Source organism: Magnetospirillum sulfuroxidans (assembly GCF_018224925.1).
Lineage (GTDB): Bacteria > Pseudomonadota > Alphaproteobacteria > Rhodospirillales > Magnetospirillaceae > Magnetospirillum > Magnetospirillum sulfuroxidans.
In genome coordinates this window covers 1-54,314 of record NZ_JAGTUF010000023.1, presented here as the reverse complement: position 1 = coordinate 54,314, position 54,314 = coordinate 1, and the positions used below count along the sequence as shown (strand labels likewise).

The window sequence follows — 54,314 nt, the reverse complement described above, 5'->3', positions numbered from 1 at the left end:
CATTCCTGAACCTGTCATCAGAGTCGTCCTCAAGCAAAGTTAACACCTTTGCTCTCCACTCTTTCCGGGCAAGTCCAATCCGCAATTGGTCTTTCTGGATAGACACCTATGTTTTAACCAGAACCGTCGCTGTCGTCGCAAAAGCAACCGGAGCCTTTTGATTACATCAGCCCCAGCGCCTCGCGGGAACGCCGCCGGCCCGACACGGATCAGGGCGCATCGTTTCAGTGATGCCCCCCGCCCCCCGCCACTGACGTGAAATCCCGACTGCCCAAGAATTCCGGCCGCGGAGAATGGCCGCTAAACGGCTCTTGCGGGATATTTTCAACGCTGTTGTAAACGAAAAACACATTCGAACGCGGAAACGGCGAGATATTGCCGTTCGATCCGTGCATGACATTGCAGTCAAACAACAATACCGATCCGGCCGCCCCCTTGGCTTGGATCAGGCCATAGCGGTCCACCAGCCAGCGCAACGCGTCGGGATCGGGCACCCCCAGTTCCTGGGCGGCCAAGGACTGGCGGAAATGGTCTTGCGGGGTGTCGCCGACACAGCACACGTAATGACGCTGCGAACCGGGGGACACCATCAGCGGGCCGTTGAATTCATTGTTCTCGGTCAACGCCACCGAACACGAGATCATGCGCATGCGCGGCACCCCGTCTTCCACATGCCACGTCTCGAAATCGGAATGCCAGTTGAATTCCTTGCCTTTGAAACCGGGCTTATAATTGACCCTGGACTGGTGGATATAGACGTCGGAGGCCAGCAATTGACGGATCCGATCGACGATGCGGTCATCCTGGGACAACCGTTTTAGCGTGTCTCCGCTTTGGTGCACCTGAAACACCGAACGCACTTCCTGCGTTCCCGGCTCGACAATCACGTCGTCACGCGTCGAGCCATGCAAGCTGTCACGGATCTGGCGCATTTCACCCTGGAAGGCCTTGGTTTCCTCGGGGCTGAAAAAGCAGGGCAGGAACAGATAGCCGTTCTGGTCGAAGAAGGCGATTTCCTCGGCGCTCAACGGCCCGCTGCCACCGGCATAAACCACAGGATCGACGCGGTCGATGATGGCGGATTGGTTTCCTTGACGCGACGGATAGAGATCCCGGCTCATGGTTTTCCTCCTTATTCTTATTCAGCCGCGTCTTCGACCAGGGGATAGACGCCGTTCTCATCATGGGTTTCACGCCCGGTCAGCGGCGGATTGAACACGCAGACCATGCGCATCTGGGTCTTGGCCCGCAGCAAATGGCGGTCGTGCTGGTTCAACGCATAGACCATGCCCGCCGTGATCGGATGCACCACGCCATCGGCCAGGGTTTCCACCTCGCCTTCGCCTTCGATGCAGTACACCGCCTCAAGATGGTTCTGATACCAGATGTGGGTTTCGGTCCCGGCATGGATCAGGGTGTCATGCAGGGAATAGCCCATGCCGTCCTTTTTCAGCAGCAGGCGCCGACTGCTCCAGGTTTCGGCTTTGACTTCGTTCTCGGTGCCAACGGTGTCGGCCAGGGATTTGATGATCATGGTCAGGCAGCCTTGGATTGCTTGGGGGATTGAACCTTGGCGATGACGCGGGCAAGGGTTTGCAAGCCTTCGCTCAGGGTCTGATCGTCGATGGTCAAGGGCGGCATCACTTTCAGGACTTCCGATTTCGGCCCCGAAGTCTCGATGATCACGCCGGCGGCGAAAGCGGCACGGGCGACAGTCTCGGCCATGCCGTCAACCGTAAAGACCATCCCCTGAATCAAACCACGGCCGCGCACTTGGCCGATCCGGTCGGGATTATCCCGGGCGATGCGTTCCAACGCGGCGCGGACCAGTTGCCCCTTGCGCAGGGTTTCCTTTTCGAAGGCGTCATCGGCCCAGTAAGCCCGCAATGCTTCCGCCGCCACGACGAAGGCGGCGTTGTTGCCGCGAAACGTCCCGTTGTGCTCTCCCGGTGCCCAGTGATCCAAATGCGGCGCCATCAGGGTCAGAGCCATGGGCAGGCCAATGGCGCCGATGGATTTGGACAGACAGATGATGTCGGGCTTCAGGCCGGCAGCCTCGAAACTGAAGAACGGACCGGTGCGACCGCAGCCCATCTGGATATCATCGACAATCAGCAAGATATCGTGGCGGCGACACAATTGTTCCAGCTTTTGCAGCCACGCGACGCTGCCGACATTGATGCCGCCCTCGCCTTGCACGGTTTCGACAATCACCGCCGCCGGCAAATCAATGCCCGAACCGCTATCGGCCAGATAACGCTCGAACACGGTCAAGGTATCGACGCCGTCACCGTGATAGCCACAAAACGGCATGTGCAGGGTGTGGCTCAGGGGCACACCGGCGCCACCGCGCTTGCTGCCGTTGCCCGTCACCGCCAGCGAGCCCAGGGTCATGCCATGAAAGCCGTTGGTGAAACCGATGACCAGATGACGCCCCGTCACCTTGCGGGCCAGTTTCAACGCGGCCTCCACCGCGTTGGTTCCGGTCGGGCCGGGAAATTGCAAACGGTAATCCAGGCCGCGCGGTTTAAGGATCAAGCTGTCAAATGCTTGCAAAAAGTCACGCTTGGCGGCTGTGGCCATATCCAGGGAATGCAAGATGCCATCAGCGGACACGTAATCGATCAGCACTTTTTTCAGCCGCGGATTATTGTGCCCGTAATTCAACACGCCGGCGCCGGCGAAAAAATCGATATAGCAGTTGTTGTCTTCGTCAAAGATAAAGTGCCCGGACGCCTTAGTGAAAACGGCGGGAAAATCACGGATATAACTACGAACGGACGATTCCAAGGTTTCGAAGGTCTTCATGCTCTCATTCCTTTTGGCTGGGGAACGGGCCGATCCTGAACAGATCTTCGCCCTCGTGTTGGTCGGGAAAGCTGTCGGCTGAAAGCCACGGCGTGATGCTCAGCTTGACCTTGCCGTCACGGGCAAAGCCGGAAAACAGCGCCCGGCTGGCAAGGTTGGATGATGTGATGGTGGTTTCCAGCCAAGCAGGTTCATTTGACCGGATCAGCCACGCCAACAGCGCCTTGCCCAGGCCGCGCCCACGATGTTCGGGAGCGATCGCGATCTGCCACACGAACAAAGTATCCGGCAAGGTACCCGGCCGATCCGCCAGACGATAGCCGACGACGATTCCCGCCAATCCGTCATCGTCTTCGGCGACGACACAGGTGTCGCTCCAGTTCTGGCAGGCCATCAGATAGGCATAAGGGGAATTGACGTCCAGCCCGCCCCCGCGTTTGACCAGGGACCAGATCGCGCCACCATCGGCGACCACGGGAGGGCGAAAGCGCACCGACTGCGTTCTCTTCGCATTCATCGGCGACCGCCAGTGCCGCACAAATGTACCAACGGTACAGATACCGGCAGAGAAACAATAAAAACATAAATCATACAGAATACTACTCGAATCACACCTGTTATGTGCGACGAGCACCTCATGTTGTTATAGTATTATGAGGGTTATTTTTCTTCTGATCAGAGTCAGAGCCCCCTCTTGGCTCGGCAATAACAACACAACAACAGCTCGATTTCAACCTTTTAGGCCAAAAAAGATTCAAGTCAGTGTTTGTATATTGATTTTTAAGAAAAAATATGGCGCTGAACAGAAGCCAATTCACCCAAAAACACAGGCGACATCACCCACGATTCCATTCCAAGAAATCGCTTGAACACTCAATCAATGACCCAATGTCAAGAAATTGCATCCCGGCTTTCTCAGGCCAGAAAATCAACTCAGTTGAGGCGAAATGACAGCGAGAAAGCGGCTATTTCAATGTGCTTTCTGTCATCCCCATGACGCTGTCTTGATCGACACGCGGATCAAGACTGACAACCATTGGCGTGGTTCGCGGCATGGCGGTGAATGGCCCTTGTTCTTGCGCGGGAACACAGGGCTGAACGCGCATCCGCCACACTCCGAACAAGGCGGCCATCGCGGCAATTCCACAGCTGGAAAGCGGCAAGCCGACCGCCCCCCATTGTGCCATCGCCATCGATGCCAGAAACGGCCCAAGGGCCGCTCCGGCGGAATAGAGCAAAATCAAGCCGCCCCCCGCCGCCGCCATGTCGTCAGGTTCCAGATGATCGTTGGTCTGGGCGATGCTGACCGGATAAACAGCGAAGGTGAGCCCGCCCAAAAACACCGCCGCCACCAGCACCGCACCAAAGGCGCCATCCGGCAAAAGCGCTGTCCCCAGGCCGGCGCAGACCAGGGCGGCGAACAACCCGACTAAAACGGTGCGGCGGTCAAACAGATCCGACAGCCACCCCAACGGCCATTGCAGCAAAACGCCCCCCAGAACGGCGGCGCCCATGAACTGCCCCGCCTGCTCGGCGTCATACCCCAGCTTCAAGGCGAAGACCGGCCCCAATCCATACAAGGTTCCGGTCATCGCCCCGCTTGCCGCGGCGCCGACGACGCCAAAGGGCGATACCGCGTATAATTTGCGCATTGAAAAAGATTTCATCCGTGGCAAGGGCGGGGGCGTTTGCCGGGTCAGCGCCACCGGCACCAAGGCGACCGAAAGGCAGATCGACAAGACAGCGAACATGGCGGTCCCGCCCATACCGGGCAATCCCAGCAGGAACTGACCGGCACCATAGCCCCCGTACAGGCAAATCATGTAAAGCGCCAAGATCTTGCCGCGATTTCCAGCCTGGGCGGTCTGGTTAAGCCAGCTTTCCACGCAAATCAGCAGCCCGGCCATGCAATAGCCTTCGACGACGCGCAAAATCCCCCACCCGACGGCCGTTTCGGTCAGCACATGCCCCAAAGTCGCCGCCGACAGCAGCGAGGTGAAGACGGCGAAGGCGCGGATATGCCCCACCCGCGACACCGCCCGCCCCGCCGTGACCGACCCCAAGATGGTCCCGGCGAAATAGGCCGTCGTGGTCAGGCCGATCAACGCGGCGGAAACACCGGCGCCGTCCAGACGAACGGACAAAACCGTGGTCAGCGCCCCGGCGCCGCTCATCATCAAAACCACACCGAGCAGCAAGGCGAACAGGGAATACAGGGGAACCGGAATCATGGCTTCTCCTTCAGCGCGCCCCCGTTCAAGCAAGGGGCAACTTTTGGAAATCATGGACGCGGATGGATGGAAGGCTTGGTCACCATAGCATGAAGCAAGCCATCAAGGGCGGCGGAAAAGCCATTTTCCCGAAACCGGCCCCGCACGGCATTGCATGCCGCTTTTTCACTGTTTTCTAAAATAGGAAAAGGTAGCTTGGTTGGAGATCCGTTCACCACACCGAGGTCACGTCATGTCCAATGCCATTATCGCCGGCAAAGAGCCGATCACCTTGGAAGTCAAGGCCGGCGAGACCTATTACTGGTGTCGCTGCGGCCGCAGTTCCAAACAGCCGCTTTGTGACGGCGCCCATCAGGGCACCGCCATCGAGCCGATGGCGTTCAAGCCAACCGCTGACATGAAGGTTCGGTTCTGCGCCTGCAAGCAAAGCAAGAAGCCGCCATTTTGCGACGGCGCCCATCTCGACCTGAAATAGGCCGGACCGCGCTTGCAAAAAGCCCCCGCCGTCAAACCGGCGGGGGCTTTTCTTTGGTTTATTCGGCCGCCTTGGGCTCCACCGGGCGCATGCTGCCGCGTTCCTGCACCGCCATGTGCCAAGACAGCGCCTTGGACAAAACGTGCGGGGTATGGCCGCCCAGGGCTTCGGCTTCGCGCACGTAGTCGCGCAACGCGTCGCGGTAGATCGGGTGGACACAATTCTCGATGATCAGCTTGGAACGTTCGCGCGGGGCGAGGCCGCGCAGATCGGCCAAGCCTTGTTCGGTGATCAGCACATCGACGTCATGTTCGGTGTGATCCACATGGCTGGCCATGGGGACGATGGACGAGATGTCGCCGCCCTTGGCCAGGGATTTGGTGACGAACACCGCCAATTGCGAATTACGGGCAAAGTCGCCGGAACCGCCGATGCCGTTCATCATCTTGGTGCCGAGAACGTGGGTCGAGTTGACGTTGCCATAGATATCGGCTTCAAGCGCGGTGTTGATGGCGATGATGCCCAGGCGGCGGATCACTTCCGGGTGATTGGAAATCTCTTGCGGCCGCAACACCAGACGCGACTTGTACTTGCTGATGTTGTTGAGCACATAGCGGTGCTTTTCCGGCGACAAGGTGATGGACGAGCCCGAGGCGAACAGCAGCTTGCCGGCATCCATCAGATCGAAGGTGGAATCCTGCAACACCTCGGAATACATGGTCAGATCATGGAAATCGGAATCGATGAAGCCATGCAGCACGGCGTTGGCGATCGAGCCGATACCGGCCTGCAACGGCGCCAGGCTGGAGCCCATGCGGCCCGCATTGCGCTCGGCCCGAAGGAAGTCGATCAAATGGCCGGCGATCTGCTTGGTTTCCAGGTCGGGCGGCTGCACCGAGGCCGACGAATCCAACTTTTCCGTCACCACGATGGCGGCGATGCGCGACGGGTCGATGGGAATGGTGGTCATGCCGATGCGGTCGTCGGGACGAACGATGGGAATCGGCTCGCGGTGCGGGCGACGGCTGGGGATATAGATATCATGCAGGCCGATCAGATCCAGGCTTTGGGTCAGGTTCAGCTCGACGATGATCTTGTCCGCCAGCAGCGCGAACGTGGCTGAATTGCCGACCGAGGTGGTCGGGATCAAAGCGCCCGATTCGTCGATGGCCACCGCCTCGATCACCGCCACATCCACCGGCCCCATCTGGCGCGAACGCAGCAATTCCACCGTCTGCGACAGATGCTGATCGACAAACATCACTTCCCCGGCATTGATCGAGGCGCGCAAGACCGGATCGGCCTGAAACGGCAGACGCCGCGACAACGCATGCGCCTCGGCCAGGGTCTTGTCGACGTCGCTGCCGAGGGAGGCGCCGGTCATCAGCGTGATCTTCAAACCATCGCGTTTGGCTCGTTCGGCCAAGGCCATGGGCACCACCTTGGCGTCACCGGCACGGGTAAAACCGCTCATGCCGACGATCATGCCGTCCTTGATATGCATGGCCGCCTCTTCCGGCGACACCACCTTGGCCCACAGGGATTTCAAGCCAATACGATCACGATACATGGACGTGTTCCTTTCGGGTCAAGTGTTGTTCTTGTTATCGTCGCCAATCAGTCGGTGGGCGATGGCCACCGCCAGCAATCCGGCCAGCAGCAGGCCGTATTGCCAGACCCCTTGCCAATCCCCCAACGAGACGTCGCCAGCCACCGCCTGGACCGGACGAATGATCAATTGGCGTAAGAAGGTGATCATCGCCACTTCGAGGAAGACCCGCAGATGAAAGCGGTTGGTGCGAACATAATCAATTTCCGCCGAAATCAACGCCGACAAAATCCAGACGATGAACAGCACGCCCAAGGCATGCAAAAAGCCGTGGGCCAATTGATCTTTTTGAAACGCAACCCACGCCTCGGTGCCGAATTCCCACACCACCATGGCACTGGCGACCACCAGGGCCACCGCCAGAACCACATGCAGCAAACCGTTAAAGGCCTTGAGCGCACGAATCAAAAGATGTTCCAGCCGAGTGGTCGGCACGGGAAGAGAGGTCGGCAGGGACATGATGATCCGGGGAAAATTGAATTAATATTACGATAATCACATGATCGCCGAAACAGATGCGCCGTTTGCGCATGCGGCCATGACAAAAAAAAAGGCACCCGCTTGTGGCGCCTTGGCTTATTGTTGCTGTCGTCGGGGCGATTAAGCTCAATCGCGCCGGCAAAACCCGCCGGCGGGGGATCAGCCGCCGTCTTCGTCCTGACGGCTGATCAGCACCTTGTCGATGCGCCGCCCATCCATATCGACCACTTCGAAGCGCCAGCCCTGCCAGTGAAAGAATTCGCCGGCAGTGGGGATATGCCGCGATTTCGACAACACGAAGCCGGCAACCGTATCGTAATCGCCATCATCGTCTTCCATCACCCGGCAAGCCAGACGGTCGCGGGCCATGTCCACCGCCACCGATCCATCCACCAGCCATGATCCATCCTGGCGCTGGACGATGGCGCCGTCGTAATCCTCGCCATGTTCGGACATGCCGCCCAAGATCGCCGCCAAGATATCGGCGGCGGTGACGATGCCTTCGACCGAACCGTATTCATCCACCACCAAGGCCAGATGAATGGATGAATGCTTCAAGGCGTCGAGCACTTGCAGGGCCGGCGAATTGTCATGCACCACCTCGACCGGCATCACGGCGGCGGCAAGATCGATATCTTGTCCGCCCAGGAACTGGTTAAGCAAATCCTTGGCCTGAACCACCCCCAGCACATCTTCGGCATTGCCGCGATAGACCGGCAAACGCGAATGCGGGCTGTCTTTCAGAACCTGGGCGATGCGAGCGCGATCCCAATTGAGGTCGATGGACACCACTTCGTTCCTTGGCGTCATGATGCCGCGGATACGGCGATCGCCAAAGCGCAGAACCCCGGCCAGCAATTCCTGTTCTTCCGGCTCGAACACCCCCGACTGGGTTCCTTCGGCGATCATCGCCTTGACCTCTTCCTCGGTCACCGTCTGATCGTCGGATTTCTGAATCCGCAGCACCGACAGGGCCACCCGGCTGGAGCCTTCCAGCAACCACACCAACGGCGCGGCGATGCGCGCCACCATGGTCATCGGCCGGCCGATGGCGATGGCCACCGCCTCTGGATTGGCCAAGGCGATCTGCTTGGGCACCAACTCGCCGACGATCAGCGAGGCGTAGGTGATGGCGCCAACCACCACGGCGATGGACAAGACCTCGGCCACCGGATCAAGCAAGGGAAAGCTGTTCAGCCAGGCTTCCAGATGGGCGGCCAGCGTCGCCCCCGAATAGGCGCCGGCCAGAATGCCGACCAAGGTGATGCCGATCTGCACCGATGACAAGAAGCGTCCTGGATTTTCCGCCAAGGCCAAGGCGGCCTTGGCCCCCTTGCTGCCATCGGCCGCCCGCGCCGCCAGCCGGGCCTTGCGCGCCGAAACGATGGCCATTTCCGACAAGGCGAAGCCGCCGTTCAGAATCACCAGGAAAACGATAACGGCAATCTCGAAAAATAAAGACATGTCAGGGGATGAACCTATCGAACAGGCCGAAACGCCAAGCGGCGACAAAGCCACCCGCGATCAGGGCCAACAGCATCGCATATTCGCCCCAGGGGCGTCTTTTCTCGGCAAAGGGATCAACCAACGACCGTTCCGCCCCTTCCGGCAAATGCGCCACCGCGGTCAGCGAGCTGCCGAAGGGAATGTTGATGGTGGCCCGCGCATTCACCGCCCAGCCGGCGGCATCCAAGATAGGGGCAAGATTGCGATGGCGCAACTTCATGTAGGCGATCAGCATGGACGGCCCCGACACCACCATGACCAAGCCGACCAGGGCCACGGGCATTTGCCACCAGCTCAAATGCAGGAATCCGGTGACCACCGAGGCGATGGCGGTCCCGATGGCGCCAACCGCCAATCCCAAGGCCGCGAAGATGCCGGCGAACTTGCCGGCGTCGAAACCGTCCTTGGCCGGAGCGGCGGCCGTCGCCGGGACCACCACCTTGCTGGCGACCTTGGTTTGCAGATCGGTCTCCACCGCCTTGGCCTTGGCCGCCGCCAGCTTTTCCAGCTGAGCCCCGATAAAACGGCTCAGTTGTTTGTAAGGGGACCAAAACGCTTGGCGCAGGCTGATGGGATGTTCGACGATCTTGATGATGGCCGCATCCCAGTCCCGTCCCTGGCGGTCATAGAAAACGCCATTGCGTCCGATCATCAACTGATCGGAATCGCCCGCGGTGAAACCGGCCATGATGGTCATTTTTTCGTCCGCGCCGCGGCGGGTGCACTGGCAATAAACCAGATAGATGCGCGACAGCGTCGCCACGGCGGCGTGCTTGGCGGCGTCGGCCACGCTGAGGCACAGATCGGCGCTGCGGCCGTCCAAATAAAGCGATCCAGCCTGGAACACGGCATAGTCCTGGCGGGCATAGAACTCTTTGAAACTGACGAAATTGTTGACCAGCCGGAACAGATGGGTGCGCAACACCAACAGCTTTTCCAGGGCGTCGATGGCGTCAGCCTCGCTTTCAAACAGTTTGTCTTGGGCAACCAATTCGGACAAGGCCGCCTGGGCATCGGACTGGCACAAAGCCCGTATCCGCTCGTCCCCCAGCCTTTCCACCCGAGTCTCGGGCTTTTTCGCCAACCAGTGACCATGGCTGACAAAACGAGCCTTCAACTCGGTCCATTCGCTTTCCGACAAGGACAAGCGGTCGTTGGCGACCAAGCGACGGAAATTGGCCATCGCCCCTTCCCAGGCGGGATTGACGCCGCGCAACAAGGGCAGATCCGCCTGCGGGTATACCGACGCCAGCGGCAACGGCACCAGAGCGGCGGCGGTCTCCACCGCATTGGCGCCAATCAGCGGCTGAAAGATTTCCACCGCCGGGTTGACGGTTTGGGCGGCGGCGTCGGAATAGACAGCCATGCGGCAGCGCAGGAAGAAACCGTCGATCTTGTCGCGCAAGGCTTCCAACGCGGCGCCGGCTTGCGGCGAAACGGCGACGTCGCTGCCTGTATCCAGCCAATCACCATAGGCGCCGATCTGGGCAAAGAAATTGTCGATCTTGTCCTGGCCGATGCCGGGCGCCCCCGAACGGTCCTCTTCGCTGCCTTCGCAGGTCATGATATCGGTGATGACGGCGCGCAAATCCGCGTCTTCGGTCACCTCGACCGGGATCACGCCGTCGCCGTTGAAACGGGCCTGGGCGAAAAGACGGCCGCTATCGCGCGTATCTTCCAGGTCGATAATCTCGGCCTCGGCCCGGCCCAAATCGCTCAGCAGCCGCCGGGCCGAAGCCAGAATCCGTGCCCCTTCGACGCTATCGTCATTGATGGAGCGCAGGTTCAGCGATGACCCCGGCAACACCAATTCGTCGCCATTCTTGAGCACAAGGCGCAACCATCGCACCGCCGCAAGGATTTCATTGGCGCGGATACGGCCATCATGGTCGATGTCCAGCACGTCCAGGGCGCGGGCATCGAATTCAATGCCCGTGGTCGGGCAGGCCAGCGCCACCCACAATTTCTGATCCAACTGGTCCAAGGCCAGCAGGTCGGCGCCGGTCTCGATCCGAACTTGATCAAACCCACCAGCGCGGAAAAAGCGCCAAGCATGTGGCAAAGCGGGAACGGTCACAGATGGCCTCCATCCAAATCCTCCGATGAAGGCTACCCCGGACCGTCGCCAGCGTCCATATGCCTGCGCCCCCCGCCCTCTAATTCAGCAGAACGGCAACCACCATCAGAGCGCCCCGATCCCGGCTCAATTTCGCCATCTTGCGCCCGTATCCTTTTTTCGTAACGTAAGAGGGTACGGGGCGCTGGAATGCAGCCACCGCCGCTTTCTCCCTGGAAAGGAACACTCATGTCCTCAGTTTCCCGTATTGTCGCCCTGGCCATGGCCGCCAGCCTGAGCTTCGGCTCTCTCGCCTATGCCCAGGCATCCGATGCCGCCAAGGACAACCGCGCCCCGCGGGCGGAAGATCGCCTTGACCGCCGCGACGAACATAAAGACCGCGTCGACGACCGCAGGGACGAGCGCAAGCAAGACCGCCTTGACCGCAAGGACGACCGCAAGGACCGCGTCGACGACCGCAGGGACGACCGCCGCGACAAGCGCGATGACCGTAAAGACGATCGTCAAGATCGTCGCGACGACCGCAAGGATTCCAAGAACTAACCCCAAACGCGCCGCGCCAAAAGCCGGTCCGAGGAAACTCGGTCCGGCTTTTTCTTTGACCTTATGAAAACAATTTAACCATGTATGGAAAGCACCCTTCCACTTAAGCCATTCTCCCCACCCGCGAAAAAAACGCTGAACAAGGCGCAATAGGGCGGTTTCCGCCGCCTAAAGCCACCTGTGCAATGCAGCATTTCCTACCCGATAGAGTTGGCACGGTCCTTGCGGAACTATTCTCCAGCCATAATGAAAACAAGAATGGCGGGAGGCAGACACCGCGGAACGACCCTAAGGTCGTCCCTGCCCCCACCATTCGGCCGGATGAGCCTTTAGAGAGGTGGGGATTAGGATGTACGACGACAGCGCCGCCAAATTTGAAACCGATGTCGAGACCCGTTTTGGCGTCTCGCGCCGTGATTTCATGAAATTCTGTGCCGCCATGGCCGCCACCATGGGCTTGCCCAAGGGCGCCGATGCGCAGATCGCCGAAGCCATCACCAAAAAGGAACGCCCCTCGGTGATCTGGCTGCATCACCAGGAATGCACCGGCTGCTCCGAATCGCTGTTGCGGTCCGAGCATCCGACCCTGGAAAAGCTGATCCTTGACATCATCTCGCTGGATTACCACGAGACCTTGTTCGCCGCCGCCGGCCATCAGGCCGAAGCCGCCCGCAAGGCGGCCATGGAAAAGAACAAGGGCAAGTACATCTTGGTCGTCGAAGGCGCCATCCCCATGAAGGATGGCGGCATCTACTGCAAGATCGGCGGCCAGACCTCGTACGAACTGACCAAGGAAGTGGCCGAGCACGCCGCCGCCGTGGTCGCCGTCGGCTCCTGCGCCTCGTGGGGCGGCATGCCGTCGACGCCGCCCAACCCGACCGGTTCGACCGGCGTCGGCGAGGCCTTGGGCCGCAAGGACGTGGTCACCATCCCCGGCTGCCCGCCCAACCCCTACAACATCTTGGCCACCATCGTTCACTTCCTGACCTTCGGCGCCCTGCCCAAGGTCGACGAATTGGGCCGCCCGACCTTTGCCTATGGCCGTCTGATCCACGACAATTGCGAACGCCGCTCGCATTTCGACGCCGGCCGCTTCGCCCTGGAATTCGGCGATCCCGGCCACCGCAAGGGCTATTGCTTGTACAAGCTGGGCTGCAAGGGCCCGGAAACCTATGCCAATTGCCCGTCGATCCTGTTCAACGATGTCGGCTCCGGCTCGTGGCCGGTGGGCACCGGCCATCCCTGTATCGGCTGCACCGAAAAGCATATCGGTTTCGAAAAGCCCATCCATGCGCTCGCCACGCTGAAGACCAACCCGCCGACCAGCTATCCCCGCATCGTCGAGGAACAGGGCGCCGGCGCCACCATCGCCTCCGCCGCCTTGGTCGCCGGTGTCGCCGGTCTGGCCATCGGCGCCGGCATGAAGATCGCCGGCAATCTGGGCAAAAGCGAAACCAAGGACGGCGAGTGATCCCATGACAGTCAATCGTCGCAACTTCATCAAGGGGGCTGCCGGAGGCGGCGCCGCGCTGGCGACAGCGGCGGTGGTGTCGGTTCCGTCCCCCGCCCAGGCCCGCCCTAACAAGGAAATGTCACCCAACGCGGTCGGCCTTTTGTTCGATTCGACCTTGTGCGTCGGCTGCAAGGCCTGCGTCGCCGGCTGCAAAGAGGCCAACGGCCTGCCGGTGGACGTCAACACCAGCGACGCCCTGTGGGACACGCCGCTGGATATCGGCCCCAAGACCTACAACGTCATCAAGCTGTATGCTGACGGCACCGCCGATCACAAGGACCAGGAGCGTGACGGCTTCGCCTTCATCAAGAAGTCGTGCATGCATTGCGTCGATCCTTCTTGCGTCTCGGTCTGCCCGGTTTCGGCCATGACCAAGGACGCCAAGACCGGCATCGTCGGCTACAACCCGGACATCTGCATCGGCTGCCGCTATTGCGTGGCGTCCTGCCCGTTCGGCGTGCCGCAATCGGAATTCGACACGCCGGTTCCCAAGATCAAAAAGTGCGAGATGTGCCGCCATCGTCAGGCCGAGGGCAAAATCCCCGCCTGCGCCGAAGTGTGCCCGACCGGCGCCACCATCTTCGGCCCGCTGACCGCCATCAATGAAGAAATCGCCCGTCGTCGCGCCATGAAGGCCGGCGAGGCCAATGTGTTCGAACGCCGCACCATCGGTTCCGGCGACACCCACGAACGTCCCGCCGCCCAATACATCGACCACGTCTATGGCGAGACCGAAGTCGGCGGCACCCAATTCCGCCACATGGCCGGCGTGTCGTTCGAGAAGCTGGGCTATCCCAATTTGCGGGAAAAGTCGTTCGCGTCCGAATCCGAAGGCATCCAGCACACCTTGTACAAGGGCCTGATCGCCCCGGCGGTGGTGTTGGGTGGGCTGGTGTGGGCGGCCAAGCGGGCATCCCACATCGATGACGAACACCCGGAGGAGTGAGCGGACATGGCATCAATCCATAACGAACACGAACCCCTGGGCGGTTCGATCCTATCCAAGACGACGCTGATCTGCGGCATCTTGGCCTTTATCGCCGTGGTCTTGCTGGCCAAGCGCATGATCCTGGGCCTGGGCGCGGTCACCAACCTGAACAACGGCTATCCCTGGGGCATCTGGATCGTTTATGACGTGGTCATCGGCACGGCGTTTGCCTGCGGCGGCTATGCCATGGCCATCTTGACCTATATCCTCAACAAGGGCGAATACCACCCGCTGGTCCGCCCGGCCTTGTTGGCGTCGTGCTTCGGCTACACCTTGGGCGGTATCTCCATCGTCTTCGATCTGGGCCGCTGGTGGAATGCCTGGCACATCCTGGTGCCGGCCTATATGCAGACCAATTCGGTGATGTTCGAAGTGGCGCTGTGCGTCATGGCCTATATCTTGGTGCTGTGGATCGAATTCGCCCCGGCAATCCTGACCCGCTTCCATTTGACCCATTTGCGCAAGAAGCTGGACAAGGTCTTGTTCGTCTTCATCGGCCTGGGCGTGTTGCTGCCCAGCATGCACCAAAGCTCGCTCGGTACGCTGCTGGTGGTCATGGGCTATCAGATCCACGAATTGTGGCAGACCCCGATCCTGCCGCTGCTGTTCCTGATGAGCGCCATCACCATGGGCTTTTCCATCGTCGTGTTCGAGGCCTTGCTGGGCGCCTCCGGTTTCCAGCGCTCGGTCAAGCATGAGATCCCGCAACTGGGCAAGCTGGCCGGCATCATCCGCATGATGATGATCGCCTATCTGGTGATCCGTTTCGGCGATCTGGCGGTGCGCGGCCATTTGGGCGCCATTTTCAGCTCGGGCATCAAAAGCGTGATGTTCGTCCTTGAAATCGCCTTGTTCGCCACCCCGATCGTGCTGTTCTCGTCGGCGCAAAAGCGCGCCAGCAAGAAGTTCCTGTGGATCGGCGCCTGCTGTTTGTTGCTGGCCGGCGCGCTCTATCGCCTCGACGCCTTCCTGGTCGCCTACCAGACCGGCCCAGGCTGGAGCTATTTCCCCAGCGTGCAGGAATTGCTGGTGACCATCGGCATCATCGCCGCCGAGATCTTGCTCTACATCGTCTTCGTCCGGAAATTCCCGGTTTTCTACACCCACAAGCTTACGCCGGCCGAATTGGCCGCCGCGCACACCAAGTAAGGAGCCACGCCTGTGTCAAAGCGTATCACCATCGACCCCATCACCCGGATCGAAGGCCATCTGCGCATCGACGTCGAAGTCGATAACGGCAAGGTGACCAAGGCTTGGTCGTCCGGCCAGATGTGGCGCGGCGTCGAGCTGATCCTGCTGGGCCGCGACCCCCGCGACGCCTGGGCCATCACCCAGCGCATCTGCGGCGTCTGCACCACCGTTCACGCCATCACCTCGGTGCGCGCGGTGGAAAACGCCCTGGGTCTGGAAGTTCCGATCAACGCCCAGTTCATCCGCAACATGATCGCCAGCGCCCACGCCCTGCACGATCATATCGTCCACTTCTACCACCTGTCGGCGCTGGATTTCGTCGACGTCGTCTCGGCCTTGAAAGCCGACCCCGACGCCACCTCGAAGCTGGCCGAATCCCTGTCCGATTGGGGCATGAATTCCCGCCACATCATGGCGCAGACCAAGGAAAAGCTGGCCACCTTCGTCGGTTCCGGGCAATTGGGCCCGTTCGCCAACGGCTATTGGGGCCATCCGGCCATGAAGCTGACCCCCGAGGTCAATTTGCTGGCGGTCACCCACTATCTGCAAGCCCTGGAAGCCCAGCGTCACGCCTCCAAGATCGTCACCATCTTGGGCTCGAAATCGCCGCACATCCAAAATCTGGCGGTCGGCGGCGTTTCCAACCCCATCGCCACCGATTCGCAATCGGTGCTGACGGTCGAACGCCTGCTGGCGGTCAAGGAACACATCGACGCCTTGTCGGAATTCGTTCGCAAGGTCTATCTGCCCGACGTCGCCGCCATCGGCGCCTTCTATGCCGATTGGACCCAATACGGCAAGGGCATCACCAACTACATCTCGTCGCCGGAATTCCCCACCGATTCCAAGGGCACCCAGTTCATGGTCCCCGGCGGTCATATCCCCGACGCCGATCTGTCCAAGTACAAGCCGTTCACCACCTTCGGCGATTCCTATCTGCGCGACGGCGTCGAGGAATCGGTCAAGCACGCCTGGTACACCTATTCCAAGCCCGGCGCGTTGCATCCCTATGTCGGTGAAACCACGCCGCATTACACCGACTTCCAGGACGAAGGCAAATATTCCTGGCTGAAGGCCCCGACCTTCTATGGCAAGCGCGCCCAGGTCGGCCCGTTGGCCAACGTGCTGTGCGGTCTGGCCGCCGGCCACCAGCCCACCGCCACCTATGCCACCCAGATGCTGAACACCGTGTCCAGCCTGTTGGGCAGCAAGGTGGGGCCGGAAATCCTGCACTCCACCATCGGCCGTCATGCCGCCCGCGCCATCCGCGCCGGCGTCATGGCCGAGGTGCTGGGGCAGAACTGGTCCATGTTGCTGGAAAATATCGGCAAGGGCGATCACACCACCTTCAACAAGCCGACCTTCCCCAAGGGCGAGGTCATGGGCTTCGGCATGCACGAAGCGCCGCGCGGTCTGTTGTCGCACTGGACCGTCATCAAGGACGGCAAGATCGCCAATTACCAATGCGTGGTGCCCAGCACCTGGAATGCCGGCCCGCGCGACGAAAACGACGAAATCGGCCCGTACGAGGCTTCGTTGATGGATAACCCCATCGCCGATCCCGAACAGCCGTTGGAAGTCCTGCGCACCGTCCACTCGTTCGACCCCTGCCTGGCTTGCGCCGTGCACGTCCACGATGACGAAAAGCGGGAGATCGTGCAGGTCAAGGCTCTGTAAACAACCAGCCTGAATGATATAGGATCGACCGCCGTCCCGGTTTCGGGACGGCGGCATCGTTAAAGGGACAGAGCAATGCGTGTCGTGGTGCTGGGTGTGGGGAATATCTTGATGTCCGATGAAGGAATCGGCGTTCACGCGGTCACCGCCCTGGAACAAGCCTATTGCTTGCCCGACAGCGTCGAAATCATCGACGGCGGCACCTCGGGCATGGATTGCCTGGACCGCATCGCCGAGGCGGACCTGTTGCTGATCGCCGATTGCATGCGTTCCCCCGGCAAACAGCCCGGCGACATTTCCCGCATTGCCGACGCCGAGATCAACGCTTGGTTCAAAACCAAGATTTCGCCCCATCAGGTCGGCCTGTCCGACGTGCTGGCGGCCTGTTGTTTCCATGGTATTTCGCCGAAAAAGGTGGTTCTGGTCGGGGTTCAGCCGGCCTCGTTCGAGACCAGCATGCAACTGACCCCGCAAGTCGCCGCCGTCTTGCCCCAGGTCATCGCCAAGCTGGTGGCCGAATTGACTGATTTCGGCATCACCGTCAGCCCAAAGGCCGCCTGACCATGTGTATGGCGGTGCCTTCGCGCGTGATCGCCGTCGATGGCCAGATGGCCACCGTCGAAGCCTTCGGCCAAACCCGCCAGACCAGCCTGATGATGATGGACGAGCCGGTGGCGGTGGGCGATTACCTGATCTTGGGCGCCGGGGGCAATTTCGCGGCCGAGAAAGTGGCGGAAGCAACCGCCTTGGCCGCCATCGATTACCTGTCCCAGGTTCTCAGCGACGGCTTGGCCTGATGTTTCCAGAAACCAGCTTGAACGTTTCCCTGCGCGTCCGCGCCGACACGGTCGAAGCCGTCCAGATCCGTTCCACCCGCATGGTGCGGGCGGCGCGCTTGTTCGCCAACCGCGCCGCCTCGGAAGTCTTGCATCTGCTGCCGGCGGTATTTTCCCTGTGCGGCACCGCCCAGGCCTTGACCGGCATCGCCGCCCTGGAAAAAGCCGCCGCCCTGGCCGCCAGTCCAGGACAAAAGGCCGCGCGGGCGCTGTTGGTGCTGGGCGAGACCGTGGCCGAACATGGCCTGACCATCGCCCGCGATTGGCCGGCCCTGGCCGGCACCCCCCCCCAACTTGACCATGCCAAACGCCTGCGCCATGCCCTGGCCGGATTGCGCAACGCGCTTTATCCGCACGGCGACTGGCTGCACCTGGGCGGCGGCAGGTTGAGTCCCGATCGGCGGAAAATCACCGATTGTCTGGCCCAGGCGCGCAAGGCGCTGATCGATTTATTGGGCCACGACATCGACGAACTGGTCTTGCCCATCGCCTTTCAGGCCTGGCTGGACGGCAACCCCAGCCAATTGCCGGCATCCATTCTCGCCCAGGGCTGGGCCGGATTGGGGGCGGCGCAATTCCTGCCCATGCCGGAACTGGGGCCCCCCGATCTGGCGGTGCGGCTTTCCACCGACCGCGAGGGCCATTATCTGGCCCGCCCCGATTGCGCCGGCCGGGTCTTCGAAACCGGTCCGCTGGCCCATTGGTACTGGCACCCGCTGATCGCCGACCTGATCGAACGCTTCGGCCCCGGACTCTTGCCCCGCTTGGCGGCGCGGTTGGTGGTCTTGGCTGAATCCTTGCGGGAAATGGATCAACTTGTGCATGATCTGCACGATGAACCAGCCAACGACCTGCCTGGATTGGATGGCGAGGGACTGGCCCTGACCGAGGCGGCGCGCGGCCTGCTGGCCCATCGGGTGGTGTTGAAGAATGGCAAGATCAGCCAATATCAGATTTTGGCGCCGACCGAATGGAACTTTCACCCCGAAGGCCCGCTGGTCCGGGCGCTGACCGGGGCGCCGGCCGGTGCGGATTTGGAACAGCGGGCGCGTTTGCTGATCCACGCCCTTGACCCCTGCGTCGCCTGCACCATCAGCCAGGAGTAAGTCATGCACGAAATGTCCCTGACCGAAGGCGTGGTGCGTATTTTGGAAGAACAGGCGGCCACCCACGGCTTCACCAAGGTCAAGACGGTGTGGCTGGAAATCGGCGAATTATCCCAGGTCGACCCCGAATCCATGCTGTTTTGTTTTTCCGCCATTGCCAAGGGATCGGCCGTGGCCGCTGACGCGGTCCTGGAAATCGTCACAATCCCCGGTCAAGCTTATTGCCTGGATTGCGCCCGCACGGTGACCTTGCCCCGTCGGGGCGAAGCCTGTCCCATCTGCGGCGGTTGGGGCTTGCAGGTCACCGGTGGCGGCGACATGCGGATCAAGGAACTGGAGGTGGAGTGATGTGCACAGTTTGCGGCTGCGGCGACGCCAAATTGGAACATTCCCACGACCATTCTCATGACCATGGTCATGACCACGACCACGACCACGACCACGACCACGACCATCATCATGGTCCTGATCACGGCCACCCGCACCACCACCACGGCGATGATCTGCATTTCGGCCAGGGCATTGCCGGCGTTCATGTGCCCGGCCTGAGCCAAAACCGGATCATCCAGATCGAACAAGATATCTTGGGCCATAACAAATCCCTGGCCGAGATCAACCGCTCCTGGCTGGCCGAGCGCGGCATCTTCACCCTTAATCTGGTGTCCAGCCCCGGCTCTGGCAAAACCACCTTGTTGTGCAAGACCATCGAGGCGCTGGCCGGACGCTATCCGGTCGCGGTGATCGAAGGCGACCAGCAGACCAGCAACGACGCCGACCGCATCCGCGCCACCGGCGCCCCGGCCGTCCAGGTCAATACCGGCAAGGGCTGCCATCTCGACGCCCACATGGTCGCCGCCGCTTTCGGCGCGTTGAAGCCGGCCGAGGATTCGGTTCTGTTCATCGAAAATGTCGGCAATCTGGTCTGCCCCGCCGCCTTTGATTTGGGCGAGGCCTATAAGGTCGCCATCTTGTCGGTGACCGAGGGCGAGGACAAGCCGCTGAAATACCCCGACATGTTCGCCGCCGCCGCGATGATGATCCTGAACAAGGTCGATTTGCTGCCCTATCTGGATTTCGACGTCGATCAGTGCATCGCTTATGCCCGCCGCGTCAATCCCGACATCGTGGTGTTGCAGGTGTCGGCCCGTTCCGGCCAGGGCATGGATGAATGGCTGGCCTGGGTGAGCGAAGGCCGTCGTCGCGCCATCGCCGAACGGATCAAGATGTTGGAAGCCAAACTGGCCGCCGCCAAGGCCAATTTGGGATGAGGGTCTGTCTTTCCGAGGGTGATTTTCTTCAGGCGTGGCCATGACCGCCATCGCCCACGCAATCGCCCTGCCCCACGCGGTGCCCTGCACCCTGGCGCTGGGAGCGTTTTTGAAGAACACCATCTGCGTCACCAAGGGCGACCGCGCTTACCTGTCCGTCATCCATGGCGATCTTGGCGCCCCCGAAGCCATCGCCGGTTTCGAAGCGTCGGTCAAGACCCTGGTGGCCGAGTTGGCGGTGACGCCCACCCGCGTCGCCCATGATCTGCACCCCGATTTCCATTCCACCCGCTTCGGCCAAAGCCTGGACCTGCCGCAAGTGCCGGTGCAGCACCACCATGCCCACGCCGCCGCCATCGCCGTGGAAAATGGGCATGACGGGCCGGTGATCGGCTTGTCGCTTGACGGTTTTGGCCTTGGCCCCGCCAATCAGGCCTGGGGCGGCGAATTGCTGTATTGCGAAGGTCCATCCTACCGCCGCCTCGGCCATCTCGCCCCTCTGCGTCAGCCCGGCGGCGACGTCGCCGCGCGCGAGCCTTGGCGCATGGCCGCCAGCGCCCTGCATAAGCTGGGGCGGGGAAGCGAGATCGCCGGGCGCTGGCCGCATTTCAAGCCGGCGGCGATGCTGTCAACCATCTTGGACAAAGGGTTGAACAGTCCCGAAACCTCGTCCGCCGGGCGCTTGTTCGACGCCGCCTGCGGCCTGTTGAACCTTTATCCCCGCGCCGCCTTCGAAGGCCAGGCTCCCATGGCGCTGGAAGCCCTGGTCACCGTCCCCAGACCCCTGGCCACGGGCTGGCGGCTTGATCAAGGGCGGTTGGATTTTTCCCCCCTGCTGGCCCATCTGGCCGACCATTCCGACCAAAGCGAAGGCGCCAATCTGTTCCACGGCACCTTGATCCGCGGCATGGCGGCATGGGTGGCGCAGGCGGCGGAAACCACCGGCTGCCCGATCATTGCCTTGGGTGGCGGCTGTTTCTTCAATAAAGTGCTGACCCAGGGCCTCAAGGTCGAATTGTCGCGACGCGGCCTGACCGCCTTGACCGCCCTCACGGTTTCGCCGGGCGATCCCGGCTTGTCCTTGGGCCAGGCGTGGATCGCCGCCCACACGGAGGTTTAGCCATGTGTCTTGCCCTGCCGTCCCGCGTGGTTGAATTGCTCGACGACGATCAGGCCAAGGTTGACCTGGGCGGCGTCACCAAGGCCATTTCCCTGTCCCTGGTGGAAGATGTGGCGGTGGGCGATTACGTCATTGTCCATGTCGGCTATGCCCTGACCAAGGTCGATCCGGCCGAAGCGGAAAAGACCCTGGCCTTGTTCGCCGAAATGGCGGCGATGGGCGCCTCGGCATGAAATACATCGATGAATATCGCGACGGCGAACTGGCCCGGCAACTGGCCGCCTCCATCGGACAAGAGGCCGATTCCGCCCGCACCTATCACCTGATGGAATTCTGCGGCGGCCACACCCACGCCATTTCCCGCTATGGCCTGGAAGACATCTTGCCCGCCAATGTCCACATGGTGCACGGGCCGGGCTGCCCGGTCTGCGTGTTGCCGGTGGGCCGCATCGACGCCGCCATCTGGCTGGCCGGCCAAGCCGACGTCATCTTGTGCACCTATGGCGACATGCTGCGGGTGCCCGGTTCCAAGCGCCTGTCCCTGCTGAAAGCCAAGGCCGAGGGTCGCGACATCCGCATGGTCTATTCGACGCTGGACGCGGTCAAGCTGGCCCAGGCCAACCCGGCCCGCCGCGTGGTGTTCTTCGCCATCGGCTTTGAAACCACCACTCCCCCCACCGCGGTGGCGATCAAGCAGGCCCAGGCGCTGGGACTGACCAATTTCTTCGTCTTTTGCAATCACGTGCTGACGCCGTCGGCCATCGCCCAAATCCTCGACAGCCCGGAAGTGCGCGAATTGGGCACGGTCAAGCTGGATGGTTTCATCGGCCCGGCCCATGTTTCCACCATCATCGGCTCGCAGCCATACGAATATTTCGCCGAGGAATATCAGCGCCCGGTGGTCATCGCCGGCTTCGAGCCGCTGGACGTGCTGCAAGCGGTGCGCATGCTGGTGCGCCAGATCAATGACGGCCGTTTCGCGGTGGAAAACGAGTTTTCCCGCGCGGTGACCCGCGACGGCAACGCCAAGGCCAAATCCCTGGTCGCCGACATGTTCGAATTGCGCAAGGCCTTTGAATGGCGCGGCCTGGGGCTGGTGCCCTATTCGGCCCTGCGCATCAAGCACGCCTATGCCGCCTTCGACGCCGAACGTCATTGGGACGTGCCGCAAGACAGCGTCGCCGACAACAAGGCGTGTGAATGCGGCGCCATCCTCAGGGGCGTCAAAAAACCCATCGACTGCAAATTGTTCGGCACCATCTGCACCCCGGAGAACCCCATGGGTTCGTGTATGGTGTCGGCCGAGGGCGCCTGCGCCGCCCACTGGACCTATGGCCGTTTCCGCGACACGAAAGCCCCCACCGCATGACCTTGCCCCGCCGATCCCACCCCCGCCCGCTGGATCTCAATAGCGGCCGCGTCGATCTGACCCATGGCGGCGGCGGCCGCGCCATGGCCCAGTTGGTGGAAGAATTATTCGTCGCCGCCTTTGACAACGAAATTCTGTCCCAGGGCAACGACCAAGGCGCCTTTAGCGTGCCAGGCGGGCGCATGGTGATGAGCACCGACGGCTATGTCATTTCGCCGTTGTTCTTTCCCGGCGGCGACATCGGCAGCTTGTCGGTGCATGGCACCATCAATGACGTCGCCATGGCCGGCGCCGTTCCCATCGGTCTGTCGGCGGGCTTCATCATCGAGGAAGGCTTCCCCCTGGCCGATCTGGCCCGCATCGTCACCTCCATGGCCGCCGCGGCGAAAGCCGCCGGCGTGCCGGTGATGACCGGGGACACCAAGGTGGTGGAAAAGGGCAAGGGCGACGGCGTCTTCATCACCACCGCCGGCATCGGCATGGTGCCGGCGGGCATCGACATTTCCGGCGACAAGGCCCGTCCCGACGACGTCATCTTGGTGTCGGGAAGCATGGGCGATCACGGAATCGCGGTCATGAGCCAACGCGAATCCCTGGGCTTCGAGACCGCGATTTTGTCGGATTCCGCCGCGCTGCATACCCTGGTCGCCGCCATGATCGCCGCCGCGCCGGGCATTCGGGTGCTGCGCGACCCGACCCGGGGCGGCCTTGCCGCCACCTTGAACGAAATCGCCAGCCAATCGGCGGTGGGCATGGTCATCAGCGAAACGGCGGTCCCGCTCAAGCCGCAAGTGCTGGGGGCCTGCGAATTGTTGGGCCTGGACCCGCTTTATGTGGCCAACGAAGGCAAACTGATCTGCATCTGCCCGCCGGAAGATGCCGAAACGGTGCTGGCCGCCATGCGCGCCCATCCGCTGGGAGGCGACGCCGCCATCATCGGCCAATGCGACGCCGACCCGCATCATTTCGTCCGCATGAAAACCGCCATGGGCGGCACCCGCATCGTCGACTGGCTGGCCGGCGAACAATTGCCAAGGATCTGCTGATGCGCATCTTGTTGCTGGCCCATTCGTTCAATTCCCTGACCCAACGGCTGTGGGTGGAGCTCGAGCAGGCTGGCCACGAGATCAGCCTGGAATTGGACGTCAATGACGCGGTGACCCTTGAGGCGGTGGCCCAGGCCAAGCCCGATCTGATCATCGCCCCCTTCCTGAAACGCGCCATCCCCCCGGCGGTGTGGCAACAGCACACCTGCTTGGTCATCCATCCCGGCCCGGTGGGCGATCGCGGTCCCGCCGCCTTGGACTGGGCGATCCTGAACCGGGCGGAAAGCTGGGGCGTCACCGTTTTGCAAGCCGAAGCGGAAATGGATGCCGGCCCGGTCTGGGCCAGCCGGACCTTCCCCCTGCGCGCCGCGACCAAATCCAGCCTGTACCGCAACGAAGTGACCGAAGCGGCGGTGGAAGCGGTGATGGAAGCCTTGAACCGGCCTCAGCCGCAACGTCCCGCCGCCCCCCTCTGGCGGCCCGCCATGCCCCAAAGCGCCCGCGCCATCGACTGGAACGCCGACGACACCGCCACGATCTTACGCAAGCTGCGCGCCTCGGATGGCGCACCTGGTGTCCGCGATGGCGATTATTACCTGTTCGACGGTCACCCCGCCGACGGCTTGACCGGCCCCCCCGGTCACTGGCTGGCCCAGCGTGACGGCATGGTGGCGCGCGCCACCTGCGATGGCGCCGTCTGGATCGGACGGATGCGCACCGCCGCCAAAGGCAGCCTGAAACTGCCCGCGACCGATGTGCTGCCCGAGGCAGCCGCCTTGCCGGTCGCGCCCGGCCATCACGATATCTGGTACGATGAAAAGCACGCCATCGGCTATCTGCATTTTCCCTTTCATAACGGCGCTATGAGCACCGATCAGTGCACCCGCCTGAAAGATGCCTTTATCGCCGCCACTCAGCGCCCGACCAAGGTGATCTGCCTGATGGGCGGCCCCGATTTCTGGTCCAACGGCATCCATCTGTCGACCATCGAGGCCGCCGCCAGCCCCGCCGATGAATCCTGGCGCAACATCAACGCCATGAACGATCTGTGCGAGGCGATCATCACTTGCGGTTCACACCTGACCATCGCCGCCATGGCCGGCAATGCCGGCGCCGGCGGCGTGTTCATGGCCCTGGCCGCCGATATGGTGCTGGCCCGGACCGGGGTGATCTTGAACCCCCATTACAAGGGCATGGGCAACCTCTACGGTTCCGAATACTGGACCTATCTGCTGCCGCGACGCTGCGGCGCCGCCAAGGCTGAACAGGTGGTTCAGGCCCGCTTGCCCATGGGCACCGCGCAAGCCTTGGATCTGGGCCTGATCGACGGCGCCTTTGGCCGCACACCGTTGGAATTCCGCGCCCTGGTGGTGGCGGAAGCGGAAAAACTGGCGGTTGCCACCGACATCGAGGCCAAACTGGCGGCCAAGCGACTGGCCCGACTGGCCGACGAAGGCCACAAGCCCCTTGCCGCCTATCGAGCCGAGGAATTGGAGCGGATGAAGCTGAATTTCTATGGCTTCGATCCCAGCTATCACGTCGCCCGCTGGAACTTCATCCGCCGCGTACCAAAGTCACGCACACCGCTTTATCTGGCCCGCCATCGGCAGACCTAACATGCACTCTCTCCACTCTTTCAGGGCAAGTCCAAACTCTTATCCTGGCTGTCATAGCCCGTCCGTGGCGCTCGGTTTCGGCCTCAACGCTGGTGGCAATACGGCAATGCCGGGATGGGGCGGCTTTCTACAACCGCTCCAGATCGTCGCCCCGAACCTCGACATCATACCGTTGCATGGATGCCGGAGATGGCTCCGTCCGGCGGTATTAAGCTATTCCCCGGTTCACGATCATGCCGCCAATGCGCTGGTGGTCACCATGGTCGGAACCGTTCGGCTGGAAGGATGGATTTTTGGGGCAGCCCACTAACCATCAGTTGCGGCGACGATCTGCCGGCATATAATCCGAGCATTCTCGCCTTCAACCCGGCAGATCATGCACACGCCCATCCCCCTTCCCCTTCCCCTTCCCCTTCCCCTTCAATTGCGCGACGCCTTGGACGACGGCAAGGTGGTGTTTTTTTGTGGGGCTGGGATATCGCGCCACACCGGCTTGGCGGATTTCGCTCAACTGACACGCGATGTTTTCGATGAATGGTGGCGCCTTCACCAGCAATATTCCCCCGCCTCTCTGGTTGCATTCTTGCCGGAAAATTCTCTTTCTCACCGGACGCATTGCACGACCTCAGGTCAGGTCCGCAGGAGCAAGAAGCAATCTCGGGCAAAAAACTCGCCCCTTAGAACCGCGATCGACAAATAGCCGTTCCGCGGTCGGTTAACGGGTATAGCTCAGCCAGGCCTCGCGCTTGGCGTCGAAATGGCCGGCGATCATGCCGGCCAGATCCTGGCCCACCGGCACGCCGTATTGGTCGGCCAGCTTGGCCAGACGTTCGGGCTCCATGGCCTGCAGCGATCCCACGCCGGCATTGGCCATGGCCACCACCCGCATAACCAGACGCTGGTCGCTGGTGTCGGCCAGCCATTGATCGCGGATCGAGCCGGCGACATAGCCGGCGCTGCCGGTATAAAAGACGTATTGGGGATCGTGGGTCTTGATCGCCGCCGCCATGGCGATGTCGGCCAGGATCAGATGGTATTGCTGATTCATCGTCTGTGCGGTCATGAATTGGCTCCCATGGGTGCGATTTTGCGGAAGTTTTTATAGCTGATGCCGTGCTTTTCCATGCGCAGGCCCAGGATGCGCCGCGTCAGGCCCAATTCGCGGGCCGCCTCGGTGGTGTTGCCGCGATGGGTCTTCAGCGCCTCGACGATCATTTCGTATTCGACGGCGTTGACCTTGGCTTCCAGGCCGCAGCCGAAGCTGGTGCCGGTTTCCTCGGGCGTCTGCAGCGACGGCGGCAGATCGTAGCCATGGATCACTCCGTCCTCGGCCAGGATGACCGAGCGCTCTATGACGTTTTCCAGCTCGCGCACGTTGCCGGGCCAGTGATAGGCCATCAGCATGTTCAAGGCCGGAGTCGAGATACGGCGCACGTCCTTGCCGTTCTCGGCGGCATAAAGGGCGACGAAATGGTCGGCCAACAAGATGACGTCGCTGCCGCGTTCGCGCAGCGGCGGAATGGTCATGGGGAAGACATTCAGACGGTAATACAAATCCTCGCGGAAGGTGCCCTTCTCCACCATGTCCAGCAGGTCGCGGTTGGTGGCGGCGACGATGCGCAGATCGACCTTGATCGGCCTTGATCCCCCCACCCGCTCGAAGGTCTTTTCCTGCAACACCCGCAGCAGCTTGGCCTGCATGGACAGCGACAGCTCGCCCACCTCGTCCAGGAAGATGGTGCCGCCATCGGCTAACTCGAAACGACCCTTGCGCAGGGCGGCGGCGCCGGTGAAGGCGCCCTTTTCATGACCGAACAATTCGCTTTCGACGATGGTTTCCGGCAGCGCCGCGCAGTTGAACTTGATGAAAGGGCCGTCGGCGGTGGCGGAATTATAATGGATGGCATTGGCCACCAATTCCTTGCCGACACCGCTTTCCCCCAACACCAGCACGGTGGCCTTGGTCGCCGCCACCTTGCCGATCAGGTCGTAGGCGCCCTGCATGGACTTGGAATTGCCGATGATGTTGGTGGGCTTGAAACGGTCCTTCAGCGCGTTCTGCAGGCGCCGGTTCTCGTTTTCCAGCCGAACCTTCTCGACGTTTTCCAACAGGTACAATTCCACCGCCGGGGCAATCATCGAGGCGATGGTGGCCAGCAATTCCACGTCCTGTTTCAACAACCGGCGGTTCAGATAGACGCGCTCGGCGCTGATGGTGCCCATGACCTTCTTGGCGTGAATGATGGGCACGCACATGAACGACGCGTTCAGATGGGTGCCGTCGCCATGGGCCAGGGTGCGGTTCAGGAAACTGGGATTGTCCCTCAGTTGCGGCACGATAATGGCCTGGCCGCTTTGCACCACTTGGCCGGTGATCCCCTCGCCCGGCGCGTAGATGCCGCGCCCCTTCTGTTCGTCGGACAGGCCGAAGCTTTCGTGGATGAAGATGGTTTCCGTCGCCCGGTCGTACAGATTGACCATGCCGCGCTGCATTTTCAGCCGTTGCTGCATCACCGTCAAGATGATGGACAGCGACGCCCCCAGATCCTGGGAATCGGCGATCACCTGGCTGATCTGGAACAGGATGGGCAGAACGTTGACCCGGCATTCGCCGGTGAAGCAATGGGTGAAGTCGTCGGTGAAATCCTCGACGTCGAGGGCGACGGTGTATTTCATGTCCATCCAGCGTCACTCCCTGGTTGGGGCGCTGATCCCCACGCTGCAAATCCGGGGCCACTTTATAAAATGTCTAACTTATTGATTTTAATGAATACCGCTATTGTCGAAAAACTAACAAATCATACACAGATGACACAAAGACGCCATAGCGACATGCGCACATAATCGTACGGAATATGCGGCTTTATCGCTGGGTTGGTACGAAATCAGCGGATTTTCGCGCTATATACCAAGAAAACATAAACTGGCCCGCGGATTGCTTTGATCCCTTCGTCCACCAATTTGGGGGAGACGGAGATGAAGCCAGACGAACTGCAAGCCCTGATGAACGAACCGGCCTGTGCCCACAATGCCAAGGCCAAGTCGGGCTGCGCCAAGCCCAAGCCGGGGGCGACGCAAGGCGGTTGCTGCTTCGACGGCGCCCGCAACGCGCTGCTGCCCATCGCCGACGTCGCCCACATCGTCCACGGCCCCATCGGCTGCGCCGGATCGTCGTGGGACAATCGCGGCACCCGTTCCAGCGGTGCCGACACCTTCCGCATCGGCATGACCACCGACCTGTCGGACATGGACGTCATCATGGGGCGTGGCGAGAAGCGGCTGTTCCAGGCCATCCGCCAGGCGGTCGAGACCTATGCGCCGCCGGCGGTGTTTGTTTACAACACCTGCGTGCCGGCGCTGCAGGGCGACGACATCGGCGCCGTGGCCCTGGCGGCGTCGGACCGTTTCGGAATCCCGGTGATCCCGGTGGACTGCGCCGGATTTTACGGCAACAAGAATTTGGGCAACCGCATCGCCGGCGATGCGGTCTACAAGCACGTCATCGGCACCGCCGAACCGGCGCCAGCGCCGTTTCCCGCCATCGACGTCAATTTGATCGGCGAATGGAACGTGGGCGGCGAGTTCTGGAACGTGGCACCCTTGTTCGACGCACTGGGCCTGCGGGTGTTGTGCTGCTTTTCCGGCGATTCGCGCTTCGCCGAAATCCGCACCATGCACCGGGCGCGGGTCAGCATGGTGGTGTGTTCCAAGGCCATGCTGCACGTGGCCCGCAAGCTGGAGGACGATTACAATATCCCGTGGTTCGAGGGCAGCTTCTATGGGATGCGCGACACCAGCCAGGCCTTCCGCGACTTCGCCCGCGCCCTCGGCGACGTCGATTTGTTCCAACGCACCGAGGCGATGATCGCCCGCGAGGAAGCTCGGGTCGAAGCGGCGCTGGAGCCCCTGCGCCGCCGCCTGGCCGGCAAACGGGTGCTGGTCTTCACCGGCGGCTATAAATCGTGGTCGGTGGTTTCGGCCCTGCAGGATTTGGGCATGGTGGTGGTGGCCACCGGCACCGAGAAATCGACCGAGGAGGACAAGGCCCGCATCCGCGCCCTGATGGGCGAGGACGCCTTGATGATTGCCGACAACGACCAGAAGGCGCTGATCAAGACCTTCCACGATACCGGGGCCGAGCTGATGGTGGCCGGCGACCGCTATATCTATCCCAGCCTGAAATCGCGCCTGCCCTTCCTGGACATCGACCATGTCCGGCGCATCGGCTATGCCGGCTATGACGGCGTCATCGAACTGGCCCGCAACATCGACCGCGCATTGCATTCGCCGGTCTGGGCCCAGGTGCGCTGAGATGGCGGAAATCGTCCTGCCCACCAAGGCCTTGGCGGTCAACCCGCTGAAGACCAGCCAGCCTATCGGCGCTTCGTTGGCCTTTCTGGGGCTGGCGCGGGCCATGCCGCTGGAACATGGGGCGCGTGGCTGCACGTCCTTCAACAAATTGTTCTTCATGCGCCATTTTGACGATCCCATCGCGTTGCAGACCACCGCCATGGATCAAGTCACCACCATCATCGGCGCCGACGACAACGTCGTCGAGGCGCTGGCAACCATCTGCGCCAAGGACCTGCCCGAAGTGATCGGCCTGATCACCACCGGACTATCGGAAATGCAAGGCGCCGACGTGCCGCGGACCGTCGCCGCCTTCCGCGCCGCCCATCCGGAATTCTCCGAGGTGGCGGTGGTGCCGGTTTCGGCCAGCGACACCCTGGGCTGCCTGGAAACCGGCTATGCCCTGGCGGTCGAGGCGCTGCTGCGCACCTTGGTGCCGACATCGCGCGACAACGTCACCCGTGTCCGCCAAGTCAACGTTTTGGTGCCGGCGATGATGACCCCCGGCGACGTCGAATCCCTGCGGGATTGGATCACCGCCTTCGACCTGCATCCGATCATGGTGCCCGATATCGCCGATTCCCTGGACGGCCATTTGATCGACGAGGGCTTTTCCACCCTGACCTATGGCGGGGCGCTGAAGGCCGACCTCGAGACCATGCATCAGTCCCAGGCCACCCTGGTCGTCGGCCGGTCGCTGGACCGCGCCGCCGACCTGTTGCGCGAAAAGACCGGCGTCGCCGATTTCCGCTTTGCCGGATTGATGGGGCTGGAAGCCTGCGACGCCTTTTCCAGCACCTTGTGCGACATCGCCGGCATCGCCATGCCGCCGACGATCCTGCGCCAGCGCTCGCAATTGATGGATGCCATGGTCGATTGCCAGTTCCAGTTGGGGGGCGCCAGGGTGGCCATCGCCGCCGATGCCGACCATCTGGCCGCGCTGACCCGATTCCTCCACGGCATGGGGGCGGAAGTGGCGGCGGCGGTGGCCTCGGCCAGGGCCGGGCATTTGGCCGAGCTGCCGGTGGAATCGGTGGTGGTGGGCGATTTGGAAGATTTGGAATGGCTGGCCCGCGACAAGGCGGCCGAACTGATCGTCGCCAATTCCCACGGCGCCGAGGCGGCGCGGCGGTTGGGTTGCGCCCATCTGCGGGCCGGCTTTCCCATCTATGACAGCTATGGCGATCACGCCAAGGCGTGGATCGGCTATGGCGGCACGCGCCGCGCCCTGTTCGAGACCGCTAATTTGCTGGCCGGCCATTACCAGGAAATCCGCCCTTACCGCTCGCGCTATTGGCAGGGCACGGCGCGGGACAAGGAGACCAATCCATGCTGAGAATCGCCTTCGCCTCGAACGACCGCACCACCGTCAACCTGCATTTCGGCGGCGCCGAAAGTCTGGTGCTGTACGACGTGGCGCCGGGACGGGCGGAATTGGTGGGTATCCGCGCGTTCACCGCCGCCGAGCATGTCGGCGAATCGGGCCGTGCCGGCCTGACCGGCACCGCATCCGACAAGGTGCTGCCCAAGCTGGATTTCATCGAGGGCTGCCACGCCGTCTATGCCGCTTCCATCGGCACGTCGTCGATCCGTCGGCTGATGGGCCTGGGCATCCAGCCGATCATCGTCGATTCCGGCCACGAGATCCTGGACCTGCTGAACGAGGTCAGCCTGGCCTTGGTATATGGCGGCCTGGCCTGGGTGGACAAAGCCAAGGCCAAGCTGCCGGCCGAGGCCGCCCTGGCACCCTCGACCCTGGGGGAATCGCATGCGCTGATCCGTTCGGCGGACGACCTCTGATGAAGCTGTGCGCCTCGAACCTGGCCCTGCCCGCCTTCGACCACCGGCACCTGCTGCCCCGCCTGCGCGCCATGGGATTGCAGGGGATCGAGATCGTGCCTTCCCATACCTGGGCCGACCCCTGGCGCGACGTCAACGCCGCCCAGGTGGATGAATGGCGTCACGCCGCCCAGCGGGCCGGATTGACGGTCACCGGCCTGCACGGCCTGTTGTGGGGGCAGCACAGCATGGGGTTGTTCACCGATTTCTTCAATCGCAAGGCCACCCTGGATTACCTGCTGTATCTGTCGGCGATCTGCCGCGATCTGGGCGGCCACACCCTGGTGTTGGACAGCCGTTGGCGCCAGGACTTGCCCGATCGCGCCGCTTGGCAACAGTGCCGGCTGTTCCTGGAGGAATTGCTGCCGCGCATGGAAGCCCACGGCACCGTACTGTGCTTCGCCCCCATCGGCGCCAGCCAAGGTGATTTCTGCGCCAGCGCCAAGGAATGCTATCTGATGGTCAACGCCATCGACCATCCCGCATTCGGCCTGCATCTGTCATCCGCCGGACTGGCCGCCACCGGCGAGATGGGCCACGTCACCTTCGCCGCCGTTCGCGGCCGGCTGGACCATTTCCATGCCGACGAGCCGGATTTCGCCGCGCCGGGCAGCGATTCCACCATCGATCACGTCGATCTGCGCCGCCATCTGGCCGCCATCAGCTATTTCGGCTGGGTGTCGGTGGTCCAGCGTCATGCCGGCACCGGCGACGGCTTGGCCGAATTGGCCCAAGGCGTCGATTTCGTCACCCGCCGTTATCTGCCCATCGACACCCGTTGAAAGGTTTGCCGCCATGACCGAACAAGAACGCCTGCGCATCATCGCCGACACCATCGCCGAAATCCGCCCAATGGTGCAAAACGACGGCGGCGACCTGGAACTGGCCGGGGTTGAAGGCAACCGCGTGCTGGTGCACCTGAAGGGGCAATGCCTGTCTTGCGCCCTGGCCGGCCAGACCCTGGGCGGCATCCGCCGCAAGCTGATGGCGGTGCTGGACGAGCCGGTGATGGTGGTCCCCGCCCCACACCCTGTCGCGGCGGGGTGAAGCGATGTTCCAGTTCCAACCCACCCAAGCCCCTTTCATCCGCCCCGGCGTGGTCATCCACGAAGCCGACGCCCTGGTCGGCGGCTTGCTGGCGAAATTCGCCCTGACCCTGAAGAAACGGGGGTTCGCGGTGGCCGGCTGCGTGCGGCGCGACGGACAGGTGATTGATTTGGCCAGCGAATGCCCGGTGAGTTCGGACATGGCCGCCCACGCCGCCAAGGCGTTCCGCGCCGCCATGCGCGACGATTCCGATCTGGTGGTGATCGACGATTTCGCCGCCTGCACCGCCGCCGCCCGCGAAATGCTGGCCACCATCGAACCCGGCCAGGGGCTGGCGCTGCCGGTGCTGTCGGCCATCCCCGGCACCCAGGTGCAGCATTGGCTGGATTTCGCCGGCCAGGGTGGTTCCATGGTGGCGCCCAAGACCAAGGCGCTGTGGCAATGGTGGGGACCGGAACGGCTGTACCGTGACTTGGCCCTGGGGGTGGCAAGCGACGAGGTGCGGCAAATCGTCGTCGGCCCGCGTTGGCTGATGGTGCAGGGCCCGGCGGGGGCCGGCCTGGCCTATCTGCCGCGCTCGGCCAAGGATTTGCTGGGGCGCCTGCCGCAATTGCGCAAGCAGAGCCTGCGGCAATTGGCCGATCTGTCGGCAGCGTGGGACCCGTTGGAAATGGCGCTGGGAATCGCCGCCATCAACGCCCATTACAACCGCTTCGATCTGGCCGCCGAAATGGGCAACGGCGCCGACACCTTCGGCGGCCAAGCCGGCCGAGTGGTGGTGGTCGGAGCCTTTCCCGGCCTGTCCGAGGTTTTGCGCAACCCGCAAGTGATCGAGACCGAGCCCCGCCCCGGCGAATATCCCACCGTGGCCATGGACACGCTTTTGCCCGGCTGCGCGGCGACGGTGGTGGCGTCCTCGACCCTGATCAACCGCTCGCTGCCGCGCATCCTGCGCCTGGCCCACGGATCAAGAATCGCCCTGGTCGGGCCGGCGACGCCGCTGACGCCGCGTCTTTACCATTACGGGGCGGAAGTGCTGGGCGGCTTGGTGGTGCGCGACGCCAAGGGCCTGGGCGAGGCCGTCCGTGCCGGGGCCATGCCGCGCGAGTTCACCCGCTTCGGTAATTACATGCACATCCGCCACGAACGCGAAACCGCGCCACGCTGCAAGTTCCGGGCGTGAGCCGCCCCCCTTCCCCGCGCTTGCGGGGAAGGGGATTTCGGGGATCAGAGCGGCTTGGCGCCAGAGCGGATGATGGTGCCCACATGCTCGCCGCGCAAGGCGGCGGTCAAGCGCCCGGGGACCAAACCGTTGACCACCTGCACCCGTTCCAGATTGCGGGCGTTCGCCATCACCTCGACCATGGCGCGGTCCACCGGCAACGGGCCTTCGGCCTGGGCCAGATCGGCGCAATCCACCTCGTTCAGCAGCGTGGCCCCGGCGCCGTCGGCACCGTTGGGGTCACGGTCATAGATGCCGTCCACGTCCTCGACGATGGTCAGCCCCGCCGCTCCCAGGGCGTCGGCCAACAGGAAGGCGCCGGTGTCGGCCCGGTGCGTGGGCAGGCGCGAATGGGGGAATTCGTGGTGGTGATAGGGCGGGAAGGCGCTGCCCACCACGGCACGCGCCGCCGACAGGTGGATGGCCAGCTGATTGGCGATGGTCGGGTGTTCCACATAGGAGACACCTTCCGGGGCCAGCAACGAAGCCAGGATATGACCGTTCTGCCCGGCCTCGCTGGCCGCCAACGGCGCCAGGGAGCCGACCGGCAGGCCCAGATCCAGGCCGACGCCATACAGATGACGGGCGCGGATGCCGGCCCCGGTCAGGATCAGCAAACGATGTTCGGGCAGGATTTTGCGCAATTCGGCGACCACCGGCAAAATGGCCTCGGCGCCGCGATCCATGATGGAGCGGCCGCCGATCTTCACCACTTGCAGCCAGGGCAGCAGACGGATGGGACGGACACCGGCCACCGGGCGGACCAGGTCGCCGTCCAAAAGGGTCTGACTGGCCAGCGGCGAAGCGATGTGCTTGATGCTATTGGTTTGCGACATGTCTTGATCCTCAGCTGGCGGTGATGATGGTGCCGACATGCTCGCCGGCCAGGGCGCGGGTCAGGTTGCCGGGAACCAAACCGTTGATCACCTGCACCTGGCGCACGTGACGCGCCGCCTTCAGCAGATCGAGGACCGGGAATTCCAAGATGGAATCGTGCAGGCCCTTGGCTTTCATCTCGTCCACCGAAATCTTGGCGATGAAAGTGGGGTTCTTGGCGGTTTTGGGATTGGCGGTGTAAAGGCCGTTCTCGTCCTTCACATAGATCATCTGCTTGCAGCCAAAGGACTCGGCCATCAGGAAACAGCCGGCATCGGTGCGATAGGGCGGAATGACACCTTCCGCGGCCGGGCGCATCCACAGCTTGTAGGGCGGCATGCCGCTGAAGATCACCGCGTTGACTTCCGCCAGCGACAGCGGCACCGCCGACAAACCCGCGCCACCGACCACCGGAATACCGTGCTTGGCCAGCAACTGACCCAGCATCACCGCGTTCTGATCGGCCACCGAGGCGCCCAGTTGCGACAGCACGCCGGCCGGCAGGTTCAGCCCGGCGGCGATGGAATAAAGGTGGCGGGCACGGGTGCCGGCCCCGGTGCCGATCAGCATCTTGTGGGTCTTGCGGGCGGCGGCGATCTCGTCCACCAGCGGATAGACGGCCGAACGACCGCGATCGATGACGCTTTGGCCGCCGATCTTCAATACCGTGGCATCCGGCAGGATGCGGAAATCAGCCGCCGCTTCCGCCGCCGCCAGCAATTGCGGATCACTAAGGGAACGCTGCATCAGAAGAGCTTCAAGCTCTGCCGTCGATTGGATCATGGGGGGATCTACCTTTCCAATTCGCGCGGAGGCGAATGAATAGGCAGCCCCCGCCGCATGCCCATAAATTGGTCGCACGGAACCTGATTGTCAATTGTCAAAAACAGAAAACCGTTACATTTCAATGCGTTATAACGGATCGCACTATAACGCCCGCCTCAGGGCAGGACCGGCGTATCGGTCACAGCCATCGCGTCACCTCGCCGATTTCGTCGGCGGAAAGCGAAATTTCATGCGGCTTGGCCTGGGTGCCGAGATAGAGGAAGCCAACGATCTGGTCATCGGGGCCAAGATCCAGCAAATTATGCAAAGTGCGGTCGAACATCAGCCAGCCCGAGCGCCACACCCCGGCGAACCCTTGGGCCAGGGCGGCCATCTGCATGGCCATGACGGCGCAGCCGGCGCTGAGCCGCTGTTCCAGCGGCCGCACGATAGTGCTGGGCTTATGGCGGGCGACCACGGTGATCACCACGGGGGCGCGGTGTGGCATGCGGGCGGCGCGGCCCACCAATTCGTCCGACTTCCCAGCGACACGGGCGGCCTGGGCGAACAAATCTCCCAGACGGTCCAGCCCCGGCCCGACGGCGACCAGGAACTCATAGGGACGCAGGCTTTGGAAATCGGGCACCCTGAGCCCGGCCCGCAGGATGACGTCCAGTTCGGCGCCTTGCGGCCCTGGGGCTTGCAGCGCATGGCAGGACCGGCGTTCCAGCAGGAGTTTCAGCGCATCCATGGCAGCATCTCTTCAACAGGGGAATCGATGCGCTGGCCGCCGCGCAACCGGTGCCGCACCGCCATCAGCGTCTGATCCAGTTGTTCCAGGGCAGCGAGGTTGGCCCGCTCAGCGAGGCTGGTTTCGATGATATCGACCACGGCGCCGCCGCGGATGACCAGACGGCGGTCGCCCAACAGCGCCAGGATGGGATCGTGGGTGGACATCAGGACGATCTTTTCGCGGGCCAGCAGCAATTCCAGCGATTTCTTGCGGTCGATGCCGGCATTCTCGATCTCGTCGATCAGCACGATGGGCGAGGCCGACAACAGCGCCGTATCGGCGATCATCAGGGCGCGGGTCTGGCCGCCCGACAATTGGGTCAGCGCCGCGTCGCGGTCGAAGGGCTCGCCGGCCAGATCGTTGGCCTGCGCGATCACCTGCGACACCAGGGGGCCGACCTCGCCGGCCAGACGACATTCGGCGTGCATGGCGATGAAATCGCCGACGCTGAGATCCATGACGAAATTCATGGTCTGCGACAATTGCGCCACCAGCTTCTGGTGGGTGGAAAAGCGCAGGCCCGGCGGCGGCGGCGCGTCGTTGACCAGGATGCGCCGCCCCGATGGGGTGTCGCCCTGGGCCAGACATTCGATGTCGCCGAGCAGGCGGCTTTTGCCCGATCCGGTGGGGCCGACCACCGACACCAACTCACCCGGACGTAAGGTCAGGCGCAAATCCTCTGGCTGGCCTTGCTTGTTGATGCCGCCCAGGATGGTCAGGACCCGCACCTCTGGGGCCGAACTCGAACGCAAGGCGTCGATTTGTCCGGCCAAGGCCTCGATATGGGCCAAGGCCTGATCGCGATCCATGCCCCATTGGCTCAGCCGGTCTTCGCCCACCCCGGCCAGCCAGGACAGCACGCTGCCATCGGGTTTGGGCGTTTGGCCCGACACGCCGATGAAGAAATCGGCCATGGCCGGATGGCTGGCGGACAACTCGCCGATGGTGCGGGTCAGGATGGACCGGCTCATGTCCCCGTTCCCGCGAAGTTCATCTTGCGGACGTTGCCGCGCTGGTGGTCGCGGCCGATGCAGGTCTCGCCCACGCAATAAGGACAGACCGCCGACGGCATGGGAAAGCGCAAGCGGCGCCCCTCCAGCCCATCGACCGAGGGGGCGTTTTCCATGTGATGGACCAATTCGGTGGCGCCTTGGCCGGTGATGCCGTTGAAGAAGACGATGGCGGCCCGTGGGTTGGCCAACCGCACATTGAAGGCGAAGACCTCGCGCTCGGCCTGGCTGACGATGTCGCCCTTGGTCACCACCACCACGTCGGCCAGTTTCAGCATGGGGCCGATCTTGCGCGGGGTATGCACGCCCGACAGGGTATCGACCACGCAGATGGCCAGCACCCCTTGGATATGAGGTGAACAGCGATTGCACAGCCCGGCGCTTTCCGCCACCAGCATGTCCAGGGCTTGCCCCCGTCCCCAGGTCAGGCAATCGTCGATGTTGCTGACGAAGAAATGGTCGGGACAGACGCTGCCCGCCAGCCCCACCGCCACCGGCAGACCGGCGCGGGCATAGATTTCGTCATCGCTGGTGGCGAGCGAATCGAACTTGACCACGCCGACGCGCTGGCCGCGCGTCTTCAGCAGGCGGGCGGTCTTGTCCACCACCGAGGTCTTGCCCACCGAGGGCGGTCCGGCCACCGTGATCACCCGCATGCCCAATACTCCTGCCAATAAAGGAACAGCTTGCGCACCGCCTTGGCCTGGGCGGCGCTTTCGGGATCGCGGACGAAATCCCAGCCCGGCCATTTCAGCTTGGCCCAGGCCGGCATGGGCGGGCGTTGCCCCGGACACAGGGCCGGGTAACGGTTGGAATTCAACAAGGCCGCCAGTTCGGGGCCATGGAAATGCTCGACCAACGGCGTCAGGTCCTGCCGCCGCGACCGCTTGACGGTCAGCCACAGCGGATAGGCCAATGCGCCATCCTCGGGCCAGACGATCTGGGTCCGATGCCGCCGGGGGCACATGTCGGCCAGGGACAAGGGCGCGACCATGATACCGCCCGGCGCGGCATCGGTTCCGGCCAGACGAGGCATCTGGGCGGAATGCAGCAGGCAGGGGACGTTGGCCAGGATACGGGCCAGCCCCCCCAGCCCCAATTCGTGAGCCATGCAGTGCAGGAAGAAGGTGTTGACGGCGCCATAACGCCTTTCCCCCGGTGCTCGCCAACCGCCGAACACCACTTGGCCGGCATAGACCGGATCGGCCAGATCGGCCCAGCGGCGGGGAATGGGGCGTTCGCCCAGGCGTTCGCGATCGACCAACAAAACGAAGGGGGCGACGGCGAAGACCCCGATCCAGCCCTTGGGGTCCACCAGCCCGGCCCGGGTGAACACCTCGTCCACCCCTGACGGTTGGGCGGCGCAAAATTCGCCGCCTTCCACGAACCGGCGGTGAAAGGCCCGGTTGAACAGGTTGGCGCCTTCCGCCGAGACCAGCATGTCGGGATAGGCGTCCAACTGGCGGATGTGACGCAGACGCTGGAACGGAGTGGTTCCGCCCTGCCCCATGGGAAAACAGCATTTCAGCGCCGGACCGCCATGGTGACGCAGATCGGCCACCAACGAGGCGACGCCATCGCGCACCATGTGGCGCAACGGCACCGGCACCGATCCCAGCACATCCCAGCCGGTGGCCCTGGCCCTTGGGGAATCGGGATCACCGAACACCTGGGGCGGGCGACTGATATCCAGAGGCAGGATCGAGGGGATTTCTAGAACACCCATGGGCGGCTCCGCTGGCTGGCCTGACGGCGCAGGCTGAATTCCACCACATGGCCCAGCACGTCGGCCTGGCTGAGCCCCCATTGGCCGGCGGCCAGACAGATGGCCCCTGAACGGCCGATATGGCAGCAGATGTTGAATTCCAGGAACACGCGGCGGCCGCTCTGCGGGTCGAAACGGTAATCCAGGCGAAAATAATCCATCGGCCCGGCCAGCCCCCACAATGCCCGGACGTCGTCGCGCAGTTGCGGCACCAGCGAACCCGCGTCGAAGAGCTGATAGCCCAACGGGTCGTCGCGTTTCAGGTCCTCGGTGATGATGCCGCCGATGCGGTCGGAACCGGGGCGCACCACCCCCAGGAACAACGGCTGGGCGCCGCCCAGCACCGGCACGGTGATGTCGATCCCCGGCGCATAGGCCTCCACCAACACCTCCATGCCGCGTTCCAGCAATTGGCCGGCCACCCGAGCGGCGCCGGCCCAATCGTCCTGGATGGAATCCGGCGACACCCCTTCGGACGCGGCGCCGAAGCGGTTCTTGACGAAATAGGGGCCGGCGAAGCCGGGCGGCACCATCAAGGATTGGGCATCCGCGTAAACCGCGCCCTCGGCCACCGGCAATCCAGCCGAGCGCGCCGCATGCTTGCTCAGCCATTTATCCTCGGCCAGGGCGCGGATGTTGGGACGCGCCCCCACATGGGGAATGCCAGCCATCTCGCACAGCGCTGGCACCACGATTTCGGGATTGTGGATGGGCAGACGGTTCATCAGCGAAAACACCAGATCCACCCGCCCCGCCGCCGCCAGCACCGATTGGCAATGGCCGGCGGTTTCCACCCCATAGCCCAGGCCGCGCAACGTTTCCCACACCCGGTGGTAATAAGCGGGATAGCCACCATCGCCATCATGGGAACGACAGGAGTAATCCGGAGCCAGCGGCGCCGTGGGGGCGACGAACAGCAGATGGGTTTGCGGCCGGGCTGGCGGCCGCGACAGCAATTCCGGAATGGCGACGGATTGGATCAAGGCCGTGGCTCCGTTGCAAAAGGTCAGGCCTGCATTCAGCAAGCGGCGGGCCAAGTGACGCTTTGGCGGCAGCCTGCCCTTTCGCGCCGGCAAAATGTTCACGGCGGTACGAAGCCCTTTTCCCCCGTACCCTGCGGTGCGAAATCACCGGCAAGAATTGGCCGAAAACGGTGCTTGGGCACTTGGCCCGCCGCTTGCTTTGAAGGCAGGGTCCATCACCGTCAGGAATGCGTCATGAGCGACCACCCGGAAGACCTGACCAAGGCCATGCGCCAACGCCTGCAAGCGCTGGTGGGGGATTTGCGTCGTGATCTGGGGCGGATCGACGATCCGCAATTCGCCGCACTCTTCGAGACCTCGGCCGAGGTGCTGACCGGCCTTTGCAAGGCCTTCGCCGATTTCGAGGGCAAGACCGAACCCGCCTGGCGCAAATTGTCGCGCCGCATCCTGCCGTGAACGGAATTTCGCCATGACCTATGCCCCCTTGCATCTGGGCCAGTCCTCGCAGACGGTGCCGCTGGCCCCGTGGATCCGGCCCGGAGTGGTGGTGCACGACCCCGATGACAGTATCGACGGCCTGCTGGCGCAATTCGCCCTGACCTTGAAGGGGCGCGGTTTCCAGGTGGTCGGCTATGTCCAGGGTAACAACCGGGGCTGCAGCGGCGCCTCTGACGGCTGCGCCAACCGCATCCAATATTTCGACCTGGCCGACGGCCAGCGTCTTGAGGTCGAGCGCGGCGCCGCCACCCGCTATATGCGCCAAGCCATGCGCGAACAGGCCGATCTGCTGGTGATCAGCCGCTTCGCCGCCTGCACCGAAGCCACCGAGGCGGTGCGCGCCGAGGTCTCGGCGGTGGACGGCCAAGGCATGCCGCTGCTGACCTCGATCGCCGGCGGCTGCATCCATAAATGGCATTCCTACGCCCGCCAGGACGGCGCCATGATCGCCCCCGACCTGTCCGCCCTGTGGCGTTGGTGGGGACCGGAACGGCTGTATCGCGACCTGGAACTGGGGGTGGCCGCCGATCCGGTCGTGCGCATCGCCTGCGGCACCCGTTGGATCATGGTGGAAGGCCCGCATGGCTGCGGTCTGGCCTATGCCCCCAAGCCCCCGCACGAGATCAAGGCGCGGCTGGCCCATTACCTCAATCGTGACCTCAGGTCGCTGGCCGCGCTGTCGCAATCCTGGGACCCGGCGGAGATGGCGCTCGGCATCGCCGCCATCAACGCCCATTACAACCGCTACGACCTGACCGGCAAGACCGGCAACGGCATTCGCGCCTTTCGCAAGGTGTCGGGCCGGGTGGTGGCGGTGGGCGCCTTTCCCGGCATCGACGGCATCCTGCCCCACTGCCAGGTGGTCGAAACCGACCCCCGCCCCGGTGAATATCCGCTGATGGCGCTTGAGACGCTGCTGCCCGGCTGCGCGGCGGCGGTGGTCAATTCATCGGCGCTGATCAACCGCAACCTGACCCGCATCCTGCGGCTGACCGCGGGACGGCCCTTGGCGCTGACCGGGCCGTCGACGCCGCTGACGCCGCGCCTGTTCGATTACGGCGCCACCGTGCTGGGCGGATTGCAGGTCACCGATTCCGACGGACTGGCCGCCGCCATCCGGGCCGGTGCTCTGCCGCGAGAATTCAGCAAGTTTGGCCACTTCATCAACATTCAACAATAATGAACATTTCATATTAAACTTACGTAAATGCACAAACTGACTTAACGAATAATCACAAGAAGCATGAATTTTCGCTTGTATCGGATTGGTTTTTTATTTAGCGTTTTGCATAAGAAATCGCGAAGTCGAAGTCGGAAGCGCCCCGTGATTTCTTTGGCTTCTCCCTCCCGTCACTTGGGGTGCGGGCGGGGGAAGCCCGATAACGGCCTAAGCCGGAACTGAACTCGCCTTTCCGCGTGGCCCTGCCGCCGCCGGAAACCGAAGGAGGCCGGCATGCCACTCGCTTTCCCCCCATTGTCTTGCCGCGTTTGTCCCCTTTGCCGCACCGGCCATCGGTGACGCCATGGGCACCGAACTCTCGCTCGCCCGCTTCGTCACCCATCTGCGGATGGCGGGGCACGATTTCGACGCCATCGCCCTGGCCTTGGCCACCGGCGCCGTCGACGCGTTGATCGCCGCCGGTTTTCGCGGAGCAGCGCTGGATGGCGGCCTGCTGCGGGTGGTCGAGGCCATGTGGGACCATCTGGGCGAGTTGCAGGGACCACCGCCGGTACCGCCTTCGCCGCCCACGAAACCCAAACCCCACCTGACCCTGCTGACCGGAATAACCGAATCATGAGCATCGCCATCACCATCGACAACCTGACCGTCCACCGCAGCGGCCGCCCGGTGCTGCACGACATCTCGCTGCATCTGCCGGCGGGGTCCATCACCGCCCTGGTGGGACCGTCGGGGGTGGGCAAGACCACCTTGATGAGCACGCTGAACGGTCTTTTGTCGCCCCATGGCGGCACCGTCGTCTTTGACGGCATCGGCCGGCTGGATCAGCCCCGCCCCCTGCGCGAGGCCCGCCGTCGCACCGCCACCGTGTTCCAGGATCACGCGCTGATCGACCGCCTGCCGGCCATCGACAACGTATTGCTGGGTCTGGCCGACACCCGCCATCCGCTGTCGCCACTGCCGTGGTCCGGCGCCCAGCGCCGCCGCGCCGCCCAGGCCCTGGACGAAGTGGGATTGCTGGACCGCGCCACCGCCCGCGCCGCGCAATTATCCGGCGGCGAACGTCAACGCGTCGGCATCGCCCGCGCCCTGGTGCGCCGCCCCGCCCTGTTGCTGGGGGACGAGCCCTTCGCCTCGGTCGATCCGGCGCTGGCCGAGCGCCTGGCCGCCGAATTCCGCACCCTGGTGGCCCGCAACGGGCTGACCGTGGTTCTGGTTCTGCACCAATTGTCCATGGCCCGCTCGCTGGCCGACCGCATCGTCGGTTTGGGCGGCGGCCGCGTGGTCTTCGACGCCCCGGCCCAATCGTTTGGCGCCGCCGACGAATCCGCCGTTTTTCGTACCTTCCCTGACACAAAGGAAATCCCATGTTCGGTAAACTAGGTAAACTCATTCTGACCGCCGCCACATTGCTGTCCTTGGCGACGCCGGCTTTGGCCGAGCGTCCGCAGAAATTGGTCATCGGCCTGCTGCCCGGCGAATCGGCCCCCACCGTCATGCGTCTGAACGAACCCTTGCGGGCCTATCTGGAAAAGCGCCTGAACATGCCGGTGGAAATGATGGTCGGCGCCAATTACGCCGCCACCGGCGAAGCTTTGCGCTTCGGCCGCCTGGACATCGCCTATCTGGGTCCGATCACCTATCTGTTGCGGGCGCGGTCGGCCAAGCTGCAACCCTTCGCCCGTCCGTCCCACGAAATGGTCGGCCCCACCTTCACCGCCGCCATCATCGTCCCCGCCGACAGCCCGGCCAAGTCGCTGGCCGACCTCAAGGGCGGCGAAATCGCCCTGGGCGACCCGGCATCCACGTCGGGCACTTGGGTGCCGCGCTTCGAACTTCTCGATGCCGGTCTGATCTCGGGTCGCGACTACACGCTGCGCGTCATGGGCGCCCACGACACCGTCGCCCTGGCCGTCGCCAACAACAAGGTCGCCGCCGGCGGCCTGTCCATGCCGGTCTACAAGCGCTTGCTGAAGGAAGGCAAGATCGACCCCAAGGCCACCCGCCTGCTGCTGGAATCGCGCCCCATCCCCGAATATATGTGGACCTTCCGCGACGGACTGGACCCCGCGTTCAAGGAAGAAATCCGCAAGGCCTTCATCAACGTCGCCGATCCCGAGGCGTTGAAGGTGTTCCGCGCCGAATCCTTCATCCCCTGCGTCGATTCCGACGTCGAGGTGGTGAAGACCTGGATCGATTCCATCGAAAAGGCCAACCCCGACACCGTCCCGGCCATGGGGCTGAAATGATCGAAACGCGTCACCCCGACGCCCTGGCGGCCATCCTTGCCGATGGCCGCCGCAAGGCGCGCAACACTATGCTGAACGGCGGGTTGGTGGCCGTGGCGGTCGTCGCCGCCTTCGTCTATGCCGGGGCTTTCGATGCCGGCCGCTATGTCGGGGCCTTGTCCACCATTGCCCAATTGACCAATGATTCCATGCCCCCCGATTTCAGCCGCTGGCCGAAATGGGGCAAGCCGCTGTTGGAAACCCTGTCCATGAGCGTCGCCGGAACCGCCCTGGGGGCCGCATTTGCCTTGGTCTGCGGCGCAGTTGCCGCCCGCAACGTGGTGCGCACCCCGTGGCTGGGCGGCCCCATGCGTTTGCTGCTGAACCTGCTGCGGTCGATCCCCGGACTGATCTGGGGGGTGATGTTCGTCGCCGCCATCGGCTTTGGTCCGCTGGCCGGCATCCTGGCCCTGGCCGCCCATTCCACCGGCATGCTGGGGAAATTCTTCGCCGAAACCTTGGAGCACGTGGAACCCGGCCCGGGCAACGCCCTGCGCAGCCACGGGGTCGGCCATCTGGGGGTGCTGCGCTTTTCGGTGTTGCCGCAAATCCTGCCGCGTCTGGTCGACGTCACCATGTATCGCTGGGAACACAATCTTCGCGCCGCCACCACCTTGGGCGTGGTCGGCGCCGGCGGCCTGGGACTGGAAATCATCACCGCCTTCCACCTGTTCGAATACCGCGAGGCGTCGGCATTGATCATCGTCTTGTTGGCGCTGGTGAGCCTGATCAACCTTCTGGGGGCACGACTGCGGGCGCGTTTCCTGGGGGGGACGTGACGTAGCACTCGGAATGGTGTGGGCAGATTTCGCAGGACGACGCCTTACAGGTCCACACCTTTTCCTCGTCACACAGCAACTTGTAAAAAAACTTCTTCCACCGCATGTCGTGGTCATTTCTGGCCACCAGGGCGGGAAAGTGCCGAACAAGGATGGCGCTCAGCTGTGCCCGCCCCTCCAGCCCCAGACTCATCCACAGATGTTGCGGTTCCATGCAGGCCCGCGCGATCGAACGGGCGAACACCACCGGCCAAATCCCGCTATCGGCGGCATGGGTCAGAAACAGCCGGCATAAATCCTGTTCTTCCTGTTCCAGCAGGCTGGCGCTGAAACGGCCATGGCCGGGCGGCGGCGCTTCGTGATGACACGCCAGACCAAGACGGTGACGCAGGCAGCCACCATCGGGCCAGTCGGCGGCCAGGACGGGAAAGTACTCGGCCAGCACGGCGCGAAGCTCGGCCTCATCCAGTCCCAATGCCTGCCGATAGGGAGTGTCGGGGCAATTGCAGCGGTGAGACAGGATGCAAGCCAGCGCCCGCTGGTCTGTGTTGTCGGGATCGCGGGCATAGGCGATCAACCGGGCAAAGCCGACGCGGTCGGCACGAACAAGCATCAGCCCCTCCCGCGGTGTTCTTCAATTTGTATAGCGGGGGAAAGTTAGGCCGCAGCGTGACTTCGGTCAACCAACCCGTCGTCGCGCCTTCTTTTCCCGGCATTCGGGCGAGCCGGGGCCTCCCACGATCTCCTCGCACGGCGCCGGGTCAACGGGCGGCTGCGGCGCCAGCAGATGGCGCAGGGCGTCGATGTCGCCGGCGAACATGATCTTGGCCTTGGCCTCGACCGAGCGATAGATGCCGAGCACGGCGCGGCCGGTTTCGGTCAAGGCGGCCCCGCCCCCCCGGCTGCCGCCCATGACGCGGGTGACCAGGGGGTCGCGGAAATGCCTGTTCAGACTGTCCATCAGCTTCCAGGCATTGGGATAGGCCATGCCCATGGCGCGGGCGGCGGCCGAGATGGACCCATGGCGGTCGATGGCCTCCAACAGCTGCATCTTGCCCGGACCGATCAGCGGCAGGATACGCACTTGAACGTGGAGGTCATAATCGTCGGCCATGGAACTTTCCCTGAAATACCGGGTCGTCCCAGGACAATGCGGATTTTATAGTTTTAAATCAATATGTTGTCAAACTATACAACGCCTCCCCACGCCAAGGCGGCCAGCACCAGCCCGGCCATCAGCACGGTTTCCCCCACCAGCAGCAGGATAGGACGCGGCCCCAGCTCGGCCATGGCCTTCAACGACGTCTTCATGCCCAAGGCGGCGATGGCGGCCACCAGACACCAGCGCGAAACCGCGTTCACTCCCTGGACCAGTTCCCCCGGCACCGCCACCAGACTGTTGACCGCCACCAACAGGGCGAAGGCCACCAGGAAGGGCGGCAACAGCGGCGGCTTGTCGCCCTCGCCGGCCCGGCGGCCGAAAGCCAGGCCGACCACAAGCACCACCGGCAGCAACAGCGCCACCCGGAACAATTTGACGAAGGTGGCGGTGTCTCCAGCCTGGGGCGAGATGGAATAGCCGGCGCCCACCACCTGCGCCACGTCGTGGATGGTGCCGCCCAGGAAGATGCCGGCCCGCACGTCGTCAAGCCCCACCCAGGCGCAGATCATCGGATACAGCACCATGGCGATGGTGGAAAGGGCGGTGACGCCGATGACGGTGAAGATGGTATCGCGTTCCAGCTTGGCGCCGCGCGGCAGCATGGCGGCGATGGCCAGCGCCGCCGAGGCGCCGCAAATGGCCACGGCGCAGCCGGTCAGCACGGCGAAGGCCCGCCCCTGGCCCAACAGCCGCCCCAACCCCAGCCCCCCCAGGATGGTGGCGACCACTGCGCCCGTCATCAACAGCGGCACCCCCACCCCCAATTGAGTGATCTGGTCGAAGGTGATGCGCATGCCCAGCAACGCCACGCCGATGCGCAATACCAGCTTGGAAGCGGTGGCGATGCCGTCGACGCAGGCGCCGTCCTGGGACAGGAAGTTGAAGGCCATGCCCAGCAACAGGGCATACAGCATGACCGGCCCGCCATAATGTTCCGACAGGAAGGTCGCGGCCAGGGCGATTGTGGCGGCGGCCAGCAGGCCGGGGAAATGACGGGACAGGGTGGGCAGGCGCAGGGCCAGAGGCATGTTTTTATCCTTGCCGAACAATAGCGAAAGCCATTGTGCCGCCTGCCCATACATAGATAAAATACATCTATCCTATTTTTATCATGCAGAATTGATATGAACCTACATCACCTTCGTGTCTTCCACGCCGCCGCCCAAGCCGGCGGCATCACCGCCGGAGCGGCGCGGCTGAACCTCAGCCAGCCGGCGGCCAGCCGCGAGATCAAGGAACTGGAAATCCGGCTGGGGGTGACGCTGCTGGACCGCTCGTCGCGCGGCCTGAGCCTGACCGAGGCGGGGCGCGACCTGCTGGATTACGCAAGGCGCATCTTCGCCCTGGAACAGGCGGCCGAGGCACGGCTGCGCGATCTGGCCGGGCTGGAGGGCGGACGGCTACTGCTGGGGGCCAGCAACACCATCGGCAACCACCTGCTGCCGCCGCTTCTGGCCCGTTTCGCCGCGCTTTATCCTGGCATCGAGATCACCCTGCTGGTGTCCAATTCCCAGCAGGTGCGCCAGCGCCTGGACGACGATCAATTGAATCTGGGCTTCGTCGAAGGCCCGGCGGTGGGCGAGGACGTCAACCACCGCGCCATCGGCCATGACCGCATCATCGCGGTGGCCACCATCGGCCACCCGCTGACCCTGGCCGGAACCCTAAGCGCCACCGACCTGGCCGACCGGGTGGCGGTGGCGCGTGAGCCGGGATCGGGGACGCGGGCCAGCATCGACGAAGCCTATGCTGTCCTGGGCCAAACCTATCGCCCGGCCATCACCGTCGGCACCGCCGAGGCGCTGAAGAACCTGCTGCTGGCCGGCGGAATGGCCTGGGTGCCGCGCCTGTCGGTGCTGCCGGAACTGCGATCCGGTCGATTGGTGGAACTGGCGGTGGCCGATCTGGTGATCGAACGGCCGCTGACCATGATCTGGCGCAAGGGCCGCACCCTGGCCCCAGCCGCCCGCGCCTTCGCCGATCTGGTCTGCGAAGACGGTCAATAAACCTCTTGCCGGTCTTCCATCGCCAAACGCCGACCATCGGAGCCGCGCAAGGCGCGGCGCACCCATAAGGGCGGCAGCTTGGCGGCCATCAGGCTCTGGACGTTGGCGATGACGTCGTCGATGTCGCGCACCCGCTCGCTTTTCACCGGGAACACCTTTTCGGCGTGCAGGCGCACCGCAGCCAAATCGGACAGCCCCATGGTGAACAGCACCGAACAGCCCTTCAGCGCCTCGACCCGTTCCACCAGCGGGTCGCGGCCGCTGCCGTCATCGTCTTCCTGGTCGTCCATGACACACGATCCAGCCTTCTTGCCTTGGCCGCCGCCCGGCCCTTTCTTGCCCGACTTGCTGAAATGGACCACGTCAACAAATTCGGAACGGTCCGAGGTGACGTCAAAGAACACCACCTGACGGGCGAGCACGAAATTGGCGTCGCACTGGATCAGCGAATTGGTGGTGACAGCGATGCGCAGATGCGGGCAATCCATTGGGACTCTCCTGAACTCAGGTCATGGGCAGGCCGGGAACCATTTCCTCACGGGTGAAGCGCGGGCGCCAGCGTGCCGGCAGGGTCTGGCTGTCAGCCAGTCGGGTGCGCCAGCGCGGCAGGTCGGTTTCGGCCAGGGTATAGTCGGTCAGCGCCTCGACGGGGACGATGTAAAGGACCTCGTCGATATGCAGATAGAAATCGATGGGATAGCGCACGATGTCGCGGTAGATGGCCCCCACCTCGAACCAAACCTTGCCGCCACGCAAATCGTGCTTGGGGTTGTCGCAATCGAAGCGGTAATGGCGGTTCATGCGCAAAGGATCGCGGAACTGGAACAGCGCCCGGTCCTCGTCGTAATACCAGCGGATCTCGTCGTAGCAATCGACCCAATAGCGGGTCAGCATGGCGACTTCGTAGGCCTCGGGATAAGGCGAATGGGCGGCGGCCAGCAGATAGGCCACGGTTGATTCCAGCAGCACCATGCCGGCGCGGGTCATGCGGATGCACAGCGCCGTGTGGCCGATGGTGGACGACGCCTTGACCATACCGTTGTGGATGGCGATGCGCCCCGTGGCGTGGGTGGCGGCGGCATGGAACGGGCGCAAGCTGCGGTAAATTTCCGCCGCCAGCTTTTCCATGGGGGTACGTTTGGGCAGCTTCAAGTATTTGGCCCAGGTGTCGTTGGGGTCGTCGCCGACCGCAGCCTCGCCCAGGATATTGTCCAAATGCTGGAAGGTGCGGGTCAGGCACGATACCGCCTCCCGGCCCTCGGCCAGTTCGGTCTTGGCGTCCTCGGCCACCGGCAGGATCTTCTTCTTGCTGTAAAGCTCGATCTGGCGGTATTCGGGGGTGAGCAGATTCATGCTTCGGGCTCCGACCAAAGAAAAGGGGGCAGCCATGGCGGCCGCCCCCGCTCAATCCCTTACCAGGTATTGAGCAGCCATTCCTTTTCCTTGTTGTATTCCATGTGATTGAACAAGGTGTTGGCGATGGATTCGCCCAGTTCCATGGCGCCCGCATAGCCCATGGTCGGCTTGCGGTACAGACCGGCGCGGTCGAAGGTGGGGAAGCCGACACGGACCATGGGCACGTTGTTGTAGATGCCGACATAACGGCCCTTGGAATGGCCCATGATCAGGTCGATCTGGTAATTGGGATCGGTGACGCGCTTTTCCAGTTCCCATAGATCGGCGTTGCACACCACTTCCATATCCCAGGTCACCTTGTCCTTCATGGCCAGGATGCGCGGGTCCTTCTTGTACTTGCTGTTGTCGTCGCCGAGCAGCAGCAGCACCGGTTCCAGCTCCACTTCCATGCAGAACTCGGCCAGACCGATGACCAGATCGGGATGACCGAACAGCGCCACCTTCTTGTTGGCGAAGAACATGTGGGCCAGGTCCTGCAACGCGTCGAGCGCGATGCCGCGTTCCTTGATCAGCGATTCCGGGATCGGCTTGCCGGTGATCTCGCTGATCTTCTGCAACATCTTGTCGGTATTGCCGATGCCGTAGGGGGTGTCGAGGATATGGGCCGGAACCTCGAATTCCTGGTTCAGGTAGGTGGCGGTCGAGGCCCCCTCATAGCGAGCCAAGGCGACCGAGGCCAAGGCGCCGGTGGAACCTTGGATGTCTTCCACCGTGGTGCGGCCATGGGTGTGGATGGATTTGTCGGGCAGCACGGGGCTGTCGAAATCCTCGGTGTCCATGAACACGGTGCCGTCGATACCCATTTCCTTCAGGTAATGCTTCAGCAGCATCACGTCACCGGGATTGACCCAGCCGGGGAACAGGTTGAGCTTGCCGCTGGGCGCCACCTTGGCGGTGGTGATGGTCTTGAACATCGCCTGCATGCATTCGGAATAGCCCCCCACCTGGCTACTCTTGAAGCTGGGGGTGTGCACCGGCACCACATGGACCTTGCGGCCGGGAAACTCGTCCTTCAGCATCTTGTTGCAGACATTGATATTGCCTTCAATGTCGTCGCCGATGACTTCGGTCGAGCAGGTGGTGATGACCGGAATGACCCGCAGATCCGGGTAACGCCGGGCCAGGGTCATGACGCCGTCCTGAAGGCGCTGATGGCCGCCGAACACCGCCGAATCCTCGTGCAGAGAGGTCGAGGCGACGTCGAAGTTTTCCTTGAAATGCTGAGCGAACAGCAGGCGGACGAACATGGTGCAGCCTTGGCCGCCATGGACCAGCGGGATGCAATCCTTGACGCCGATGCCGGCATATTGGGCGCCGGCCGGCTGGCAGTCGTACATCGGGTTGATGACGCCTGCGCGTTCGCGGGTGGTGATTTCGCAACCCATCTTTGGGCTCCTTTGTCTGAGGTCGGATGGGCGGTCCGGCATCGCGCGGACCGCCGCCCGGCGCTGTCTAGTACAGCGTGTGTTTCAGTTCGTGGTTCAGGGACTTGGTGATGGTGAATTCCACCAACTTGTCCTTCAGGCCGTTCATCAGGTCGCGGATCTGGGCCGGACCGGCCTCGGAAATCCAGGGAAAGCGATCCTTGAAGTCGGCAACCATGATCTTGGCGTCGGCATAGAACAGCCGATCCATGGGGGTTTCCTTGGCCGGCGGCTCGCCGGTCAACAGGTCGGTGGCGGTCTTCAGGACGCCGTCGATATTTTCCTGACGGTCCCACGAGCGCGAGAAGAACTGCCACAGGCAGCGTTCCTGCACGTAGTCGAACAATTGGTCGAGCTTTTCGGCGTTCATTCCGCGGCCTCCTTGGCAGGGGTGGCGATTCCAGTACGGATATCGGTGGCGGCCAGCTTCAACAGGGGATTGTGGACGGCGTTGTACATGTCGCGGGCCAGATTGACGAAGCCTTCGAAGCCCATGTAGGGGCCGTTGTGGTAGCCGTGGCCGTTGACATAGGGGATATGCAGCTTCTTGACCAATTCACCGACGCGCGGACCGGTGAAGATGACGTCGGGCTTGACCAGGTCGATGATCTCGAAGAACTCAAGCTCGTTGCCGTCGTCGATGTAATAGGTGCCGGTCTGGCCGCGGGCGATGACCTTCTCGAAATCTTCCTGGTGGCCGAACTTGGACGACATGGCGACCACCTGGACGCCCAGATCGTCTTCCACCGACTTGGTCCAATGCCACAGGCGCGGACCGCCGGTCCAAATCGCCATCTTGGTGCCCTTCAGCCGTTCCTTGTACCAGTCCAGCTGCGGCTTCCACTTGGCGTATTCCTCGGCCAACAAGGCCTCGCCCTTTTCCTCGATGCCGAAGAAGGCGCAGATCTTGCGGATGCCTTCCGCCATGTAGCTGAAACCCCACGAATCGATATCCAGGCGGGGGATGCCGTACTGCTTCTTCAGCTCGTTGGCGATGTAGCCGGACGAACGGGCGCAGTTGACGACGTTCAGTTGCGCCTTGTGCATGCGGCGCAGATCGTCATAGGTGCCGTTACCGGTGAAGTGGGCGATCACCTGGATGCCCAGCTTGTCCCAATATTGCTGCAACAACTGGGTGTCGCCGCCGATATTGAAGTCGCCGATGAAGTTCATGGTGTAGGGACTGGTGATTTCCGCGTCCAACTGGCCGACCTTTTCATTGATCCAGCCGATATTGAGGACGTGGTGGCCCTTGGACTGGGACACGCCGGCGAAGCCGGGGCATTCCACCGTGAAGATGTCGACATCGGGGCGTTCGGCCATCACCTTCTTGGCCACCGCCTTGATGTCGTCGCCGATCAGCGCGGTCGGGCAGGTGGTGTAGATGATCATGCGCTTGACGTCAGGCATTTCGTCGAAGGCTTCGTGGCACGACTTTTCCAGGCGCTTTTCACCGCCGAAGACGATGTGGCTTTCCTTCATGTCGGTGGACCACACGTACTTCATGTTGAAGTGGCCGTTATCGGTGGGATAGCGCTTGGTGTGCCAGGTGTCGTAGGCACAGCCGATGGGGCCATGGATCATCTGGATGGTGTCCTTCAGAACACCGCCGATGACCAGCTTGGCGCCGCAGAAAGCGCAGCCACGCTCGGACAGCGTGCCGGGCAGGGTCTGCGCGTTGGAGACGGGCAAGAAGTCGCGGCTGTCTTCGCCGTCGACCTTAAGATAAATGTGTTTTTCGCGCTCAGGAATATCCTTGTCGCAATTCAGCAGCACCATAGGCATGGCAGTCTCTCCTTGGCTGATACCAGCTCACTCGGCTTGCATCCAGCCGTCTATGCTTGGATCGGAAGCAGGCATGAATGGATATCGCAGGAAGCGTGCCAAGTAATGGAATCCGCGTATTTCAGCGATTCTGATCTTTTCCTAAGATTTACTTGTGTTCATCGGCGTACGAATCAGCGGGGAAGAGTACCTACCGGTGCGGTGGCTTGGGGGAGAAAGGCAGGAAATCCGCGCCCGTCAGCATTGGCACGGTGGTTGCCATTGATATGGGGCAACTTCCGACGGAGTCCCCAGATGTACGAAGCCCCCGCCGCCGGCCCCACCTTACGCATGGCGGTCGCCACCAAAGACGGCCTGCGCATCGACCAGCATTTCGGCCAGGCCGAGGAATTCCGGGTCTATGACGTGGAAGGCGACAACGCCAAGCTGGTGGAAAGCCGTAAAGTGGCGGCCCACGCCCTGGACGACGAAGACCCGCGCCAGACCATCATGCGCATGCTGGCCGATTGCCGCATCCTGCTGGTGGCCAAGATCGGCCCCACGCCCCAGGAACAACTGGCCGGCGCAGGCATCGAGGCCACCGACATGCTGAAAGGCAAGTCCATCCCCGCCGCCCTGACCGAGATCTACGCCGCCAAGGCAGCCATCGACCTCAGCGCGGCGGTCAAGGATGACGGCTTCCGTCTGCTGCACGCCATGCTGCGGGTCACCGACATGGATCGCTCGCTGGATTTCTATACCCGGCTGTTGGGCATGCAGGTGCTGGAAATGCGCGAGCACAAGAAGAACCAGTTCACCCAGGCCTATCTGGGGTATGGCGCCGGCCTGAACGGCATGGCGCTGGAGTTGGTGTTCAACTGGTCCGACGACGAACCCTATGAACGCGGCACCGCCTTTGGCCATATCGCCATCGCGGTAACCGGCATCACCGCGCTTTGCGACCGCTTGGCCGCCGAGGGGGTGGCCATGCCGCGTCCACCCCGTTCACAACGCCACGGCGAGAACATCGTCGCCTTCGTCGAAGATCCCGACGGCAACCGCATCGAGTTGGTGCAGTTCTCCAAGCCGTAAGGCCGGACTGCGTCCAGGCCGGCCCACCCTGGCGGGGGTGGGCCGGCATCCTTTCCCCCGATCAAGGAGAATCCCATGTCCGTCGAATCAGCCGTCGCCTACATCAAGCGCATGCGTTCCGATGACGATTTCAGGAAGAAGATGAACGACCTGTCCGAGGACGAGGCCGCCAGTTGGGCCGAAATCAAGGCCTCGGGCTTCGATTTCACCATGACCGAGTTCAAGAAGGCCCAGGACGAAGTCTACAAGGAAAACGGCATCACGCCCATGTGAACGGCACCGGCGTCCGGCAGGCGGCGTAAAGGATTGGGGTGAAAGGGCGCGAATAATGCTCGCCCCCCCCTGGCGCAGCACCACGAACATCATGGCAACATGGCAGATTCCCGTGTCGTATTGGTGTTGCACGGAACTGCCGTCACTGCCCGTAACCGTTTGGAATCGCGTAGTTTCGCGTTGTGTTCTTCTGCAACACGACCGCGGACAGCAAAAAAGCCGCTAAGTCATTGACTTAGCGGCTTAAATTTGGTTGCGGGGGCAGGATTTGAACCTGCGACCTTCAGGTTATGAGCCTGACGAGCTACCGGGCTGCTCCACCC

The 54,314-nt window shown here is 62.9% G+C and carries 57 protein-coding genes; 31 read left to right on the top strand and 26 right to left on the bottom strand.

Translation table 11 applies throughout. From position 1 onward, the window contains the following. Window positions 1–224: 224 nt before the first annotated feature. The 5 genes from thpD to KEC16_RS17220 form a co-directional block, all read right to left on the bottom strand. Window positions 225–1,121 carry an ectoine hydroxylase gene (thpD, locus tag KEC16_RS17240; protein WP_211551231.1) on the bottom strand — a complete coding sequence of 299 codons (897 nt, stop codon included), beginning with the start codon at window positions 1,119–1,121 and terminating at the stop codon, window positions 225–227. A gap of 17 nt (window positions 1,122–1,138) precedes the next feature. Next, complete coding sequence (locus KEC16_RS17235; protein ID WP_211551229.1) at window positions 1,139–1,534, bottom strand: ectoine synthase; 396 nt, start codon at window positions 1,532–1,534, stop codon at window positions 1,139–1,141. A 2-nt stretch (window positions 1,535–1,536) separates the two neighbouring features. After that, complete coding sequence (gene ectB, locus KEC16_RS17230; RefSeq protein ID WP_211551227.1) at window positions 1,537–2,808, bottom strand: diaminobutyrate--2-oxoglutarate transaminase; 1,272 nt, start codon at window positions 2,806–2,808, stop codon at window positions 1,537–1,539. A gap of 4 nt (window positions 2,809–2,812) precedes the next feature. Next, window positions 2,813–3,301: a diaminobutyrate acetyltransferase gene (ectA, locus tag KEC16_RS17225; protein ID WP_211551225.1), complete on the bottom strand. Its 489-nt coding sequence runs from the start codon at window positions 3,299–3,301 to the stop codon at window positions 2,813–2,815. A gap of 472 nt (window positions 3,302–3,773) precedes the next feature. Continuing rightward, window positions 3,774–5,039: an MFS transporter gene (locus tag KEC16_RS17220; protein WP_211551223.1), complete on the bottom strand. Its 1,266-nt coding sequence runs from the start codon at window positions 5,037–5,039 to the stop codon at window positions 3,774–3,776. A 232-nt stretch (window positions 5,040–5,271) separates the two neighbouring features. Between KEC16_RS17220 and KEC16_RS17215 the strand changes: the two genes are divergently transcribed. Beyond that, a complete protein-coding gene (locus tag KEC16_RS17215) occupies window positions 5,272–5,514 on the top strand; it encodes a CDGSH iron-sulfur domain-containing protein (protein ID WP_211551221.1) in 243 nt (80 codons plus the stop codon). A gap of 58 nt (window positions 5,515–5,572) precedes the next feature. On the opposite strand, the gene scpC is transcribed toward KEC16_RS17215, so the two are convergent. The 4 genes from scpC to KEC16_RS17195 all read right to left on the bottom strand — a co-directional run bounded on the left by scpC (window position 5,573) and on the right by KEC16_RS17195 (window position 11,186). Next, window positions 5,573–7,084, bottom strand: coding sequence for a succinyl-CoA:acetate CoA-transferase ScpC (scpC, locus tag KEC16_RS17210; protein ID WP_211551219.1), 1,512 nt, complete (start codon window positions 7,082–7,084; stop codon window positions 5,573–5,575). 18 nt (window positions 7,085–7,102) lie between these two features. Further along, window positions 7,103–7,582, bottom strand: coding sequence for a phosphate-starvation-inducible PsiE family protein (locus KEC16_RS17205; protein WP_211551217.1), 480 nt, complete (start codon window positions 7,580–7,582; stop codon window positions 7,103–7,105). 180 nt (window positions 7,583–7,762) lie between these two features. Continuing rightward, entirely contained in the window at window positions 7,763–9,067 is a 1,305-nt protein-coding gene (locus KEC16_RS17200; RefSeq protein ID WP_211551215.1) for a hemolysin family protein, read from the bottom strand. Window position 9,068: 1 nt separating this feature from the next. Beyond that, window positions 9,069–11,186: a hypothetical protein gene (locus KEC16_RS17195; protein WP_211551213.1), complete on the bottom strand. Its 2,118-nt coding sequence runs from the start codon at window positions 11,184–11,186 to the stop codon at window positions 9,069–9,071. 228 nt (window positions 11,187–11,414) lie between these two features. Here KEC16_RS17195 and KEC16_RS17190 point away from each other — a divergent pair, with 228 nt between their 5' ends. From KEC16_RS17190 to KEC16_RS17120, 15 genes are all read left to right on the top strand, one after another. Beyond that, a complete protein-coding gene (locus KEC16_RS17190; RefSeq protein WP_211551210.1) occupies window positions 11,415–11,729 on the top strand; it encodes a hypothetical protein in 315 nt (104 codons plus the stop codon). A 349-nt stretch (window positions 11,730–12,078) separates the two neighbouring features. Next, on the top strand, window positions 12,079–13,200 hold the full coding sequence (locus KEC16_RS17185; protein ID WP_211551208.1) for a hydrogenase small subunit: 1,122 nt from the start codon (window positions 12,079–12,081) through the stop codon (window positions 13,198–13,200). Window positions 13,201–13,204: 4 nt separating this feature from the next. Further along, window positions 13,205–14,188 carry a hydrogenase 2 operon protein HybA gene (hybA, locus tag KEC16_RS17180; protein WP_211551206.1) on the top strand — a complete coding sequence of 328 codons (984 nt, stop codon included), beginning with the start codon at window positions 13,205–13,207 and terminating at the stop codon, window positions 14,186–14,188. A gap of 6 nt (window positions 14,189–14,194) precedes the next feature. Then, window positions 14,195–15,379, top strand: a complete 1,185-nt coding sequence (gene hybB, locus KEC16_RS17175; RefSeq protein WP_211551204.1) for a Ni/Fe-hydrogenase cytochrome b subunit — start codon at window positions 14,195–14,197, stop codon at window positions 15,377–15,379. Window positions 15,380–15,391: 12 nt separating this feature from the next. Next, on the top strand, window positions 15,392–17,098 hold the full coding sequence (locus KEC16_RS17170) for a nickel-dependent hydrogenase large subunit (protein ID WP_211551202.1): 1,707 nt from the start codon (window positions 15,392–15,394) through the stop codon (window positions 17,096–17,098). Between the two features lie 75 nt (window positions 17,099–17,173). Continuing rightward, window positions 17,174–17,659, top strand: coding sequence for a HyaD/HybD family hydrogenase maturation endopeptidase (locus KEC16_RS17165; RefSeq protein WP_211551200.1), 486 nt, complete (start codon window positions 17,174–17,176; stop codon window positions 17,657–17,659). Window positions 17,660–17,661: 2 nt separating this feature from the next. Continuing rightward, window positions 17,662–17,895, top strand: a complete 234-nt coding sequence (locus KEC16_RS17160; protein ID WP_211551198.1) for a HypC/HybG/HupF family hydrogenase formation chaperone — start codon at window positions 17,662–17,664, stop codon at window positions 17,893–17,895. Beyond that, on the top strand, window positions 17,895–19,040 hold the full coding sequence (locus tag KEC16_RS17155; protein ID WP_211551196.1) for a nickel-dependent hydrogenase large subunit: 1,146 nt from the start codon (window positions 17,895–17,897) through the stop codon (window positions 19,038–19,040). Before KEC16_RS17160 ends, KEC16_RS17155 begins: the two co-directional genes overlap by 1 nt. A gap of 3 nt (window positions 19,041–19,043) precedes the next feature. Continuing rightward, window positions 19,044–19,388 carry a hydrogenase maturation nickel metallochaperone HypA gene (hypA, locus tag KEC16_RS17150; protein WP_211551195.1) on the top strand — a complete coding sequence of 115 codons (345 nt, stop codon included), beginning with the start codon at window positions 19,044–19,046 and terminating at the stop codon, window positions 19,386–19,388. After that, window positions 19,388–20,308, top strand: coding sequence for a hydrogenase nickel incorporation protein HypB (gene hypB / locus KEC16_RS17145; protein ID WP_211551193.1), 921 nt, complete (start codon window positions 19,388–19,390; stop codon window positions 20,306–20,308). The genes hypA and hypB overlap by 1 nt, the downstream gene beginning before the upstream one ends. Window positions 20,309–20,348: 40 nt before the next feature. Further along, a complete protein-coding gene (locus KEC16_RS17140) occupies window positions 20,349–21,428 on the top strand; it encodes a Kae1-like domain-containing protein (RefSeq protein ID WP_211551191.1) in 1,080 nt (359 codons plus the stop codon). Between the two features lie 2 nt (window positions 21,429–21,430). After that, window positions 21,431–21,661, top strand: coding sequence for a HypC/HybG/HupF family hydrogenase formation chaperone (locus tag KEC16_RS17135; protein ID WP_211551189.1), 231 nt, complete (start codon window positions 21,431–21,433; stop codon window positions 21,659–21,661). After that, a complete protein-coding gene (gene hypD, locus KEC16_RS17130) occupies window positions 21,658–22,797 on the top strand; it encodes a hydrogenase formation protein HypD (protein ID WP_211551187.1) in 1,140 nt (379 codons plus the stop codon). The genes KEC16_RS17135 and hypD overlap by 4 nt, the downstream gene beginning before the upstream one ends. Continuing rightward, window positions 22,794–23,843, top strand: a complete 1,050-nt coding sequence (gene hypE / locus KEC16_RS17125) for a hydrogenase expression/formation protein HypE (RefSeq protein ID WP_211551185.1) — start codon at window positions 22,794–22,796, stop codon at window positions 23,841–23,843. The genes hypD and hypE overlap by 4 nt, the downstream gene beginning before the upstream one ends. Further along, window positions 23,843–25,459 (top strand): hydrogenase maturation protein, encoded by a 1,617-nt coding sequence (locus KEC16_RS17120; RefSeq protein WP_211551183.1) that lies wholly within the window; start codon window positions 23,843–23,845, stop codon window positions 25,457–25,459. Before hypE ends, KEC16_RS17120 begins: the two co-directional genes overlap by 1 nt. A 715-nt stretch (window positions 25,460–26,174) precedes the next feature. Here KEC16_RS17120 and KEC16_RS17115 read toward each other — a convergent pair. Both KEC16_RS17115 and KEC16_RS17110 read right to left on the bottom strand, forming a co-directional pair. Further along, window positions 26,175–26,522, bottom strand: a complete 348-nt coding sequence (locus KEC16_RS17115; protein ID WP_211551181.1) for a hypothetical protein — start codon at window positions 26,520–26,522, stop codon at window positions 26,175–26,177. Further along, window positions 26,519–28,141, bottom strand: coding sequence for a sigma-54 interaction domain-containing protein (locus KEC16_RS17110; RefSeq protein ID WP_211551179.1), 1,623 nt, complete (start codon window positions 28,139–28,141; stop codon window positions 26,519–26,521). The genes KEC16_RS17115 and KEC16_RS17110 overlap by 4 nt, the downstream gene beginning before the upstream one ends. Before the next feature lie 294 nt (window positions 28,142–28,435). Here KEC16_RS17110 and nifE point away from each other — a divergent pair, with 294 nt between their 5' ends. Genes nifE through KEC16_RS17080 form a run of 6 tightly spaced genes read left to right on the top strand, consistent with a single transcriptional unit; the run spans window position 28,436 to window position 33,878 of the window. After that, window positions 28,436–29,770: a nitrogenase iron-molybdenum cofactor biosynthesis protein NifE gene (nifE, locus tag KEC16_RS17105; RefSeq protein ID WP_211551177.1), complete on the top strand. Its 1,335-nt coding sequence runs from the start codon at window positions 28,436–28,438 to the stop codon at window positions 29,768–29,770. Window position 29,771: 1 nt separating this feature from the next. Continuing rightward, entirely contained in the window at window positions 29,772–31,145 is a 1,374-nt protein-coding gene (nifN, locus tag KEC16_RS17100) for a nitrogenase iron-molybdenum cofactor biosynthesis protein NifN (protein WP_211551175.1), read from the top strand. Next, the gene (locus KEC16_RS17095) at window positions 31,139–31,609 is read left to right on the top strand and encodes a NifB/NifX family molybdenum-iron cluster-binding protein (RefSeq protein ID WP_211551173.1); all 471 of its coding nucleotides are present in this window, start codon (window positions 31,139–31,141) and stop codon (window positions 31,607–31,609) included. Before nifN ends, KEC16_RS17095 begins: the two co-directional genes overlap by 7 nt. After that, window positions 31,609–32,430 (top strand): sugar phosphate isomerase/epimerase family protein, encoded by an 822-nt coding sequence (locus KEC16_RS17090; protein WP_211551171.1) that lies wholly within the window; start codon window positions 31,609–31,611, stop codon window positions 32,428–32,430. Before KEC16_RS17095 ends, KEC16_RS17090 begins: the two co-directional genes overlap by 1 nt. A gap of 13 nt (window positions 32,431–32,443) precedes the next feature. Beyond that, the gene (locus tag KEC16_RS17085) at window positions 32,444–32,695 is read left to right on the top strand and encodes a NifU family protein (RefSeq protein ID WP_211551169.1); all 252 of its coding nucleotides are present in this window, start codon (window positions 32,444–32,446) and stop codon (window positions 32,693–32,695) included. Between the two features lie 4 nt (window positions 32,696–32,699). Then, window positions 32,700–33,878 carry a Rossmann-like domain-containing protein gene (locus KEC16_RS17080; RefSeq protein ID WP_211551167.1) on the top strand — a complete coding sequence of 393 codons (1,179 nt, stop codon included), beginning with the start codon at window positions 32,700–32,702 and terminating at the stop codon, window positions 33,876–33,878. Between the two features lie 44 nt (window positions 33,879–33,922). On the opposite strand, the gene KEC16_RS17075 is transcribed toward KEC16_RS17080, so the two are convergent. The 7 genes from KEC16_RS17075 to KEC16_RS17045 form a co-directional block, all read right to left on the bottom strand. After that, window positions 33,923–34,753: an amino acid kinase family protein gene (locus KEC16_RS17075; protein ID WP_211551165.1), complete on the bottom strand. Its 831-nt coding sequence runs from the start codon at window positions 34,751–34,753 to the stop codon at window positions 33,923–33,925. 10 nt (window positions 34,754–34,763) lie between these two features. Further along, window positions 34,764–35,540: an amino acid kinase family protein gene (locus KEC16_RS17070; protein WP_249209283.1), complete on the bottom strand. Its 777-nt coding sequence runs from the start codon at window positions 35,538–35,540 to the stop codon at window positions 34,764–34,766. Between the two features lie 217 nt (window positions 35,541–35,757). Beyond that, window positions 35,758–36,309 (bottom strand): NAD(P)H nitroreductase, encoded by a 552-nt coding sequence (locus tag KEC16_RS17065; RefSeq protein ID WP_211551161.1) that lies wholly within the window; start codon window positions 36,307–36,309, stop codon window positions 35,758–35,760. Then, a complete protein-coding gene (locus KEC16_RS17060) occupies window positions 36,297–37,322 on the bottom strand; it encodes an ATP-binding cassette domain-containing protein (protein ID WP_249209282.1) in 1,026 nt (341 codons plus the stop codon). The genes KEC16_RS17065 and KEC16_RS17060 overlap by 13 nt, the downstream gene beginning before the upstream one ends. Beyond that, window positions 37,319–38,017 carry a GTP-binding protein gene (locus KEC16_RS17055; RefSeq protein WP_211551159.1) on the bottom strand — a complete coding sequence of 233 codons (699 nt, stop codon included), beginning with the start codon at window positions 38,015–38,017 and terminating at the stop codon, window positions 37,319–37,321. Before KEC16_RS17055 ends, KEC16_RS17060 begins: the two co-directional genes overlap by 4 nt. Then, window positions 38,008–39,087, bottom strand: coding sequence for an ABC transporter substrate-binding protein (locus KEC16_RS17050; protein WP_211551157.1), 1,080 nt, complete (start codon window positions 39,085–39,087; stop codon window positions 38,008–38,010). Before KEC16_RS17050 ends, KEC16_RS17055 begins: the two co-directional genes overlap by 10 nt. After that, on the bottom strand, window positions 39,075–40,109 hold the full coding sequence (locus KEC16_RS17045) for a D-alanine--D-alanine ligase family protein (protein WP_249209281.1): 1,035 nt from the start codon (window positions 40,107–40,109) through the stop codon (window positions 39,075–39,077). The genes KEC16_RS17050 and KEC16_RS17045 overlap by 13 nt, the downstream gene beginning before the upstream one ends. A 234-nt stretch (window positions 40,110–40,343) precedes the next feature. On the opposite strand from KEC16_RS17045, the gene KEC16_RS17040 reads away from it, so the two are divergent. The 6 genes from KEC16_RS17040 (at window position 40,344) to phnE (ending at window position 44,854) form a co-directional block, all read left to right on the top strand. Next, on the top strand, window positions 40,344–40,565 hold the full coding sequence (locus tag KEC16_RS17040; protein ID WP_211551155.1) for a hypothetical protein: 222 nt from the start codon (window positions 40,344–40,346) through the stop codon (window positions 40,563–40,565). Window positions 40,566–40,578: 13 nt separating this feature from the next. Then, window positions 40,579–41,787 carry a Rossmann-like domain-containing protein gene (locus tag KEC16_RS17035; RefSeq protein WP_211551153.1) on the top strand — a complete coding sequence of 403 codons (1,209 nt, stop codon included), beginning with the start codon at window positions 40,579–40,581 and terminating at the stop codon, window positions 41,785–41,787. A gap of 343 nt (window positions 41,788–42,130) precedes the next feature. Continuing rightward, complete coding sequence (locus KEC16_RS17030; protein WP_211551152.1) at window positions 42,131–42,406, top strand: hypothetical protein; 276 nt, start codon at window positions 42,131–42,133, stop codon at window positions 42,404–42,406. Next, entirely contained in the window at window positions 42,403–43,170 is a 768-nt protein-coding gene (locus KEC16_RS17025; RefSeq protein ID WP_249209280.1) for an ATP-binding cassette domain-containing protein, read from the top strand. Before KEC16_RS17030 ends, KEC16_RS17025 begins: the two co-directional genes overlap by 4 nt. Continuing rightward, window positions 43,155–44,036, top strand: a complete 882-nt coding sequence (phnD, locus tag KEC16_RS17020; protein ID WP_211551150.1) for a phosphate/phosphite/phosphonate ABC transporter substrate-binding protein — start codon at window positions 43,155–43,157, stop codon at window positions 44,034–44,036. The genes KEC16_RS17025 and phnD overlap by 16 nt, the downstream gene beginning before the upstream one ends. Then, a complete protein-coding gene (phnE, locus tag KEC16_RS17015; protein WP_211551148.1) occupies window positions 44,033–44,854 on the top strand; it encodes a phosphonate ABC transporter, permease protein PhnE in 822 nt (273 codons plus the stop codon). The genes phnD and phnE overlap by 4 nt, the downstream gene beginning before the upstream one ends. On the opposite strand, the gene KEC16_RS17010 is transcribed toward phnE, so the two are convergent. The 3 genes from KEC16_RS17010 to KEC16_RS17000 all read right to left on the bottom strand — a co-directional run bounded on the left by KEC16_RS17010 (window position 44,805) and on the right by KEC16_RS17000 (window position 47,044). Then, window positions 44,805–45,467 (bottom strand): nitrogen fixation protein NifQ, encoded by a 663-nt coding sequence (locus tag KEC16_RS17010; protein ID WP_211551146.1) that lies wholly within the window; start codon window positions 45,465–45,467, stop codon window positions 44,805–44,807. The genes phnE and KEC16_RS17010 overlap by 50 nt on opposite strands. Window positions 45,468–45,533: 66 nt before the next feature. Further along, window positions 45,534–45,968, bottom strand: a complete 435-nt coding sequence (locus tag KEC16_RS17005) for a winged helix-turn-helix domain-containing protein (RefSeq protein WP_211551144.1) — start codon at window positions 45,966–45,968, stop codon at window positions 45,534–45,536. Window positions 45,969–46,042: 74 nt separating this feature from the next. After that, window positions 46,043–47,044, bottom strand: a complete 1,002-nt coding sequence (locus tag KEC16_RS17000; protein ID WP_211551143.1) for a YeiH family protein — start codon at window positions 47,042–47,044, stop codon at window positions 46,043–46,045. 96 nt (window positions 47,045–47,140) lie between these two features. On the opposite strand from KEC16_RS17000, the gene KEC16_RS16995 reads away from it, so the two are divergent. Continuing rightward, window positions 47,141–48,022, top strand: coding sequence for a LysR family transcriptional regulator (locus KEC16_RS16995; protein ID WP_211551141.1), 882 nt, complete (start codon window positions 47,141–47,143; stop codon window positions 48,020–48,022). Here the strand turns inward: KEC16_RS16995 and KEC16_RS16990 are convergent. From KEC16_RS16990 to vnfD, 5 genes are all read right to left on the bottom strand, one after another. Continuing rightward, entirely contained in the window at window positions 48,016–48,510 is a 495-nt protein-coding gene (locus KEC16_RS16990; RefSeq protein WP_211551140.1) for a NifB/NifX family molybdenum-iron cluster-binding protein, read from the bottom strand. The two genes, KEC16_RS16995 and KEC16_RS16990, sit on opposite strands and share 7 nt — an antisense overlap. A gap of 16 nt (window positions 48,511–48,526) precedes the next feature. Then, entirely contained in the window at window positions 48,527–49,375 is an 849-nt protein-coding gene (locus KEC16_RS16985; protein WP_211551139.1) for a hypothetical protein, read from the bottom strand. Between the two features lie 59 nt (window positions 49,376–49,434). Next, a complete protein-coding gene (gene vnfK, locus KEC16_RS16980) occupies window positions 49,435–50,823 on the bottom strand; it encodes a V-containing nitrogenase subunit beta (RefSeq protein WP_211551138.1) in 1,389 nt (462 codons plus the stop codon). A gap of 67 nt (window positions 50,824–50,890) precedes the next feature. After that, window positions 50,891–51,232, bottom strand: a complete 342-nt coding sequence (vnfG, locus tag KEC16_RS16975) for a V-containing nitrogenase subunit delta (RefSeq protein ID WP_211551137.1) — start codon at window positions 51,230–51,232, stop codon at window positions 50,891–50,893. Beyond that, a complete protein-coding gene (gene vnfD / locus KEC16_RS16970; RefSeq protein WP_211551136.1) occupies window positions 51,229–52,647 on the bottom strand; it encodes a nitrogenase vanadium-iron protein, alpha chain in 1,419 nt (472 codons plus the stop codon). The genes vnfG and vnfD overlap by 4 nt, the downstream gene beginning before the upstream one ends. Window positions 52,648–52,941: 294 nt before the next feature. Here vnfD and KEC16_RS19890 point away from each other — a divergent pair, with 294 nt between their 5' ends. Next, complete coding sequence (locus KEC16_RS19890) at window positions 52,942–53,718, top strand: VOC family protein (RefSeq protein ID WP_249209279.1); 777 nt, start codon at window positions 52,942–52,944, stop codon at window positions 53,716–53,718. Between the two features lie 75 nt (window positions 53,719–53,793). Next, entirely contained in the window at window positions 53,794–53,991 is a 198-nt protein-coding gene (locus KEC16_RS16960) for a Nif11-like leader peptide family natural product precursor (RefSeq protein ID WP_211551135.1), read from the top strand. Window positions 53,992–54,314 lie beyond the last annotated feature (323 nt).

Bases quoted from the DNA above. Each gene is read 5' to 3' on its own strand.
- KEC16_RS17085 (WP_211551169.1), top strand. From the start codon at position 32,444: ATGACCGAACAAGAACGCCTGCGCATCATCGCCGACACCATCGCCGAA.
- KEC16_RS16995 (WP_211551141.1), top strand. From the start codon at position 47,141: ATGAACCTACATCACCTTCGTGTCTTCCACGCCGCCGCCCAAGCCGGC.
- KEC16_RS17080 (WP_211551167.1), top strand. From the start codon at position 32,700: ATGTTCCAGTTCCAACCCACCCAAGCCCCTTTCATCCGCCCCGGCGTG.
- KEC16_RS17055 (WP_211551159.1), bottom strand. From the start codon at position 38,017: ATGCGGGTGATCACGGTGGCCGGACCGCCCTCGGTGGGCAAGACCTCG.
- KEC16_RS17215 (WP_211551221.1), top strand. From the start codon at position 5,272: ATGTCCAATGCCATTATCGCCGGCAAAGAGCCGATCACCTTGGAAGTC.
- KEC16_RS17060 (WP_249209282.1), bottom strand. From the start codon at position 37,322: ATGAGCCGGTCCATCCTGACCCGCACCATCGGCGAGTTGTCCGCCAGC.
- KEC16_RS17035 (WP_211551153.1), top strand. From the start codon at position 40,579: ATGACCTATGCCCCCTTGCATCTGGGCCAGTCCTCGCAGACGGTGCCG.
- KEC16_RS17165 (WP_211551200.1), top strand. From the start codon at position 17,174: ATGCGTGTCGTGGTGCTGGGTGTGGGGAATATCTTGATGTCCGATGAA.
- KEC16_RS17155 (WP_211551196.1), top strand. From the start codon at position 17,895: ATGTTTCCAGAAACCAGCTTGAACGTTTCCCTGCGCGTCCGCGCCGAC.
- KEC16_RS19890 (WP_249209279.1), top strand. From the start codon at position 52,942: ATGTACGAAGCCCCCGCCGCCGGCCCCACCTTACGCATGGCGGTCGCC.
- KEC16_RS17120 (WP_211551183.1), top strand. From the start codon at position 23,843: ATGCGCATCTTGTTGCTGGCCCATTCGTTCAATTCCCTGACCCAACGG.
- KEC16_RS16960 (WP_211551135.1), top strand. From the start codon at position 53,794: ATGTCCGTCGAATCAGCCGTCGCCTACATCAAGCGCATGCGTTCCGAT.
- KEC16_RS17235 (WP_211551229.1), bottom strand. From the start codon at position 1,534: ATGATCATCAAATCCCTGGCCGACACCGTTGGCACCGAGAACGAAGTC.
- KEC16_RS17095 (WP_211551173.1), top strand. From the start codon at position 31,139: ATGCTGAGAATCGCCTTCGCCTCGAACGACCGCACCACCGTCAACCTG.
- KEC16_RS17040 (WP_211551155.1), top strand. From the start codon at position 40,344: ATGAGCGACCACCCGGAAGACCTGACCAAGGCCATGCGCCAACGCCTG.
- vnfD (WP_211551136.1), bottom strand. From the start codon at position 52,647: ATGCCTATGGTGCTGCTGAATTGCGACAAGGATATTCCTGAGCGCGAA.
- thpD (WP_211551231.1), bottom strand. From the start codon at position 1,121: ATGAGCCGGGATCTCTATCCGTCGCGTCAAGGAAACCAATCCGCCATC.
- KEC16_RS17200 (WP_211551215.1), bottom strand. From the start codon at position 9,067: ATGTCTTTATTTTTCGAGATTGCCGTTATCGTTTTCCTGGTGATTCTG.
- KEC16_RS17160 (WP_211551198.1), top strand. From the start codon at position 17,662: ATGTGTATGGCGGTGCCTTCGCGCGTGATCGCCGTCGATGGCCAGATG.
- KEC16_RS17115 (WP_211551181.1), bottom strand. From the start codon at position 26,522: ATGACCGCACAGACGATGAATCAGCAATACCATCTGATCCTGGCCGAC.
- vnfG (WP_211551137.1), bottom strand. From the start codon at position 51,232: ATGAACGCCGAAAAGCTCGACCAATTGTTCGACTACGTGCAGGAACGC.
- KEC16_RS17205 (WP_211551217.1), bottom strand. From the start codon at position 7,582: ATGTCCCTGCCGACCTCTCTTCCCGTGCCGACCACTCGGCTGGAACAT.
- scpC (WP_211551219.1), bottom strand. From the start codon at position 7,084: ATGTATCGTGATCGTATTGGCTTGAAATCCCTGTGGGCCAAGGTGGTG.
- hybA (WP_211551206.1), top strand. From the start codon at position 13,205: ATGACAGTCAATCGTCGCAACTTCATCAAGGGGGCTGCCGGAGGCGGC.
- KEC16_RS17190 (WP_211551210.1), top strand. From the start codon at position 11,415: ATGTCCTCAGTTTCCCGTATTGTCGCCCTGGCCATGGCCGCCAGCCTG.
- hypB (WP_211551193.1), top strand. From the start codon at position 19,388: ATGTGCACAGTTTGCGGCTGCGGCGACGCCAAATTGGAACATTCCCAC.
- KEC16_RS17005 (WP_211551144.1), bottom strand. From the start codon at position 45,968: ATGGCCGACGATTATGACCTCCACGTTCAAGTGCGTATCCTGCCGCTG.
- KEC16_RS17075 (WP_211551165.1), bottom strand. From the start codon at position 34,753: ATGTCGCAAACCAATAGCATCAAGCACATCGCTTCGCCGCTGGCCAGT.
- KEC16_RS17135 (WP_211551189.1), top strand. From the start codon at position 21,431: ATGTGTCTTGCCCTGCCGTCCCGCGTGGTTGAATTGCTCGACGACGAT.
- ectB (WP_211551227.1), bottom strand. From the start codon at position 2,808: ATGAAGACCTTCGAAACCTTGGAATCGTCCGTTCGTAGTTATATCCGT.
- nifE (WP_211551177.1), top strand. From the start codon at position 28,436: ATGAAGCCAGACGAACTGCAAGCCCTGATGAACGAACCGGCCTGTGCC.
- hypA (WP_211551195.1), top strand. From the start codon at position 19,044: ATGCACGAAATGTCCCTGACCGAAGGCGTGGTGCGTATTTTGGAAGAA.
- KEC16_RS17140 (WP_211551191.1), top strand. From the start codon at position 20,349: ATGACCGCCATCGCCCACGCAATCGCCCTGCCCCACGCGGTGCCCTGC.
- nifN (WP_211551175.1), top strand. From the start codon at position 29,772: ATGGCGGAAATCGTCCTGCCCACCAAGGCCTTGGCGGTCAACCCGCTG.
- phnE (WP_211551148.1), top strand. From the start codon at position 44,033: ATGATCGAAACGCGTCACCCCGACGCCCTGGCGGCCATCCTTGCCGAT.
- KEC16_RS17010 (WP_211551146.1), bottom strand. From the start codon at position 45,467: ATGCTTGTTCGTGCCGACCGCGTCGGCTTTGCCCGGTTGATCGCCTAT.
- KEC16_RS17090 (WP_211551171.1), top strand. From the start codon at position 31,609: ATGAAGCTGTGCGCCTCGAACCTGGCCCTGCCCGCCTTCGACCACCGG.
- hypD (WP_211551187.1), top strand. From the start codon at position 21,658: ATGAAATACATCGATGAATATCGCGACGGCGAACTGGCCCGGCAACTG.
- KEC16_RS16985 (WP_211551139.1), bottom strand. From the start codon at position 49,375: ATGAATCTGCTCACCCCCGAATACCGCCAGATCGAGCTTTACAGCAAG.
- vnfK (WP_211551138.1), bottom strand. From the start codon at position 50,823: ATGGGTTGCGAAATCACCACCCGCGAACGCGCAGGCGTCATCAACCCG.
- KEC16_RS17000 (WP_211551143.1), bottom strand. From the start codon at position 47,044: ATGCCTCTGGCCCTGCGCCTGCCCACCCTGTCCCGTCATTTCCCCGGC.
- KEC16_RS17220 (WP_211551223.1), bottom strand. From the start codon at position 5,039: ATGATTCCGGTTCCCCTGTATTCCCTGTTCGCCTTGCTGCTCGGTGTG.
- KEC16_RS17065 (WP_211551161.1), bottom strand. From the start codon at position 36,309: ATGGATGCGCTGAAACTCCTGCTGGAACGCCGGTCCTGCCATGCGCTG.
- KEC16_RS17025 (WP_249209280.1), top strand. From the start codon at position 42,403: ATGAGCATCGCCATCACCATCGACAACCTGACCGTCCACCGCAGCGGC.
- KEC16_RS17050 (WP_211551157.1), bottom strand. From the start codon at position 39,087: ATGGGTGTTCTAGAAATCCCCTCGATCCTGCCTCTGGATATCAGTCGC.
- hypE (WP_211551185.1), top strand. From the start codon at position 22,794: ATGACCTTGCCCCGCCGATCCCACCCCCGCCCGCTGGATCTCAATAGC.
- KEC16_RS17030 (WP_211551152.1), top strand. From the start codon at position 42,131: ATGGGCACCGAACTCTCGCTCGCCCGCTTCGTCACCCATCTGCGGATG.
- KEC16_RS17110 (WP_211551179.1), bottom strand. From the start codon at position 28,141: ATGGACATGAAATACACCGTCGCCCTCGACGTCGAGGATTTCACCGAC.
- phnD (WP_211551150.1), top strand. From the start codon at position 43,155: ATGTTCGGTAAACTAGGTAAACTCATTCTGACCGCCGCCACATTGCTG.
- KEC16_RS17070 (WP_249209283.1), bottom strand. From the start codon at position 35,540: ATGCAGCGTTCCCTTAGTGATCCGCAATTGCTGGCGGCGGCGGAAGCG.
- KEC16_RS16990 (WP_211551140.1), bottom strand. From the start codon at position 48,510: ATGGATTGCCCGCATCTGCGCATCGCTGTCACCACCAATTCGCTGATC.
- hybB (WP_211551204.1), top strand. From the start codon at position 14,195: ATGGCATCAATCCATAACGAACACGAACCCCTGGGCGGTTCGATCCTA.
- KEC16_RS17185 (WP_211551208.1), top strand. From the start codon at position 12,079: ATGTACGACGACAGCGCCGCCAAATTTGAAACCGATGTCGAGACCCGT.